Genomic DNA, 57671 nt, shown 5'->3' with positions numbered 1-57671 from the left:
AGCAAAACTCAACAACGACAAGTCTGTAATTATTGAAATCCAAGTTCTCAACAGGCCGACATTGAGCAAGCTAGCTTTGTACAATACAGCAACAACTGATGTAACTAAATTAATGATTGAAGAATTGCACAAGGGATTCCCACCTGTAATTTATTTTATTGAAATCCGGACTCCCCAGTTGTCGCTCGACCAATTAAAAAATTTAGATAACCCATGTTAGATTTTTCAAACGCGGAAGATTTGACATCTTGGTTGGAAGCTAATTCTCCAAAAGACTAGGAAATATTAGGTGAATTTCATGCTTGGAATAACACTCGGCAATCGCTACAGTATTATCCGTCACTTGGGAGGCGGCGGATTTGCTCAAACTTATTTAGCTGAAGATAAGCAGCTACCAGGCAATCACCTCTGCGTCGTCAAGCAGCTTAAACCTCAAGCAACAGATCCCGAAACTCTACAGGTAGCTAGACGTTTATTCGATACCGAAGCACAAGTTTTGTACAAATTGGGAAATCACGATCGCATTCCCCGAATTTTTGCTTTTTTTGAAGAGAATCAAGAGTTTTATCTAGTTCAAGAATTTATAGAAGGCCACGATTTAAGTCACGAAATTACGTCAGTTGTTCCGGGCACAGCAGGAGTCATGCAGGAAGATGCAGTCATTTGTATATTGCAGGAACTTCTCGAAATTTTAGACTTTGTACACCAGCAAAATGTGATTCACCGCGATGTCAATCCCCGCAATATCCTCCGCAGAGATAGAGACGGAAAATTAGTTTTAATTGACTTCGGCGCAGTCAAAGAAATTACTACTCAAATCACCAATCCTCAGCCCAAAAATAGCTTGAGTGTGAGCATCGGTACTCCCGGTTATATGCCTAGCGAACAAGCTCACGGCAACCCGAAACTCAGCAGCGATATCTATGCCGTCGGTGCGATCGCAATTCAGTTCCTCACTGGCATAAACCCTCACCAAATGCCAAAAAACCCCGATACAGAGGAAATTATTTGGCAGGACAAAACATCAGTCAGTCCTGAATTTGCGAAGATTTTAGATAAGATGGTAAAGTACGATTTTCGCCAGCGTTATTCTAGTGCCGGCGAAACGCTGCAAGCTATTAAAGAATTGAAAAATTCTTTCAGCGGTACAGTTCCTGTATTGCCTCCGGTTGCTGCTGCGAAGGGGCCGCTCAAATCCCGAAAAAAACTGTATTTTAAAATATTGTCTATCGTTAGTTTAATTGGCATCAGTATTATAGCATCAATTTATGGTGTAAACACTTTTAATTCTGCAAATGCAACTGACTTGTATAACCGAGGCAATACTCTTTACAATTTAAGCCGATTTGAAGAAGCTCTGGCAGCTTATGAGCGAGCAATAAATCTCAGGCCTGACTACGCGGAAGTTTGGCAGGAAAAAGCCAAAACTTTATATGAATTGAAAAAATATCGAGAATCGCAGTCAGCTTATGATAAAGCCATAGAATTAAAGCCGGAATACTTGGAAGCTTGGACGGGACGCGGTTATGCTTTGGAGAAGTTGCAACAGTCTCAAGAGGCGATCGCCTCTTTTGATAACGCTTTGAAAATCCAGCCAGACTATGCCGCAGCGTGGGAAGGCAGAGGCGATACTCTGTTAGATTCGCAGCGGTACGAAGAGGCGATCGCATCCTACGAAAAAGCTGTACAATTTCAGTCCAATTTGTACCATTCTTGGTACAATCTGGGACAAGCTTACCAAAAATTAAAACAGTACGATCGATCCGTAGAATCCTATCAAAAAGCACTTGAAATCAAATTCGACAATTATGAAGCTTGGTACAATTTAGGCAATATATTCCTAGAATTAAACAAAAACCAAGAAGCTTTTGAAGCCTACGAAAAAGCCGTGCGGTTTCAGCCAAATTTTTATCAAGCGTGGTACAGTCAAGGCATTGCTTTGCTGAAAATGCGGAGGCATGAAGAAGCGGTAGAAGCTTACGAAAAAGCTGTCAAATTAAAACCTGATTATTATCAAGCATGGTACAATTTAGGTTGGTCATACCACGAATTACGCAAGTACGAACAAGCAATTGAGTGTTATAACAGAGCCTTAGATTTAAACCCGAAAGAATATCAAGCGTGGTACAATAGAGGCAATGCTCAGTACAATTTAAAGCGGTACGAAGATGCGCTAGTCTCTTACAATGAAGCCGTCTATGTCAAGCCTGACTATTCGGAAGCCTGGTACAGTCGCGGCAATGCACTTGTGGCGGTAAAAAGATACGAAGATGCGATCGCCTCCTATGACAAAGCAATTCGCTACAAACCGGATTACGGAGCGGCAATGGAAGCAAAAAAGCGGGCAGAAAGTCAGCTAGGAAGTAGCCCGCTAGAATCCCAAAAACAACAATAATTGTTATTAGTCCCCCTCTGCTAGGACTTTGGGTGTAGTAGTGATTTTACGACCCCAATAATCGTGGGGGTAGATTATCTTTTAGCGAACAGCGGGAGCAATTACGGTAACTCGGCGGCTGTCTACTAACATCGGCCAAAAACCTCGATCGCTCAATGTTTTTACAGCAGCAGTAGCGGCGTTTTGATCCGTTGTATAAGCGACGAACAAAAAGGGACGCTGGCCGTAGGAAGCTAAGCCTACTTGCGTGCCTAATGCTTCCCTGACTTGGGCGGCTAATTCCGGTTGGTTGAAGTAATCTACTAATACTGCATAACCAGGGCCCAGGGATTGGGGATTGAAGGCAAGATTGCCGCTTGCAAGATTGGTGATTGGTTCAGAATCGGGCGCTGGCTGAGGGTTGTAGATTGGCAAATTTTGGGGTAGTGCCGCTGCGGGCGATCGTACTACGTAAGCTTGCAATCCGACAACATCTTCGATGTATTTAACCCAATCGCTGGCGATTTGCGAGTCGCGAAAGCCACCAACTCGCGTCACCGTGTCATTGATATACCGACAAACTGTGTTGTTAGTATTTCCAGGGAAAGAGCGTTTTGCTCTTTCTTGCTGTTCGGGTGTTGGGGTGACAATTAACAGTAGATATTCATCGGACTGGGGCGGTTGGCAGCTCGACTCAGCTTTAACAGAACTCGATAAAATTGTCAAGGCAAAAAGGGCGATCGAAGTAGCAGAAAATAGGGGGAGAGACAAAATATATTTGTACAATTTACCCCTAATTGTTGTTATTTTTTTTGTCGGATATTTGGCTATTTTATTCATGCTGTCTGTAGGGAGGCGAGGGCATCGGGAATAGTTGGTGATGGTGCTGGAAATTCACCTGTCAGTACATATTCTAATCGCAGTTTCAACCAAGTGATGAAGACAGGATCGGTAGAAATAATAGCGGCGGCTGGCTGAGGGCATTTTGCTTTAACTTCTGCCATTGTCGGTGCTTCTAGGAAAGCCGGCTGTTTGACCAACCAGAAGTCTATTTGTTTTTCTTGTTCGTTGTAGTTGCGAGTTCTTTCTTTAAACACTTCATCTAGGGCTTCTTCTTCTAGCAAAAAGCGTTGGCTGGCTAAAACGTAGTAGTAGGTTTGCATTTTTCTCGGTTGTTAGAGGTTGACGGTTAGCGGTTAATGTCGCCTGTACCGGCCAGTTTTGCTGGTCAGGCGCGGGTTTGCCGAGTTGCGGCAGTTGGAGAGTTCTAGACTCTTGTGCCGTTTACTTTACCTTATTTGCTGTCATCTTGGATAGATGCAGAGCAAGTCGCCTCAGAAAAATCTTTGGTGGTGAGAGTTGGGGGAGTTGCGGGTTGTTTGGGGATTTGGGCGATTATTTTTCTGGCGGGTGATTTTGTGGAAAATTTAGGTGACAATAGGAAATTAGATGGAATTGCACGTTGAATAATTACCAATTATTGAGACAATCAGGGGGTTCTTCAACCTAATTGGGAGTAGTTTGCATATGAAAACACTTCGGACAGTTTTTGATTGCCAACCCTAAAATAAGGCTTTCATGGCGATTGGGCGATCGAGCTGCCTGGGTGAAAATCAAGGGTTTGTGACTACTACCTAAAAACAGTCCTGACTATTGTATTAAAAATGTAAAATGTGTGGATGGATTTGCTCGCGCCGGAATAGCGATCGCCCCGCTGGCACTTCCGCCATCCCGCCAAAAGCGATCGCCCTCCACCCATGCTCAAGTAAGCTCAACAAATCAGCTAAATTTGTTGCCCGCGGAATGCAGCTAAAGGCTAAACTAATCTAAGTTTTACCATAAAATTTTCTCCCCATTAATGAACATCGCTTATTTAGTTAACCAATATCCCAAAGTCAGCCACAGCTTTGTCCGCAGAGAAGTGCTAGCCGTTGAAAATTGCGGCATGAAAGTCGCACGTTTTTCGATCCGATCCTGCGAGTCAGAACTCGTTGATGGGGCCGACAAACTAGAGCAAGAATTGACTAAAGTAATCTTAGGAGTTGGTGTACAGGGGTTAGCGTGGGGTTTGCTCCGCGTTGCCACAACTAGACCCATTCGATTCATCGAAGCTTTGCGGTTAATGTTCAAAGTTGGCTGGCACTCGGAACGGGGGATTTTGCTGCATCTAGCTTATTTAGCAGAAGCTTGCATTCTTTTAAATTGGTTTGCAGAATCGGGTACAGCACACGTTCACGCTCACTTCGGCACAAATTCCACAACAGTTGCAATGTTGTGCCGCGTGCTTGGCGGCCCGACTTACAGTTTCACCGTTCACGGCCCTGAAGAATTCGATAAAGCCACACTTCTTTCCTTAGACGAAAAAATTAAGCGATCGACCTTTGTAGCAGCGGTTAGTTCCTTCGGTAAAAGTCAGCTTTTTCGGTGGTGCGATCGAACTTTTTGGTCAAAAATTCACGTCATACACTGCGGTGTAGATGCTGCATTTTTAGCTGCACCCTACGTCCCCATACCCGCAGCACCCCGCTTAGCTTGCATTGGGAGGCTCAGCGAACAAAAAGGTCATTTGTTATTGCTAGAAGCTGCTAGCTTGCTAGCAGTTCAAGGCTTGCAGTTTAAGTTGGTACTCGTAGGAGACGGGCCGCTGCGATCGGATATTGAACAGCAGATTCTGCAACTCGGCCTGCAAAACCATATAGAAATTACCGGCTGGGCTAGCGGCGATCGAGTTCAGCAAGAGATTTTAGCTTCGCGGGCAATGGTATTGCCGAGTTTTGCTGAAGGTTTGCCCGTCGTAATTATGGAAGCCCTCGCTCTCAATCGACCCGTAATTAGCACTTATGTTGCTGGCATCCCGGAGCTCGTAGAACCCGGAGTTTGCGGTTGGTTAGTTCCTCCCGGTTCCGCAGAAGCATTAGCGGTAGCGATGCGCGCGGTATTGGAAGCACCTGTAGAAAAACTAGAACAAATGGGGAAAACAGGAGCCGAGAGAGTTGCTCAACAACACAATGTTGATTTAGAGGCAAAAAAATTAGTGGCGCTGTTTGAGAGTGCTTGAGAATGGTGCAAAACCTATTTATTAACTGACATCTTGCACCATTATTAATAAGTCTTTCAAGGGCGGGATATCCTGCCCACCCCACAGGAAAATTAATTGTTTGTGGAACAGGCAAGATGCCTGTTCCTTTAATTAAAGCAACTTACTTACAAACTTTTTAAGGAATAGGAACTGACCGCAACAATCGATCGACAATCGTCTTAGCCCTCCTTCCCCCCGCCGGAATCAACCGGTGAGAAAGTACGTGCGGCGCCAAATCCTTCACATCATCCGGGGTAGCAAAATCCCGCCCCGAAATAAACGCCAAAGCCTGGGAAGCCCGGTGCAAAGCCACCGCACCCCGGGGACTCACCCCCAGAGTAATCTCCTCATCTTCCCGCGTCGATCGCACCAAATCTACAATATACTGTTTCAAAGACCCTTCCACCTTCACAGCAGCGCACAAACGGCGCAATTCCTGCACCTCTTCCAAAGAAATACAAGGCTGCAAATCTTCAACTGTAAAAGTATCAGAAAGCCGTTCCAACATTTGCAACTCTTCTAATGCAGCGGGATAGCCCAAAGTCAAAGACAAAGTAAACCGATCCATCTGCGCTTCCGGTAGCGGAAAAGTGCCTTGATATTCGATCGGGTTCTGAGTCGCAATCACAAAAAACGGCGCGGGAACATTCCGAGAAACTCCATCTACTGTCACCTGCTTTTCTTCCATAACCTCCAGCAAAGCTGACTGAGTTCGCGGCGTCGCCCGATTGATTTCATCGGCAAGCAAAACATTAGCAAAAACTGGCCCGGGCAAAAACTCAAACTCTCCGCTGCGCGGATTCCAAATATTAGTACCGGTGATATCCGTCGGCAACAAATCGGGAGTGCACTGAATCCGCTGAAATTTCCCATCGATCGATCGCGCCAAAGACTTCGCCAGCAGAGTTTTTCCCACACCCGGCACATCTTCCAGCAGCGCGTGCCCGCCCGAAAGCACGGCTACCAGCACCAAGCGAATAGCATCAGCTTTGCCAACAATAGTCTTGCCTAGATTTTGTTTGAGCCGCTCAATATGTTGTCTCATATCCCTGATTGCTAATTGCTAATTGCTAATTGTTGATCGAACATCAAATTGCTCAAATCTTAAGTCTTTGCCTTGCGGACTTCCGATTTGTCCAACTAGAATTTAGTCTGACTCATCTTGCACCATTTTTAAAACCGATCGCCCGTTCTAGATCACATAATTATTAGACTTTAGCAGTTAAGAGGCTTCTAGCAATATCGCAATCTGCCTGAATTTGAGTTTTGAGAGCATCCAGAGAAGCGAATTTTTGTTCGGGTCGCAAAAACTCTACCAAACTCGCGCTCAAGGTTTTACCGTACAAATCCCCAGACCAATCTAACAGGTGAACTTCCACAGTGGGTTGCAGGCCGTCTACCGTCGGGCGGCAACCAACATTCATCACCCCATTGACAAAAGATAAATTTGATGCTGTGTCGGGGATTACAGATTTGGGGTTTTCCCGCTGATAGGAAGAACTTTCATCTTTCATCTTTTCCCATCCATGTTTCACCGAGACTCGCACCGCGTACACGCCAAAACGTGGCAAAAATTTTTCCGGTGGCAGTTCGATATTAGCCGTAGGAAATCCGATCGTCCTGCCCAGCCGCTGTCCGCCAACCACAGTCCCGACTAAACTGTAAGGTCGCCCCAGCAACTGATTCGCTCTTGTGAGGTCGCCGGATGCCAGACCTTCGCGGATTGCAGAACTGCTGATCCGATCGCCCTCACCGCAATTGTGCAGGGGTACAAGACCAACATCAATACCGTAACCCGAGGCGATCGACTGCAAACCCACAGCCGTCCCAGCGCGTCCCCGTCCAAACCGAAAATCAACCCCCACACTAATTCGACTCGCTTTTAGTTGTTGCACCAAAATTTTCTCGACAAACTCAGAAGCAGTCAAAGCCGCCAATTCTCGATCGAACGGCAGCAGCACAAGTTGCTCGACGCCCATTGCTGCGAGCAATTCTACCTTTTCTGCCAGAGGCGTCAGCAGTTTTTTCGGTTGACCCGTAAAAAATTCTTGCGGGTGGGGATCGAAGGTCACCACAGTGCTGTAAAGTCGATCGACCCAATCATCATCGCGACCAGAGAGGCTGTTGCCCTCTGCCCAGGGGCCTATCAAACCCTCGAAATTATGGTGCTTGTCGGCTCGATCGGGCAGTGCTGCTGAGTCGTTGTAGCAGGTCGCCGGAGGTTTGCTTTCCAAATTTTCATCTGTGCCAGCGTTTGAACGCAAGTTTTCTCCCGACGCAAAAACCGTCGCAGAATTTGGCCCAGGCGATCGATTTAAAATTGGCTGCACGACTTGTCGATGCCCTAGGTGCAAACCGTCAAAGTTTCCCAAGGCAACAGAAGTTGGAGTCAGAGCAGCCGTACAAGAAGAAGTTACCCACACGCTTAAGATTTTGACATACTTAGCCAGATTGCGATCGCCAGTCGATGTTAGATTTTAGATTTTAGATTTTAGATTGACTCCACAGATGCAATCTGGGAAATTGAACTTTGGTCTAAACTTTTTGGTTTTCCACGGCAGCAGTCGGGGGCTTGTATCCGTCTTTGAGGTCAGCCATAACTTAAATTTGAGATTTCCGACCTCAACATTTCAGAACCATCTGGCAATCTCAAATCCATCAGACAGGCACTTTAGGCGCTTGCACCGACTCTTGAGACAAATCGCGATCGGGAGGCAGCAACTGTAACGACAAACCTTCCCGCGCCATCAAACTGTTGGGGAACCTTTGAGCCACTTGTTCTCCCACCCTGTCTAAAAACTCGTCATTGTGCAGCGGGTCGTGGTGAAAAATCACCAACTTTTTGACATTAGCAGCCTTTGCCACCTTCACCGCTTCCTGCCAAGTCGAATGTCCCCAGCCGACCTTGCTGCTCTTCTCCGAATAATACTCCTCATCGGTATAAGTAGCGTCGTAGATCAGCACCTCAGCATCGCGGGCCAAATACAGCACATTTTCGTCCAAACGGTCGGGCAAATGTTCGGTATCAGTCACGTAAGCAGCCGAATACCCCCGCCAGTTCACGCGGTAGCCTACAGCTTCCCCGGGATGGTTCAACAAAGCAGTTTCCACCTTAATATCTCCGATTTCCAGCGGTTGGCCCACTTCTATATCGTTAAATTTCAGGTCTGCCCCCATAATTTGCAGGGGCACCGGAAAATTCGGGTGGAGCATTTGGTCGTGGAGGCGCTGCTGGATAGTAGCATTATTAGGAGAAGGAGCAACTGCCCCATAGATATGAAAACAATTGCCCTTAATAAAAGCTGGGACAAAAAATGGGAATCCTTGAATGTGATCCCAGTGAGAGTGAGTAAAAAACATATGAGCTTCTACGGGCATCTGGGACAGGAGAGTTTGTCCCAAAACCCGCAATCCTGTACCGCCATCGAAAATTAGGCGGCTGTCACCCACTCGCATTTCTATACAGGGCGTGTTACCCCCGTAACGTACTGTTTCAGCCCCAGGAGAGGCTATGCTACCTCTAACGCCCCAGAAGTGAACCGTGAATTGATTTTGCATACTAGATATGGGTTTTCCTGCAAGATTGTTCCGGCGAGCCATCGGTAAGGTGTTTACATACTGGTAGGGGCTTTACCATCAAACCCAAGCTCTTTGACGGTCGAGAAACGCACTTGTTGGAAGTGCCAAGAGTCTCGCTTGCCAGAGAATGCAAAACTGTTGGGCTTGACAACTGAGCAAGAAATTACAAAGTAGACTAATCAAGTCTCGATCGTAAGTTTTCTTTTCTTCTCTTCACTAGCCTAACCTCCGCAGACACGGTTTGGGGCAGCAGTTGTGCCTGAGTTTGGTCAAAAGCTGCTGTTTTTCCAGCCTCCGCACTTGCCGAACAGGATCGCGCGGTTGTTGGCGCTGCTGCTTCACGGGTTTGAACCCGGATGATGCCCTTCCTGCTATCTAATCGGGTCGATCGACCATAATATCCAGGCGCCGGGGCGGGTTGACGCCGATATCTGGCTGATCTTGCCGATCGGGCGTGACGGGACGGCCCCTAAAATAATTACGGTTAATTTACCGGACTTGATATGCTCCAGCCAGCGAACCCCTACCCATGAGGATCGGGGACTCCTTTTAACGAGAAGCCGGTTTAATTAACTCAATTCCCATTAATTCCAAAATCTTAGCAGTTTAGGAATGCTCCTGCGATTAATTATCAAACAATACTGTCTGAATTCTCGGGCGGCCCGGAGACTGCTGTCCGTCCAGCTAACCCTCAGTCGATTTTAAATTTTAGACTTCGGCAAGCGCTCAGTCGAGTCGAGCCGTCGAGTCGCGCTCAGTCGAACGATTTTAGATTTGAGATTTATACTCCACAGATGAATCTGCGAGGTTGAACAAGAGTCTAAAATTTTTGCCTTTCCACCACGAGTGTCGGAAACTTGTATCCGTTTTTGGGCGGGGTCAAGCTGTGAACCGAGCATCATTTGATAGCCGGGGACAGCGATCGTTCGGGGCTGCGGGCAAAAACCTAAATTTTCCTCGCGCATTTCTCGGCGGACGAATTCAATCACCCAAAATAGCCCTATTTCCTGAAATTAAAAATTTTTCGGTTTTTTGCCCTCAGGCCAACTCCGATCGCCCTTGGGCCTCAAGAGTGATTCAGAAATATTATTCGTTGTTGAACTGTTGTGCTTTTCTCAACAATCTTTAATTACTCTATCTTTGGTAGTGATTTATCGGAATTCTACCAAGTTGCCGTACTCACCACGAGTTTAAATTTCTGGTATTATAGAGTCTAAGACTCTTGGTTTCCGAGAATCTAAATCAGTGGTAAAAAAGCCTGGAGCATACCATTTGAGATTTTAGATTGGGAAAGACTGATTATGTAATGGTTTGAAACAGGCCGACAGTTGCAGAGTTTATTGAAACGGGTATAAGTTAAAGTTATTTGTCAAAAAAGTCAGTATGGATCAAGTTAAAAAAACTACAACCAAGCTGAATCGATCGCCAGTGAAAGTGTCCGATCGCACTTTGGAACTCGATCGGCTCCCGTCGAGCGAGCTGTCCTTAGAAATGACTGAGACCCGAGCTTTGAGGGAATTTAGTTCGGACGATCGCCCGCCGGGAACCCCAGCAGCGACAGGTCAGACTGCCGCAACAAAGCGCCGGAGGGTAGATGGCAAGACTTCCCGGGCTCGATCGCCTGTGGTTTCTACTGCCTTTCTCAAGTGGCTGCTAGAGGGTTTGACTCGATCGAAAGGTTGGCTGGCAGTTGTCACCCTGGCAGCAGTTTGGGGGTGGTGGAACAGTCAGTTACTGTTTTCCACGGGCCTGGGGATAGCAGCGATGATGGTGGTTTACCGAGGGCAGTCGTGGGACTGGCAATTGCTGCGATCGAAAAGCGAGCAATTTTGGGAGGGCCCGAACCGCCGATTTGTTTTAGCCGTGGGCACCGGCGGGATTGCAACCTTGGGCGCTTACATGAGTTTGGCGATTTGGGCGGACTCCGAGAGCCACTGGGTGGCTTTGAGCCTGATTTTGCAGAACTTTGGCACGATCGCGATTGCAGGGCTGTTGCTGCGGCAAGCGCTGAGTCTGGGCGCCTCAAAAGATGAAGTGGCGCTCGATCGCATCCTGGCAGATTTGACCGATCCTGACCCCGTGAAGCGTTTGATTGCAGTGCGGCAAATGACAGATTTGGTGAATAAGGGTGGGTTTGGCCCTGTGAGCTCTGTCAAAAGTTCGATCGCCCGCTCCCGCGCTGCCGAGTGCTTTCGCCTGATGCTGAGTCGGGAACCAGAAGCTTTAGTCCGCAATGCCCTTCTCGAAGGTTTGCAGACTTGGGACGCTACTTATGGCTTTGCTCTAAAATCCAAAAATCAAGTCATCGACTACTAGCTGACCGTCAAAAGCGTAAAAAGTAATTCGATGAATATTCGGAGCTTTTACGCGCAGGGGAGCGCTAGGAGCGATCGGAGAATTAGACCCGGCCAGATTGGGCGCCGGCATTTCATCCTGAACAATTGGGTTGCCGTCAATGTCGCAAGCAGATAAAACAGTTCGCCGCGAACTGGTAACAAGTCCTGACACCCAGCGAACTGGATGCTTAAAAGTTACTTCTATCAGTCCGCTTTTTGGGGCTCCCATTAACACTGTTGTCCCAGAACCCGTGAAAAATGCTGGGTTTGAAGGTTGGATGGCGACGGCATTGGTAAAAGTAACCCCCCAATGTGCAAACTGGTGCTCTACTACTTCAAAGCATTTCAAATCTTCTAAAGCTAGGCGGACGATCGCCGGTACGGTGGTGGCGCGCGATCGCACCTCTGACCCTGCGCCTGAGCGTTCTGGAGTGGCGACTACAGACTTTTTGCCGTTTAAATCCATGCTTCGATAGGCTGTATCAAATTCTGCAAACCCGTCAGATTGAAGACTTTTCGCATCAACCATAAAACCCTCGCGATCCCGTTTCCTGAGCAGTTGCATTTTTTGTAGACCTCCCTGAGATTACTTGTTTCTTCTGTTTTGGAAGTGATAACGGCGAGGCCCGTGATTGCCAAACCTGCAATTAGGAATCGAAACCCGATCGCCCCCCTCCAACAAAGACTTTCGACCTCAAAAGCCACTGCTCCGCAAAATATAGTGATTAATTATTCGTGATTGGCTCGCGGCTGCAAATCTGCCGTCTGTTTGAAAGCCAGATCTAAATACTCCTGCTTTCCGAGCGCCTACAAACCGGGTCGGCGAACAGACTTTTTTCTGTTGAGGGGTCTTACCCATCATTTTGCTATTATCTCCGATCGGCGGTAGTTTGCAAGGGTGAGGATAACTACACAGCCGAATTGCCCAAATCGCAAAACTTACTTGCTGTCTGTAGTTTCACGCTTCACCTGTACTAAAATAGATTTAAATCATTACTCAATCTTTACAAAAACGCCACCAGCTTTGCCATTTTTTTAAACAAAGACGGGGCGGCGGACAAAAATCTAAAATATAACAGTGATAGAGGTTTATTTATGCTTGTGCCCCTCGGCTTCGGTCAGCGATCGATAGTTACTTCTCTCGGCAGAATGGTTTACTACACTGCTGAAAAAATGCCTTGGATCGGGTTGCCGACCTCTACTTCGGAAAATAAACCGAATTTAGTATTTTTTCACGGTTTTGGGGGCGGATCGAGTGCCTACGAATGGTCGAAAGTTTATCCGGCTTTTGCTGCCGAATATCGAATTTTAGCACCTGATTTAATCGGTTGGGGACGATCGGAACATCCGCCGAGAAATTATCAAGTAGAAGATTATATCACAACTTTGATCGAATTTATAGAAAAAAGTTGTGACAGTCCGACAGATGCGATTGCTTCTTCCCTGACGGGGGCGATCGCGATTCGAGCTGCGATCGCGCGGCCGGATCTCTTCAAATCCCTAATTTTGACCATACCCAGCGGTTTGTCGGACTTCGGACAAGATTACGGCAGCAGTTTCTTCGCTAAGCTAGTCAACACGCCAATTTTAGACAAATTGCTCTACAGTACCGGAATCGCCACAGACGGCGGCATCCGTAGCTTCCTAGAACAGCGCCAATTTTCCGATTCCCGTCGCGTTTACCAAGAAATTGTAGACGCTTACCTCGAATCTGCTTTGGAACCAAATGCAGAATATGCCGCCCTGTCTTTTGTGCGGGGAGATTTGTGCTTTGATTTGTCGCTGTACATCACTCAGCTAACAACGCCGACAGCGATTATTTGGGGAGAAAAATCGCAGTTTACCGGACCCGATATCGGCCAGCGGTTAGCCAACCTCAACCCCGAAGCAATCAAAGTTTTTCAATCTCTGGAAAACGTAGGTTTGACTCCGCAGTTAGAAATTCCCGCTGTGACTATTGGCTTAATTCGGCAATATTTAAAATTGCTTTCGGAAGGGTGAAGAAGTTCGGCAACGGATTATGTAACGGATTTAAAGGATGCAGGTTCGGCAACGAGCAATGTACGGGATTTAACGGATGTAACGGATGGAGGTTCGAGGTTCGAGGCAAGAAGGAAGAAGTCAGAGGGAAGAAGGAAGATTAATTCCCAATTCCCAATCGCCAATCCCTAATTCCCAATTCTCCCGCCCAAAAACAGGCACAAGCCCCCGACGCTATTGAGGGTTTATCCCAAAATTTTAGACCAAAGTTTGAGATCCCAGATTCATCTGTGAAGTAAATCTAAAATCTAAAATCTAAAATCTAAAATCGACTGACTATTCTTTGACTCGCACATCGATGACGCTGGCGTTGAAAATGTACTTTTTGCCTTCAAGCTCTAGCGTAGTGCCAATTTTGACTTTCGTATTACCTAAAACCGGGCCATTTTCAGTAAGTTGACCTTTTCCCTCTAAGGTAAACATCATATTTTTGCTGAAGGATTCTTCTTCTCTGGGATCGGGGAGAGCTTTCAGAGTGCCGTTGGGCTGAGGAACTGCTAGGGTTCTAGTGAGAGTTTTGACAGATTTGATGGTAATCTGACCCGAGGGTTGATTGCGGATCACCACATTGATTTTATCGCCTGGTTTGAACAAATCTTCAACGTTTGTCCCTTTGAGACCGATCGCAATTGCATCAATTTCTACAGGTTTGACACTGGTGCCGACTTGGGCGACGGAACCGCCTGAAGTGCCGGGAAAGAAGAAGATGCCGACTGCAACTAGCAGTACGATCAGAGCCGCACCTACGTCTAGGATGCTGAGTTTGCCGAACAGTCGGCCTTGAGAATCCAAAATTTTCATAAATCGCTTAATTAACTGATAGCGACAGGAGTATGTTTACAAGCTCAGGACTTACACAGACACCGATGAAAAACAGATGCTGCCAAAGATCCGCTACCGCTGGCAATGACATACGTGATTGATGCGTAAGTCCTGAAGCTAAAAGATATTACCACAACGATCGCCCAAAATCCGCATGACTTGGGCGCTTAAAGCAGAAGGCAGAAGGCAGTTGAGGGCGGTTGGTCGGGCAGTGGTCGATCGCCCGGAGGCTGGCGGCGCAGTTAAAAATTGGCAAAAAGCTAGAATAGCAACTAAGCAGCCTCAAATTGCGTCTGCCTATTTAGTGACTTTTCGAGTTTTTCCTAAAATTTTACGTAACTTCTGCCACGTATCAATCATGTTAAAAAGTTTTTGGTTGACTTGCCGGCGTACCTGCGGCCGGGGGATTTATCTGTTTCTGTCGCTGATTGTGGCTGCGGGTATCTGGGTGATTTCCCCGGAACAGACTCAAGCATTTTCTTTGCCTGAACTGATTTTTCGGGGCATTCAAGTTATCCAATTGTCGAATATGTCCGATAGCCAAGAGGTGACTATTGGCCGACAAATTAATCAGCAGTTGGCGAACAGCGAGTTTAAAATTGACCGCGATCGCGCCACTACACTATATATCAACCGCATCGGTCAGCGACTGGCCCAGGAAAGCACTCGCCCGAATATTCCTTATACTTTTCAAGTGATTGATGACGACAATATTAATGCTTTTGCGACAATGGGCGGTTTTGTTTATGTGAATAAAGGTTTGATGGCGGCGGCGGACAATGAGGCCGAATTGGCAAGTGTGATCGCCCACGAAATCGCTCACATTAGTGCTCGCCACGCAATTCAACAAATGCGTCAAATGGCGATCGCTTCTGGTGTAGCTTCGGCGACTGGGCTCGATCGATCTCAGGCGGTTCAGATTGGGGTGGAGTTGGCTTTGCGGCGCCCCCACAGCCGCCAAGCTGAGTATGAAGCGGATCAGTTGGGATTGCAAACTATGGGGCGAGCGGGCTACGCTCAATCTGGGATGGTTGATTTTATGAAAAAGTTGCTCAACAAGCCTTCTCCTCCGAGCATTTTGAGCACTCACCCGGCTACTGCCGATCGCATTGCTGCTATCTCGCAGGCGATAGACCCGGAGCTCGCTAGCGGTGAAGGTTTGAATAATGAGGATTACAGGTTAGAAATCCGCAGGCTTTTGGGTTCGTAGCAAAAAGGTCATACAATTTGAGATTTGAGATTTTAGATTGGGATGACCGATCTTACTTCGCGATCTTCGCGTCTTCGCGGTTCGTTAAAAAATCAATCTAGTTCGTAGGGCGCGTCAGCTATCGGGTCAATTTGGATTTAATCGATCGAACTTAAACTGACGCACCCTACAACTACAAATTGATTTAATACTGCTGTTGAACAACAGAATCGATCGCAGGTTCCGGGGGTGCAATCTGCTGCGGCTTCAATTGCCGAACAACTTCGTCAAACGGCAAAATTCGGACTTGATTGTTAAATACATTTACTTGATAAACTCTGCGGTAGCTGAGGTCAAATCCTGTCAGCCAGCCGCTTTTGGGATGATAAGCACCCGTGTCAATATCCAACCACCCTTCACCCCTGACTAATTCGCCCGGTCGGACGCCATGAAAGGTAAAGGTGATCGTGTGACCGGTGATAATTAATTTATTGGGAAAATAGGGTTTCGACATGGTGTGAAATTCCCTGCGAATCCAACACAGTTGTTCGATCGACTGTTCATCGATCGACAGATGGGGGTCAACGCCGGCGTGAACGAGCCAGATGTCCCCTAAGTCCAGGTGCGTGGGGAGCGATCGCAGCCACTCTAAGTGTTTGTACGGCATCATCCCTGTATCTCTGTAGCTCGCTACTGTCGCATCGCCGCCGCTGTACAGCCAAGATTGCCACGCTCGCATATCCATCGGCACCCCCGACAAAGCCTCCAGCATGAGTTGTTCGTGGTTGCCCAGCAGAGTTTGGTAGGGGCTTTGCTGGACAAAATCTAATACCTGAGCGCTTTTGGGGCCGCGATCGATTAAGTCTCCCAAAAAATAGACGCGATCGTTCGAGCTGGGGGCAAGTGCCTCTAGCAGGGTCATTAACCCGTCGTAATGCCCGTGTACGTCCCCGATAACAATGCGCCGGTGCTCCATTGTGTTTATCCGCTTCCCTGACTCAAAATCCCCATCTCTAGCTTATAGCATCTGATTTTGCTGCTATTTGCCTCCACTCTTTTACGGTGGAGGGGTCTCACCCATTATACTGCTTTGTATAAAGATTCTGTAAAGCTCACCAGTAGCTGTTTGCGTAGCTACTGATATAAACACAGGCAAGTTGTTAATTATGCTTCTGCAACTGCTGTTACTCAGGCAAAGCTTTGAGTTATTTGACGCTTGAGGGTGCATCAGCGATGAGACGACGGATTAAGTCGAAAATAATCCTAGCTGACACACCCTAAAAGACGATCGAACCTGAAGGATTGTCACTGAGTCAAAGCTTTGAGGAATGTCTGGAGTTCTGCCAAAAAACCTTTCTTTTTTAGAGGTTTTGCAGGTGTGGTGGAGTCAGGATCGGCGCTTGGGAGAGAAGCCGCTAAAATCCGATCTAAATCGTCTCCGACAGGTTTTTGGGCGGTTTCCGAAATTAGTTCGTATTCGTCGTTTGTTTCCAGCCAAACTTGCCAGGATTGGGGGTAGCAGCGGAATAAAGCAGCAGTGTCTAGGGGTCTGATATAGTAGCAGGATTCGATTTTGTTGAGGAATCGATCGCGCAGTTGGCGGCCCGCATAGCCTATACCTATGGTGGCAACATCTTCGAGGCGCGGATTGAGTAAAATTACTGGGCGACCGGCCGCAGCTATGTAGAGTTTTTCGACTTGGGCCACTTCTACAGCAGCCGGGTTCACCAGCAGGAACAGTTCGTCTTCCGGTGCTATTTTCTCTTCAACAGCCGTGCGGCTGCTGCCCAAATCAGTGACTTTAAAGGGTGTTTCTCCCCAGTCGCGGCGCGCGAGGGCGGCAGCACCGGTGTCGGGAAAAAAGACTTTGACTCCGGGGTAGATTTCCTCAAATTCTGGGAGGAATTGTAGGGTGATAGACTGTGCTTGCAGGGCGATTTCTGGAAATACTAATTCGACTTGCAGTAGAGTTTTGCCGTCCGAGAGGGCGGCGGCGGTTGCAATGCGGGATTGGGCGATCGCCTCGTTGAGATCCTTGGGCAGTTCTGTCATTAATCTTATTATTTTTGCTAGACTTTTCTCACTCCTATTTTACCGCATTAAGCCACAAAAGCTAACACCGACGCAGGCGAGCCCGAACCTCCCAAAAGGCGCAATATTCCGATAACTAAAGTGATGTCAGCGGTAGGTAAAAAGTCGAGATTAGTCAGATTTTCCAGGACTATTAGCTGCTTTTCCAATACCAGTTTATTAACGGCAAAACTTTCATCTCGCCCGGTATCTACTCCGTGAGTGTCGGTTCCCACTCCAGCGATCGAGCGTTCTTCTAGCAAAAATTGAGTGGCTGCTTTGCCAAATCCGGGAAAGTGGCAAATGCCGCTCTCGTCTCGGTTGAAAAATGCTCGCTCGTCCTCCCATTTTTCTTGCCAGCCAGTATACAATAAAACTACATTTCCCGGTTCTATAAGTTTGTGCTGCCGTTCCCAAGTCAATATATCATCAATTGTTAAAGTGTAGTCGGGATTGGCAAGACTTTGCTCTCGGATGTCGATCGCAATTGCAGGGGAAACTAGCGACTGCGGCGAATAACTATCAATGCTCGCGCCTCCTGCATAAAAGCTGTTGGGTGCGTTGATGTGAGTGCCGCTGTGTTCTCCCATTGAGAATTTTCGCAGGAAATAGCCGTGTTTTTCTATTTGAGATACTGTTTCAAATTCTGTCGCTGGATCGCCCGGCCAGATGGGAATATTGGGGTGGATTGAATGGCTTAAGTCTATAATTTGGCTGTAGGCGATCGTTTTTAGATTGTTTGACTTTAATTTGTCTCTCATTATGTAAAATATATCTATTATTTATTAAACACAGTTGATTGGGTGACCTTCTGCGCTCTCAATCTAAAATCTAAAATCTAAAATCTAAAATTCGATTAGTCGATCGAGCGTTGCTTCCATCACATCCTTTGTTTGCCCGGAAACAGTATACACCAAAGCTTCTCGATAAACTCTCCCTGCCGGGTGCACAATACCGTTAGCAGCACCGCTAGAAACTGCAACCGCAGCGTGCCCGCAACGCACCGCTAAATCAATGGCTTGAGCTCGCAGCGCTAATTGTTCTGCTTTCGAGCTATGTTGAGATTGTGGGAAATTCTGTTTTAGCCGATCGAGCTTTTGCTCTAGTTTTTGGCAAGCTGCCGCTATAAAAGGTGAATTCTTAGCAGCCGCCGCTGCTGCAATTACATCCAATCCCGCTCGAATACAGCCAAAAGTACCGGGGACAAAATTCAGTATATTTTTGCTGTCGTTTTCCGAAATCCAGCCGACAGGTTTAACTGAAATTATTTCCGATTCGTGCAGCCACCAATTATCGAGAGTTGCTGTCACAGTATTAGTCGAGTTCATGGCGATTAACTGCATGATTTCGCTGAATGTTATTTTACTATTTTTGCGTTCAATATTAACAAAAGGTAGCAAACCGAAAACAGCGCGCTCGTCAGGAAGTACCGCCGCTACAATAAACTTTTGAAACAATCCAAAACCTGTTACCCAAGGAACTTTTCCTGACAATAAGTAGCCATCTTTTGCGGGAGTGGCGGTGACGGCTGGATTGCCCGATCGCCTCAAATGCGAAAACCCAATACCCAAGCGTAACTCTTTTTGGGCTATCGCGGGCAAGTATCTGCTTTTTAGCATTTCATTGTCGCTGTTGGCAAGCATGGCAGTTGCGCTGTGGTGCTGAGTTTGCAGGAAAGACAAAGCGCCGGAATATCGAGCCGTCAATTCCTGATATTCGTAAAAAATCTCCGGTGCAATTTCAGCGCCGCCCCATTTTTGGGGAACTCGCAATGCTAAGAGCGATCGATCTTCCAATCCAGTAAGTGCGGTTTTCAGCGCTTCCGAGTCGCTGTCGATAATTTCCGCGTGGGGTGCAACGTACTTTTGTAGGTAATTTTCTGTGCTGTTGAGAATATCTTGGGAATCCATTTTATATAATTATTTTATAGTAATTTTTATTCAAATTATTGTGGGCAAGCCTAAAAATTTGCCCCAAAACTAACTTATTTCCTCACATTTTTCACCCGGCTCTAGAACAGGCAAGATGCCTGTTCCACAAAGAGTAAATTTCTTGTGGGGTGGGCATCCTGCGTCCCTACTTATTTCCTCACATTGTGCACCCTTATCAAGAACAGGCAAGATGCCTGTTCCACAACAAATAAATTCTATCTATTGTGGAACGGGCATCTTGCCCGTTCATAAAAGGCTTGTTGAGAATGCAACAATTAACTTATTCCCACACTTTCCAAGGAGCCTTCCCTTCCTCCCAAAGTTCGTTTAAATACTTGTATTCTCGATAAGTATCCATCGCAAAGAAGAAGCCCTCATGACGGTAAGCCATCAACTCTCCCTCTGCGGCCAAACGCTGCATCGGCTCCTGTTCTAAAATACAATCATCTCCCCCCAAATACTCAAATACCCGGCGGTTAAATATCATATATCCAACACTAATCCAGCCGTCTATTTGAGGTTTCTCAGAAAATTCTACTACGCGGCTGTCGCTGTCTACATCCAAAATTCCAAAGCGAGAAATCGGGCGAAATGTAGTGACAGTTGCCAGCTTACCGTGAGACTTGTGAAAATCCACAAGTGCCTCAATATCGACATCAGCAACTCCATCGCCGTATGTCACCATGAAATTATCGCGATCGATATATTTTTCGATCCGTTTTACCCGCCCTCCCGTCAGGCTTGCCGCGCCAGTTTCAGCCAGTGTCACCTTAAAATCTTGTTCGCGATGTTCTTCATGATAAGTGATGGTATTGTTGCGGCCTAAGCAGATAGTAAAGTCATTGTTCATGGCTTCATAATTGAGGAAATATTCTTTAATCATGTTGCCGCGATAGCCCAAGCACACAATAAAGTTTTGGAAACCGTAATGGGCATAGGTCTTCATGATGTGCCAAAGAATCGGATGCCCCCCCACATCAACTAAGGGTTTGGGACGAAATTCTGTTTCTTCTCTGAGACGAGTACCGAGACCGCCGGCTAGGATAACTACTTGCATTTTTTCACATTTTTAATGATAATCAATTAATTTATCATCAATCATTAGTGATTTTTTCAAAGAATTATTAATATTTTCTCATAATCAGTAAAGCTTTGTAAACCACAAAAATCACGAAGTATTATAAATAATCGTAGGGTGTTCGGTGCGCACCGTATATTTGAATGCTGCGCGCAATTTATAACTTACGAATGGTAGATTCTAAAATAGACAAAAAAACAGCAATCATTTATACTAAATCTAAGAAAGAGATTCAACAGCAATGAAAAATCAACTCGATCGCCTAAAAAAGTTTTTAGGTATCCTCTGTGCGATCGCCTCAATAATTATATTATTCCAATCGGCAATACCTGGTGTTTACGCCACGGTTGTTGCACCGGAAATCTCAACCATACCACAAAACACCGTAGCTTTTGTTCCCAATATACCGGGCGGCGGATTAGACTTTCACGAAGCAGCAGGAGGGCACACTTTAGAGAGACACATTGGGAAAACAGAAGCACAACTAGCACAGCGACTCGCAAGCGAAACGAGAATTTCTGCAGCATCTTCCTTTAGTGACCGTTCTGTCGCCGAAGCGGCTATTGGAGAAGCAATGAACAGAAATCAAAAGGCGATCGACTCCTGGGTGAAAAGTCGAGACAATCGTTATACGATCGACTACAACGCCAACAGAATAATTGGCATTACTCTGCGTCGCCGCGCATCCAAAGCAACTTCAGCATCTCGCATGAAAATCGTCCTCCAGCGCAGCGCCAAATTACCTCCCGGATACTTTATTCTCACAGCCTATCCCGAATGATAAATCAATTTCCTCATTTAACCCAATTTTTCAGTTCCTACTTTCACCAAGACTGGCCGTTAGAAGCTAACAGTCCCAGTGATGTAGTTGAAGATTACCGCAATAGCGAATCGCCCGCAAGTGTTGAAGCTGCATCGCAAGAACTTGACAAACTGCTAAAAATGCCGATCGCCCCAGCCGATTTAGAAGCATTCATCCTCGATGAATTAGGGTGTTACTACGACCCAAAATCAGAACATCAAACAGTCAGAGAATGGTTGGAAGCCGTGCAAAAATCTTTGAAAAATCCCAGCTAAATTCTATATATTTGTAAGAACACGGCTATATATTTGTAAGGACACAGCAGTGCCGTATCCCTACAATTAATCGCGGTAGGGACACGGCAGTGCCGTGTCCTCTATATAATTCCGGTGCAACCAGAAACTATATCACTTGCTAACCGTCAACAAGTAGCCTTCATGGACGTTGAAATTAGGGATAACATAAGCCAAGCTGCCGCTACCCACCGACAAGTTTTCTTCTTTAACCGTGACAAGCTTCTGCACCGATCCTTCTTGATTGTTGGGAATTTTTTCTAACTTTAGAGTGATTTTCTGACCCTTTTGAATACCTAGCTGCTCCAAATTTCCGAGGCTTAATGTTACCGTTGTTGCTAAGGAATAATTGCGGTCGAAATAACCTAAAAGTATCTGTGCTTTACCTTCTGGATTTGACTTGCTGGCTAAAGCGACAAGGCGATCGTTATCTGACCGACTCAGCACCCGCGAATTAACTCCGTCGGCATAAGCTTTGTAAGTCCACCAAGCTGCTCTCGGCTCAAAAGTATTAGGCGTGACCATCCCAGTCAGCGTATTGTTGAAGCAATTGCTAACTTTTCTAGCTCCTGCTGTATTCCAACAAGCTCTGCAAGCACCGTCGGCTTTTGCGTACTCCAACTGATAGAAATAACCTAAAATTTCCCCCGGCTGATACTGCGCTAATTCCCCGACAATCTCGTTGACGTAAATTTTTTGCAATTTCAGTTCTTTGTAAGAAGGACTTTGCTGAAAATTGCGTTTAGCATCGATAACATGATCGTCCACAAATAAAATTTTGCTATCGTTGAGTTCGTGCCAAGCTATGAAATTTACTTCCAGTTTGTTCGCTTTACAGTAATCCAAAAAGTCAGCGAGATATTCTTTGTTGTAAGTGCTGATACTCGGCCCGCCAATCATGACTGACGGCCCCAATTCTTCCCGCAAAATTTTGTAAGCCCTTTTGTAAGTTTCAAAGAATTGTTCTTGGCTTCCCTTCCAAAACGGATTTTTCAAATCGGGTTCGTTCCAGATATCCCAAATAATTTTCTTGCCTTTATTTTGCTGGGCTAACTGTCGGATGAAGGCTTCCCACGCGGGGTAATTTTGATAGGGCCAGCCTTTGGGATTGCTACCGTAGCCCCACAAGTCGCTGACTACCAGTTGAAACTCAGCTCCGTTGGCGATGACGCGATCGTAAATATCGAGTCTCCCGACCCGCCAAAGTTTCGGCTGCAAGGGTTTTATTGAGTTATCCGGCGGCTGGCTGGGGTCTATTCCGTGCAGCATACCACTCATGGAAATTGTTCCGGTGGCTGGTACTCCAAAATCTACTGTTACGTTCGATCGCAGTTGGGCAACAGTTGGTTGCTGCCCCAAATATGTTATTAACAGGACAGTTACCGCCGCTAAGCAAATTGGCAGCAGTTTATTAATAGGTTTGAACTTGAAGGTGAATTGCATATTGTATGGGGTGAGTTTTTAACTAAAACTGTTAGGGTATTTAGAAATCCAGAAGGGCGGACACGGGGGCTTCGACGTGAAAGTTGGGCGAACCGCACCGCCCTTACATAAATCGGATATATCGGTGTTATTCTTTTGATGTTAAGAATGCCATTTCGCATCGGAATGGCATTCTGTCATCCAAAGTCCTAACCAACAGACAAGGCAACTTCAAAACCCTGTATTGATTCTATCAATTGTTGCCACGCTTCGGAATGAATTAGCGAGTAAGTATCGAGTTTAACGCCTTTTTGTGAAGAGAACACAGCAAAACTTGCGATCCAGCTCAAGATGGTTTCGGTTGTCAACAGTGGCGTACATTTCCAAGATGACTGCAAATTCTCAACCATCCCGGACACATCCCCGCGTTCGCCAGCTTCCCATGCCTTCCATACTAAATAGTAGTAATTAAGCATACGGTCAACTTGCTGGATCTGCTTTTTGACTTTGGGGGCGATAGATAATTTTTCTTGTTGATTGCTGCTAGCGGATAAGGCTTGTTCGATAACCTCTGCGTATTCCACAAGCATCCGTTCTTCTTTGAATAATTCTTCAGCCCGCAGTTTGCAAGCTTGTCCTGCCAGCCTCCGCAATTCGGGATTTTCCGCCCATAGTTCTACCGTTGTAGCTAAGTCTTGTGCTGTTTTTTGCGGGTCAATTTTAGGATCGGCTATCAACTTTCCAGTATCTCCCAACTCTTCGGGAATGCCGCTGACTGCTGTGGCAATTACGGGTAATCCTTTCGCCATTGCTTCCATCACTGCTAGCGGCATTCCCTCTGCTTCGGAAGATAAAATAAAGATGTCGCTGGCGTCTAACCAATCGGCAATATCCCATCGCTGACCTAGGAATTTAACCTGTTCGGTGACTTCTAATTGGCTGACAGTTGCTCTCAATTCAGACTCCATATCGTCGTGAGTGGTAGAACCGGGGCCGGCCCACACAAAGTATAGCTGCGGCCAAACTGGACGATTTTTCAGTTGGGCGATCGCCTGCAATTGATACTGATATCCTTTAATTGGAGTCAGTCTCGCCGCCGTGAAACAAACGACAGCATCTTCGGGGATTCCTTGTTCTTGACGCAGGCGTTGGCGGGTTGAAAGATTTGGGGGTTCAAAATAACTGTTCGGCCTGCCATAATAAATAACTTTGCCCCGTTTTAGAGGCACTTTAAAAATTCGTTTGAACAAGTTGAAATTTTCCTGTGAAACTGCTACTACTGCTTTGGCTAAATCGTACTGATAGGAGACTGCATCAAAATAGGGAATTTGATCGCCCCGATCGAAAGTTTCATAATTGCGACCAATATAACCGAGAGTAACTATGTACGGTATGTTCTGCTTAATAGCAACTTGTTTAGCCGCAAAATTTGCCATCGGTGAGCCGTCACTAAATACAATTAAATTCGGTTGAGCCTGCGCGTAAATTTTTTCAGCATCCCCTAAATTGTAAGTAACTCGCAAAAACTCTTTGATCGTGTCAAACTCCAGCCAAATATGTTCTATACCTAACTTTTTTTGTTCGACAATTAAAGGGTTAGAAGCTTTAGTTTGAACGCTAATAACTTGGTAGCCGTCGGCTACTAATTTACACATCAGCGAGTGATTGAACTGAGCTAAACCTCCCACTCCGTGGTCTTCTGCGTACAGGAGAACGCGGGGTTTTTGCGGTTGGCTAATCGAAGTATGTGCAGGTTGAAATTGATAATAATTATTAACGGCTAATACTACGATCTCTTGCCATTCTTTTAAATTAGTTAAGGCATAAACATCAAAGATGTCTCCATTTTTTTGCGAATAATAGCTAAAATTTTCCAACCATTTAAAAACTGTTTCCGTACCTCTAAAAGGAGTATAATGAAGAGATTTCTCCAAACACTCGACCATCTCTGCCAAGTATCCATCGCGGTACATCCGCCACGCTATCCATACTAAACACTTGTAACGTTCCTCGCGTTTTAAGTCGCGGATGTGCTGAGGTAAGTCCAGCCGCGCGAAAAATTGCTCCATAACAATTTCCATATTTTTCATTACTTTCGAGCCGCCGGACATGAGATTGCTGTCGTGCTGGCGGTAGCAGGTTAATATCTCTTCTAACCAAACTGACTTGCCGCCTTTTAAAGCTAAACGCAAGACAAAATCTAAATCTTCAATAGGCGCAAAACGAGGTTCAAAACCCCCCAAGCGTTCCCACCACTCTCGCCGCAGCATCATGGCGCTGGGACGCACTGATTTGTTCAATACTAAGGTTTCTAAATCTAATTTGGGTGCTTCTTCCCAAGGCATTACTCCATAGATGCTTTCGTCCTTTTTATCAACAATAAGCCAACCTGTCTGCACCAAATCTAATCTGGGGTCAGCGTCAAAGCAAGCTACTTGTTTTTCTAGTTTTTCGGGTAGGAAGAAGTCGGCGCTGTCGAGAAAAGCTAAAAATTCGCCTTTGGCTAGTTCGCAGCCGCGATTCCGAGCTATTGCTGAGCCTTGATTTTCTTGATAAACGTACTGAATTACATCGCAGTAAGGCTCTAAAATTTGGCGAGTGTTGTCGGTAGATCCGTCATCTACGACAATAATTTCCCAGTCTGGGTAAGTTTGGTCGATCGCACTTTCTACGGCTCTAACAATGTAGCGTTCGCAGTTGTATGTCGGGATAATTACGCTGACTCGTACTGCTTTTTTGGGAAGTATGTTAGACATTAACTGTTGCCATTCTGGTAAGTTTCTTAAAGATTGCATAGTTAGGGGAAATCCGTAAGCTTTAGCAATAGCACCCAGACGATTTATCCAATCTATTACGGTTTTTATAGCAGAGTAAGGAGTATAAGGGAAAGATTTTTGGTAATACTCAACCGCTGCCACCGGATAGCCAGTATAGTACAAGTGCCATGCCATCCATGTCAGTGCTTCGTAGAAAGCAGGATTTTCTAACTCGCGGATGTGCTGTGGTAAATCGGGTTTGCTGAATAAATTCTGTTTTAATTTAATAAACAGATTTGCTTGTTTGAGAGATTTTTGGATTGACACATTTTTGTCATGCTGGCGATAACAGACTGTGATTTGTGGTAGCCAAGCAGCTTCGCAGCCTAATAGAGCTAAACGTAATAGTAAATCCGCATCATCTACGGAATCAAACTCAGAGTTAAATCCCCCTACAAGTTCTAACCACTTTCGTGAAAACATCATCGCGCTGGGAAGTACGGGCATCTGTACTATCCATGCTTCTAAGTCTAATTTTGGTAAATATTTCCAACATTTGATATCAGAAATTGTCTCTCCTTGCTCGTTAACTAAACGCCAGCCGCTATTGACAATTCCTAATGAATGTGAGGAGCGGAACAGCGCTACTTGTGCTGCCAACTTATCTGGCAAAAAGAAGTCATCTTGATCTAAAAAAGCAATTAATTCACCTTGGGATTCCTGAATTCCTCGGTTGCGAGCGGCTGCTACTCCTTGATTTTCTTGATAAAAGTAGCGAATTCTGTCCGTATAAGGCTGCAATACTTGATGGGTGCGATCGCTAGAACCGTCGTCTACAACGATAATTTCCCAGTTTGTATAGGTTTGACTCAAGACGCTTTCTACAGCTTGTGCGATGTAGCGATCGCCATTATATGCAGGTATAATTACGCTGACTTGCGGTATCGAAGTTGCCATTGACATGAGTTTGCTAGATGATAACGAAGGGTTGGGGAACCTAACACGGATTTAAACGCGGATACACAGATTTTTAATCGCTGTTGGGCTAGTACAATACAATTGTACTGATATTTACAGCTCTAATGCTGACATCAACCTAAATTGAAAATTTCACTTTGGTATTTTTAGGAGAGACAAAATACAGGTTCAAAACCCTGTATGCCCTCGACTAATTGTTTCCATTCTGCTGAGCTAGTCAGAGAATATGTATCCAACGGATGCCCTTTTAATGACGAAAAATTTCCAAAACATTCTACCCAGTTCAGCAGCGTTTCTGTACTCAAAAAAGGCGTACACTTTAAAGATTCTTGAAGCCACTGCTGCATCCCGATGAGATCTTCTTGGCAGTAAGCGTGCCACGCCTTCCACACTAAAAAGTTGTAGCGCACCCGGCTTTCTACCTTCGCCATCCACCCCTGCACCTGTTGTTGAGTAACAAATTGATCTGTTTCGAGATCGTCGCAAAGTAAAGCTTTTTCGATCGCCTCAACAGACTGTGCGAGCATCCGCTCCTCTTTGAACATTTTCTCGGCTCGCTGCTTGCAAGCTTGGCCGATTTGGCTGCGCAATTCTGGATTCATCGCCCAAGCTTCTACAGTTTCCGCCAATTCCCTCGCTGTTCCCTCCGGATCGGTATTCGGATCGGGCAACAACTTCCCAGTATCGCCGAGCCCTTCTGGAATGCCGCCCGCTGCCGAAGCAACTACGGGCAATCCTTTAGCCATCGCTTCCATGACTGAAAAAGAAGGTGCTGCATCGCCGAGAGATGTCAAAATGAATATGTCGCTAGCATCCAGTAAATCTAAGATATCCCAGCGCTGTCCGATCAATTTCACGCGATCGCTCACTCCTAACTCTCTAATAGCTTCCCTCAATTCTCTTTCTACATCGCAATAGCTTCCCTCACCATTCCCTGCCCATACAAAATACAGTTTAGACCACACCGGAGATTGTTTCAACTGCTTGATTGCTTCGATCTGATATCGATGCCCTTTAACCGGTGCCAATCGAGCAGATGTGAAACAGACAATGGCATCTTCAGGAATTTCTAACTCTTGCCGCAGGCGTTGGCGAGCCGAAGCATTAGGAGGTGCAAAATATTCAGGAGAGCGCCCCAAGTAAATCACTTGCCCCTTATGTTTCGGTAAATCAAAGTCATCGCACAATAAATTCAAATGTTCTTGTGCGCCAACAATCACCGCTCTAGCTTGCAGGCACTGATACAGCACTCCCTCTCGATAAGGCACTACATCCCCGTAGGCAAAATTTGCGTGAGCTGGCATGACTAACCCAATTACCATCATGTATGGTATTCCCATCTGAATAACTACCTGTTTAGCTGCAAAATTGGAATAGGGCCAGCCATCGCTAAAAATAATCAGATCGGGTTTATTAGTAGAAAAAATCTCTTGTGCATCCTCAGTATTTCTTAACACCCGCGCTAAATCTCTATGGCTGCTAAAATCCAGCCACAAGTGCTCTATACCTAACTCTCGTTCTCGTTCAACCAAGGGGCTAGAATGTTTAGTTTGCACGCAAGTGACTTGATAGCCCAACAAGGCTAACTGACAGAGAATGGCATGGTTGTACTGCGCTAATCCTCCCACGCCCGGATCGTCGGCGTTGTAGAGTAAAATGTGCGATTTCCTACGGGATAGCTTCGCTTCACGTGCTTTGGGAGGTGTGAAAATAGCACTCTCTTGGGATTGGGGCTGATGGGTCATAACCATCAAAATTATATCTTGCCATTCCCCTAACTGACTCAGTAAATAAGCATCAAAATTGTCACCGTATTCTTCAGAAACGCTCTGAAAAGTTTGCAGCCAATTTAACACTGTTTCCGTGGGCGAAAAAGGGGTATATTGCAATGATTTTTCCAAACATTCCGCCATCTCTGCTAGATGACCGCCGCGATACATCCGCCATGCCATCCACACCAAGCATTGATAGCGTTCCTGGTTTTTTAACTGGCGGATTGACTGAGGCACATCAGGTCTAGCAAAGAATTTTTCCATCAGAATTTCTGTATTCTTCATGAGCGGAAAACCGCTTGACATGAGATTGGTATCGTGCTGGCGATAACAGGTAAGTATCTCTTCTAACCAAACTGCTTTGCACCCTTTTAAAGCTAAACGCAAGGCAAAGTCTAAATCTTCCGTAGGCGGAAGCCCCGAATCGAAACCGCCCAATTTTTCCCACCAGTTTCGGCGCAGCATCATCGCACTCGGTCGCACGCATTTATATATAATAAAGCTTTTTAAATCTAATTTTTGTGATTGCTGCCAAGGCTTGACAGCAGAAATCTCTCGCCCGGTTTCATCGACCATGAACCAACCTGTTTGCACCATATCTAATGCCGGATCGGCCTCAAAGCAAGCTATCTGTTTCTCTAGTTTTTCTGGTAGGAAATAGTCATCAGCATCTAAAAAAGCTAAAAACTCGCCTTTGGCTAGCTGGCAAGCTCGATTGCGAGCTATTGCTGCTCCTTGATTTTCCTGATAAATGTAGCGAATTCTGTCAATATAAGGCTGCAATACTTGATGCGTCTCATCTTGAGAACCGTCGTTTACAACAATAATTTCCAAATTAGTAAAAGTTTGACCCAGCGCGCTTTCCACCGCTTGCACGATGTAGCGATCGCTATTATATGCAGGTATAATTACGCTGATTAGCGGTGTTCGATTGAATGTTGACATTATTGAGCTCGCTGTTAACCTTACTGTCTAGTTTATATTAATGTCGCTGACATTTAGCACTATTTGCCGTTCGGCAGATGTATTTACTTGAATTTGAACTTTGACAAGTTGTACCATACAATCATACATGGAATTATTACTCAACAGGAACGCAAGAAGTGAATTCAGAAACAGCAGCGGTTGATTATCAACAACAGGCAGAAATATATTTAGCTTTAGGGAAGTTGGATGAGGCGATCGCACTTTGCCAGCAAGTTTTGGCATCTCACCCCAATTCCGCCGAGACTTGCAAGACCTTGGGGAAGGCGCTGCAAGCTCAGGGTAAACTAGAAGACGCCAGGTATTGGTATAAAGTTGCGATCGCCCTGCAACCTGATTTTGCCGAAGTTTTTGCTAACCTCGGCACTCTCTGCGCTACATTGGAACAGTGGCAAGAGGCGATCGTCTGTTACCAAAAAGCCATCTCCCTCCAACCGGACTTTGCAGGATTTTACCGAAATTTGAGCCGGATATTTACTAAAGTCGGTCAAGCTGAAGAAGCAGCAGACTGTTGGTATCAAGCACTCATGGTCGAACCGATAGAAATAGCCGAAGAATACCTCGATTTAGGCAATACCTTATTGGCGCAAAACAAGCCAGAAAAAGCGCTTATTTGTTACCATCGCACGATTTATTTAAACCCTAGTTTTTGCGAAGCTTACTGTCAATTAGCCGAAGCTGCTAGCGAGCTAAAAGAGTGGGACGAAGCTATTATTCATTACCGCAAAGCTATTCAACTCCAGCCGGACATTTCGGAGTTTCATTACAAATTAGGCAATGTTTTGCAAGCCAAGGAACTCTGGCGCGAAGCGGAGGCTGCCTACCGGGAAAGTATTGAGTTAAATCCCAATTCTTTTTGGTCTTACTACAATTTAGGTAGTGTGCTGCTCAAGTTAACCCAATGGCAAGAAGCCATCGTGGCGTACCGCACGGCTGTTGAAATTAACCAGGATTTTTCTTGGTCTTACTACAGCATCGGGGAAGCTTGCGGCCAATTAAAAAAATGGTCTGAATCCGCCGCTGCTTACCAGCAAGCTATTGACTTAGACCCTAATTATTCGGGAGCTTTCCATAACTTGGGAGATGCTTTTTTTCAATTACAAAAATGGTCGCAAGCTGCGGCGGCATACCAAAGGGCGATCGCACTCGATTCAGATTTCTTTTGGTCTCATTATAATTTAGCTTTAACTTTAGTTAAACTTCAGGATTGGTGGCCAGCAATCAGCGCCTACCAGCGGGCGATCGAACTCAATCCAAACTTTTCTTGGACTTACCACAATTTAGGAGAAGCGCTGTTAAAAACCCAGCAGTGGAAAGCAGCGTCTGTCGCCTACAAGCGCGCGATCGAACTAAACCCCAATCTTTCTTGGTCTTATTACAATTTAGGCGAGGCTTTGACTGAGCTGCACGAGTGGAACGAGGCTGTCTCCGCTTACCTTTGTGCGCTACAAATCGAGCCTGAGTTCCCCAAAATTTACACCAAGTTAGGCGATGCTCTCATCAAAAGAACTCCGGCAGATTTAGACCCAGCAAGCAGCTACTATCACCACGAATTGCAACCGCTGCACGCTCCTGAATTTTACTGCGAAATAGCCCAAAAGTTTGCCGAGAGCGATCGGCTTGACTCAGCGACAGTTTTGTACTTGATGGCATTAGAAATCTGGCCAAAAGATCCAGCAATATCCGGAAAATTGGCGGAAGTTTTGGATAAAAATCACTCGTCGGGCGATCGCAGTATATTATTAGAGTTGGAGATTCACGATATTCGCGATCGCTACATTGCCCGAGTCGCCAAAGGCAAGACTTTTGCAGAAGTCGGCGGCTTGTGGGGAACTGTCAACGAAAAAGTATCTGTAGCTAGCAAATACGGTGCAGTTTCTCTGACAATGATTGATGCCATGCCGGCATCCATCCACTGGTGGCAAGATTTTCACGATCGGATGACAAGTTTAAATATTGTTAATTATAATTGTATCAATCAAGATATAACTCAGATTCAACTTGCAGAAATTGGCGAGCCTTACGATGTAGTTCACTGTGCAGGAGTTTTGTACCATCACCCTCACCCTTTGCAACTTTTAACGAGTTTGCATCAAATAACAGGGGAGTATTTAATCTTAACTTCAGCTATTACTCAAGAAATTATAGAAAACGAGCGGGGACGCTACGAAATTCCAGCTTCTGGGGTAATCTTCATTCCCGCTTTAGGCGAAGCAGAACGAGCTATCTTAACAGCTTACTGGCAGCAGCACACCGACGTTGCACCCATTTTAGGATTAATTCAGAAAGCAGTTTTTGACATCAACGACTTTGGCCCGTGGTGGTGGCTGCCTACAGCTTCTGCTTTAGAATCTATGTGCAAAGTCGCGGGATTTAAGGTTTTAGATAAAGGATGGACTTGGAACAATAATGCTCTGACTCTGCTGCTGGGGATTTGAGGATTGGTAAACAAACAATAACAAGACTTGCTTGTGCACAAACGGCTAAACACCCGATTTCTGAGCCGATTACTCGTTTTTTTCCCCCTATATTCCTACTATCAACCGGGTGTTTTCCGTAAGTCCTCAATAAAATAGCTGCAAACATATTTTCTGAAGAAAACAGGAACAGGGAAATAATCAATGAACAATCAGCAACCAGGGACGCCGTTAGGAAACATTTTAGTAGTAGACGATACAGCCGAAAACCTGCGTCTGTTGTCTACGATGTTGACTCAGAGAGGGTACACCCCCCGCTGCGTGATTAACGGAAAAATGGCTCTGAGAGCCTGCAATTCTAATCCACCAGATTTGATTTTGCTCGACATAATGATGCCGGAAATGAACGGCTACGAAGTCTGTCAGCACTTGAAATTAGAACCGAAAACTCGCGAAATCCCGGTAATTTTTATCAGCGCTAAAGATGAAGTATTTGACAAAGTAAACGCATTTGCTGTGGGAGCAGTTGACTATATCAGCAAGCCATTTCAGTTTGAAGAAGTGCTCGCCCGCATCGAAAGTCACCTCAGCCTGCGGAATTTACAAAAGCAGCTAAAAGAACAAAATGTGCTGCTTCAAGAAGAAATCATGAGCCGCTTAGCCGTTGAAAAAACTATTCACGAAAAAAACCAAATCCTGCAACAAGAAATCAGCACCCGTCGCGCCGTTGAACAAACCCTGCAAGAGCAAAATTTGCTCCTCCAACAAGAGATATCGAACCGCCAGCGCGCCGAATCGGCTCTCTTAAAATCTAACCAAGAATTGGCGCGTTCAAATGCGGAACTAGAACAATTTGCTTATGTGGCTTCTCACGACTTGCAAGCGCCTTTAGCAACCATTGCCAGTTACGCTCAACTTTTAGAAAAACGCTACAAAGACCAACTCGACAGCCAAGCTAGTAAGTTTATCGGCAATATCGTTCAGGGCTGCACGAGAATGCAAACTTTAATTGACGATTTGCTCGAATATTCGCGAGTTGGCCGGAGTCAGAAACCTTTTCAAATGACAGATTGCAATCACGCAGTCGAGCAAGCACTCGCGAACCTGCAAGGGGCGATCCGCGAGACTCAAGCAGTTGTAACCTACAGCGAATTACCAGCGGTAATGGGGGATATTTCTCAGCTCGTACAGCTTTTTCAAAATTTAGTCAGCAATGCGATTAAATATCGCCACGATGCACCGCCTGTGGTTCATATTACCGCTTGCAAACAGGAGAAAGACTGGTTATTTTCTGTCTCGGATAATGGAATTGGGATTGCGACGCAGCATCAAGAACGCATCTTTCAAATTTTCCAGCGCTTGCACACTCAAAGAGAATATTCTGGGACAGGTATTGGTTTAGCAATTTGTCAAAAGATTGTGGAACGTCACGGCGGATGTATTTGGGTGGACTCGGAACCGGATCGAGGTTCAACTTTTCACTTTACTCTCGCTTAATCGAGACATCCTTTCTGCCGGAGGTAGAAGCTAGAAGGCAGCGGAAGCTGAATTAAATCCTATATTTTAAGGCAGAAGCTAGAAGGTAAAAGGTAAAAGTTAATACTATTTTATATTTTAGATTAAAGAATTAAATAATTGGGAATGATTGTGACTATCTGTGTTGGGAGGTTACCTACAGGTGCATTCTTTTTTTTTAAAGTGGTATAAATTGCAAGTTAGAATAAAAAATGTTTCGCGTTGACAGTCGAGTTAGTGCGTGATATAATTATAAGTCTTAAACACAATTTTTGTAGCGCTCGCTCACACCGCTATATGACCGCGGATGTATATGTAGGTGCAATTGAATAACTGCCCCGGAAATAAAAGGTAAAACCCAAGTTAGTTTAACATTTTTATTGATTAATAACTATTATGAAAGCAGTTTTTAACTTAGCTGTGCCTCCTGTCTGCTTGAAAGTTCTGTTAGTAGAAGACAACCCTCAGGAAGCTGAGCTTATTGAAGATTTGCTGTCGGAAATTGGCGGCGTGCAGCGTATACTACTGACGAAAGTAGAGCGCCTCAGCGAAGCGCAGCAGCGATTGAATCAAGAAACTTTTGACATAATTTTATTAGACCTTTCACTGCCAGACAGTATCGGAATCGAGACGGTGGCTCGGGTACAAGAGTACGGGGTAAATGTGCCGATCGTAGTTCTGACCGCCCAAAACGACGAAGAGCTTGCCCTGCGGTTGATTTCGGTCGGCGTACAGGATTATTTAGTCAAAAGAAAAATTGACAGCGAACTGTTAATTCGATCGCTCCGTTACGCCATAGAACGCCAGAACAGTCAAGATGCTTTGCGAAAGAGCGAAGAAAAATATCGATCGGTGGTGGAAAATTCCCTGATCGGAATTGCCATCATCGCTCCAATTATTGACCGCAAAATTCCTCAAAATTTCAATTGGATAGAAGTTAACGATGCCCTGTGCAATTTGCTGGGCTACGAGCGCTACGAACTCGTGCAAAAGAATTGGCTGGAGTTGACTCATCCAGAGGATTTAGATGCCAATTTTGAAAAAAATTCTCAGATGTTAGCAGGTACGATCGACGGTTACATCTTAGACAAAAGGTGGCTCAAAAAAGACGGCGAAATAGTTCACACGCGAGTTTCCCTGCGCTGCATCCGCCGCCAGGACGGGTCGATCGACCGGATGATCGAAGTAGTGTTGGACGTGAGCGATCGCTACCGCTACGAAGCCAAACTGAAAGCGTCAGAAGAATTTTTAAACCACACCATAAATGCTACGCCAGACCCAATTTTTGTCAAAGACGAGCAACACCGCTGGATGGTATTAAATGATGCTTTTTGTCAGTTTGTCGGCAAATCGCGGCAAGAACTGCTCGGCAAATCAGATTATGACTTTTTCCCCCAATCAGAAGCTGCTGTTTTTTGGACAAAAGATGAAGAAGTATTGAGAACGGGTATCTGCTTGGAAACTGAAGAAAAATTTACAGACACGGCAGGGAAAGAACACATCATCTCTACCAAAAAAAGCGTCTTTAAAAAATCAGATGGCAGTCAAGTAATAGTAGGCACTATTAGAGAGTTTACTGAATACAGACGGCAGCAAAAAGCCCTGGAACAAAGCGAAGCTCGCTTTCAAAAACTGGTAGCTAACCTGCCGGGAGCAATTTATCAATTACGAATGTCAGCAACGGGAAAGATGTCTTTCCCCTACGTCTCTTCAGGCAGCCGCCAACTGTACGAATTAGAAGCAGAAGCAATCGAGCAAAATGCGGAACTGATTTTCAGCGGAATTCACGCAGACGATCTCTTAGATTTAGAAGCCTCGATCGAAATTTCTGCCGCTACCTTGGAACCTTGGCAGCAGCAGTGGCGACAGACTTTGCCATCTGGAAAAGTTAAGTGGCTGCAAGGAGCGGCGAGGCCGGAAAGGCTCAATAATGAGACCAAATCTGGCAGGGAAGGCGATATTCTCTGGGACGGTTTAGTGATGGATATCACTGAATTAAAGCAGGCACAAGCAGAGCGCGATCGCTTTTTTACCATCTCCTTAGACTTGCTTTGCATTGTAGGTTTCGATGGCTATTTTAAACGTTTAAACCCTGCTTGGTCAACGGTTCTAGGCTACAGTAGTGCTGAGCTTTTTGCCAAGCCGACGATCGAATTTGTTCATCCAGACGATCGAAAAGCTACCGCAGCCGAAGGGGCAAAACTAATAGCCGGTACTTCCAGTCTCTCCTTTGAAAACCGCTATCTCTGCAAAGATGGTTCTTACAAATGCCTGCTGTGGACGTCATCGCCATTTAGTGAAGAAGGTTTAATCTACTCAGTCGGTCACGACATTACCTCTCGCAAACAAGCCGAGTCTAAACTCCAGCGACAAGCAGTAGCAATGGCCGCTGCTTATGACGGTATCGCCATTTTTAATTATAATAAAGAATGTATTTATTCAAACGACGCTTATCTAAAAATGTACGGCTTGGCTAGCACTAGCCAACTGTATGGGAAGAAATGGAAAATGCTCTACAGCAAACCAGAAAATATATTTTTTGAACTACAAATAATGCCGATGCTCCTGCAAAAAGGTTACTGCAATATAGAAGCGAGCGGTCAGCGCCGCGACGGTACTAAGTTCCCTCAAGAATTGTCGCTGACAATGCTTGCAGGCGGCGAGATAATTTCGATCGTCCGCGATATCACTAATAGAAAACAGGTAGAATCAGCACTGCGAGCTAGCCAGCGCCGCTACCAAACTTTAGCAGAAGCATCGCCAGTTTGTATATTCCACACCGACTCCTCGGGAAATTGCCTTTATGTGAATCAGCGGTGGAGTGAAATCACGGGATTAAACGCAGAATTAGCAGCAGAAAATGGCTGGATGAATGCCATACATCCCGATGATACGGAGCGGGTAAAAAATGAATGGTATCGAGCAATTATTGAGAAATTTCCTTTTAAATCAGAATACCGCTTTCAGCATCCAGACGGTCGTGTAATCTGGGTGATCGGTCAGGCAATTGCCGAAATCGGAGACAAGCAGGAAATTAAAGGCTATATCGGCACTATTACTGATATTAGCGATCGCAAACAAGCAGAATTAGATTTGCTGCGAGTTACTCAAGCCGTAGAAAGCACCAGCGACGCGATCGGCATTGCTGACTTGACAGGGCGATCGATCTACCACAATCAAGCCTTTGTTGAGCGGTACGGCTACACAGCAGAAGAACTGAACACAGCAGGCGGAGCAACGGCACTTTACCCCCAAAGTCAAGTGCTGGTAGAAATGTTTAAAACAGTCCGTAAAGGCAAATCTTGGCAAGGCGAACTCCAAATCAAAACTAAAAGCAACGAAGTGGTAACGACTTTATTTCGTGCCGACTGCATTAAAGATGAAACTGGCAATTTAATCGGGCTAGTGGGAGTAATTACCGACATCACCGAACGCAAACAAGCTGAGGTGGCGCTGCTGCACCAATTAAGGCGAGAACGGCTCGTAGTTGCCATGCTCGATCGGATTCGCTCCTCCCTCAATTTAGAAGAAGTCCTGACAACTGCTGTCGAACAAGTGCGGCAATTTTTGCAAACAGACCGCACAGTTATTTACCGTTTTAATCCCGACTGGAGCGGCTTTGTAGTTGTGGAATCCCTGGCAAAAGATAGAATTTCGCTGCGAAATTTTAACAATATTGATGGCTGTTTTAGAGAAAAATTTGTTGATATTTATCAGCAAGGCTGTATTAGAGCTATGGAAGATATTTACCGGGAAAATTTGACGGAATGCCACAGGAAATTTCTCGAAGAATTTGAAGTAAAAGCTAACTTAATAGTGCCGATTTTAAAAGCACGAGAAAGCATTTCCCAGACCCAACAGACCGCAGAAAATCAGCTCTGGGGACTGCTGATCGCCCAGGATTGCAGCGGCCCACGTCCCTGGGATTCCTCAGAAATAGAATCCCTCCGGCAATTGTGCGTCCAATTGGCGATCGCGATCCAGCAATCGACGCTATTTGAACAAGCACAAACCGAAATTGCCGATCGCAAACTTGCAGAATCTGCCCTCCAACAAGCCAAAGAAGTCGCAGAAAGCGCCAACCGCGCCAAAAGCGAATTTCTCGCCAACATGAGCCACGAACTGCGCACGCCTTTAAACGGCGTTTTAGGTTACGCTCAAATCCTCAAAACCGACAAAGACTTAAGCTCAGATCAGCAAGAAAGTCTCAGCAATATTCAACAGTGCGGTCAACACCTGCTGATGTTAATCGATGATGTTTTAGACCTTTCCAAAATCGAAGCTAGAAAAATGGAACTCTACCCGGAAGAGTTAAATTTTCTAAATTTCACGAAAAACATTGCCGACCTCTTTCAGATGCGGGCATCGCAAAAACAAATTTCCTTCAATTACGAACAAGTATCTCCCCTGCCTACTTGCGTTCGTGTCGATCAAAAAAGATTGCGCCAAATTCTCATAAATTTACTCAGCAATGCCGTTAAGTTTACTAACAGCGGCCGTGTGACTTTTAAAGTCGGCTATGTCGGCACAGGGGCCTGGAGTCGAGGGCAAGGCGAAAATTATGAACTATCGATTTTGAGTTCGGAACTAAAACAAAATTATATACGCTTCGCCCACAATGAGATCGCAGCTAAACAGGCTTTAAAAATCCGCTTTCAAGTCGAGGATACCGGCACTGGAATAGACCGAAGCAAGTTAGAAGAAATATTTTTGCCATTCCACCAAGTAGGAGGCAATACCTTTGTTGAAGGTACAGGTCTCGGACTCTCGATCAGCCAGAAATTAGCGAAAATGATGGGTACCGAAATTCGCGTCAACAGCACTTTGGGAAAAGGCAGCACTTTCTGGCTGGATTTAGAATTGCCCGCAGTCCAACGGTACTTGGAGGTGTCTCCTTTGCGGGAAAAACGCTGGCTTGTCGGTTTTGTTGGCAACAAGCGGAAAGTGCTAATCCTGGATGAAAATCAACTAAATCGCGATTTGTTGTGCAGGCTGCTGGGGCGTTTGGGATTTGAAGTGGCAGAAGCACAAAACCGTCAAGAATGCCTCTACAAAGCAGTTGAATTTCAACCGGATGTGATTTTGATCGACTTGGGGATGCCTGTAATGGATGGCTTAGAAACTGCCAGGAGATTGCGGGAGTTACCGGAATTAAAAAATGTCGTGTTAATCGCTATGTCAGCTAGCGTTTTCGAGGCGGCGCAGCAAGAAAGAATCCTTGCAGGGTGCGATGATTTTCTTCCCAAGCCGATCGAAGCAAATCACTTTTTGGCACAGTTGCGCGTGCATTTGGGCCTAGAATGGATTTACGGGGAAGCTTCGGAAAACAAAAAGCGCAAAACTCCCAGTTTGTCACCCGCATCGGATTTTCCTGCTTATTCTTCTCTGTTACCTGCGGCTTCTGAGTCGGTAGCAAAACTTTTGAAACTCGCAGCTATGGGCGACATTGAAGAAATTTTTGAGGAGAGTTCTAAGCTGGAGAGTTTAGACCCAAAATTAGTGCCGTTTGTCTCGAAGCTGCGCCAACTTGCTAAGGGATTTCAGCTCAAACAAATTCGGAATACTTTAAAGCAATATATCGAGGGGAAGTAGTCAGTAGTCAGTAGTCAGTAGTCAGTGGTCAGTGGTCAGTGGTCAGTGGTCAGTAGTGATATCATGTCCGGTCGCTCGATCAGACATGATATCACTCTAATAGCCAACCAAATAATTCTCCTACTGTCAGTTGCAATTCCCTGGCAAAAGATGGCATGGGCAATAACTGTTCCGGTTGGTCAAACACCTCCGTTGATTGAGTCGGCCGATATACAAAAACCGATCGATCCTCTGGATCGATTAACCAACCCATTTGAGTTCCGTGTTTGAGACAATGTAAAATATTTTTAGTAACTTTAGTTTGGTTTTGGTCGGGGGAGAGGATTTCAATTGTCCAATCCGGGGCGATCGCAAACACATTTGCCACACCACCATTTTCTTTACGGGGAATGCGCTCCCAAGTGAATACAGTCACGTCGGGAACGATCGCTCGACCGCCAAAAATGCACCGTAGTTCTGGAAATGCTCGCGCCACCTTTTGAGGTTTGAGAGCAGTATTAGCAGCGCTTGTCAACTCGCCTTGAATGACACTATGTTCTCCTTGAGGCATCGGTTTTTGAATGATTGCACCGTCAATGTACTCGCTGGCTGGTTGGGTTTCTGGCAACTTCAGAAACTCTTGGAGTGTCAAAGATTTTGGCAGGGTTTGTACCATCCAATTTTACCTATAAAATAGACTTTCATCTGCTATTTTACCAAAAAGTCCCGGACTCGTGCGATCGGCGCTCCACTTACTTCTTCCTTCGGCTATACCACCTTGCATCCTGCGGCTAATCTTGCTTCTATATATTCAGAGACAGTTTTTGAGAGAGTTGGGATTGAAATTACTTTGCCTCAGTAACGGCCACGGAGAAGACGCGATCGCCCTTCGCATCTTGCGGGAACTGCAACAGCACCCGCATCCCCCAGAATTAGACGTGTTTCCGCTAGTGGGCGAAGGGCAAGCTTTCGCTCAACTAGAAAACGCCCGCATCATCGGCCCGGTGCAGCGAATGCCTTCGGGCGGCTTTATTTACATGGACGGGAGGGAATTTTTGCGCGATGTTAAAGGCGGTCTGCTTCAGTTGACCCTAGCTCAGTTTAAGGCCATCCGCGCTTGGGTGCGATCGCAACAACAGTCTGGGAATCAAGACGGCGTTATTTTAGCCTGCGGGGATATTGTACCGCTGCTGTTTGCTTGGCTGGGCGGCGCGCCCTACGCCTTTGTGGGTACGGCAAAGTCCGAGTATTATTTGCGCGACGAGGAGGGGCCTCTGGCTGGCAAATCCCGAGCCTTTGGTTGGTGGGGTTGCCCGCGATCGGTTTATTTGCCTTGGGAGCGCTGGTTGATGACTCGATCGCGCTGTCGGGCCGTTTTTGCCAGGGACGCGCTGACCGCCGAGACTTTACAAAAGCTGGGAATTCCGGCTTACAATCTCGGAAACCCAATGATGGACGGACTCGAACCGGAAAATCCAGCCGGTTTTTACGGCCCTGACGCAGAGTTTCGGGAAATGGAGCGATCGCTCGTCATCACTTTACTCCCCGGTTCTAGAGCGCCGGAAGCCTATGCTAATTGGCTGCTAATAGTAGAGGCTGTAGCCGGAATTTTGTCGCTGTTTGCCGATCGCAAATTGTTATTTTTTGGAGCCATTTCCCCTGAGTTAAATCTAGAAGCTTTGCGACCTAGTTTAGAATTTTTCGGCTGGCGACAAGACGGCGAAATTAGAACGCAGCGGCGAGAAGGAAGTATTTTGCGACCTCCTGTTTCTAGTGCTCAAGAAATTCGGAAAGAATCTCCTAATTTGCTATTGCCCTTGACATTTGTGCAGAGAAACGCCACGATGATTTTGACTCAGCAAAGTTTTAACGATTGTTTGTACGAAGCCGATTTAGCAATAGCAATGGCCGGAACGGCTACAGAACAATTTGTAGGTTTAGGAAAACCCGCGATCGCCATTCCCGGAAACGGCCCGCAATTTACTCCCGCTTTTGCAGAAGCTCAAAGTCGCTTGTTAGGCCCGTCATTAATTTTAGTCAAACATCCCGCCGAAGTTGCCGCTGCCGTGCAGTCTTTGCTCCGCGACCCCGACAGGTTACAGCTAATCGCAGAAAATGGCTGGCGCCGCATGGGAGAACCCGGTGCAGCAGCCAGAATTGCCGAGTGTTTAATTCAGCGGTTCGGCGGTGAATCCAGCACTTCTCAATCGCCGACCATACACTAGGGACACAACAATGTTGTGTCCCTACCCAATATCTTTAATTCTACTTTCTTTAAAAAAAATCTCGTTCGCTAACTAATATCGTTTCCGGTAGCATCGGAATTATTAGCCAAAATTAGGACACGGCACTGCCGTGTCCCTACAATATTATTTTCGGTAGGGACACGGCACTGCCGTGTCCTCTATATCATTCCTACAAATAGAGTGTGCATCTAATCCTGGAGTCGCAACCAATACACCACTCCCAGAAAAAATTTAATTCGCCGTTTTTTCCGAAGATTGCACCCAGAAATTAGCTTGAGGAATTTTAAAATCCGACTTAACCAAAACTCCCGGTTCTCGCTGCACCGGCAGCACATCTAAAGTATCCGTTTGCGCGCAATATTTTAAATCTTCAATAACACCTAAACCGAGGAGGCGCTGGCCGTGACTGGCTCTTTCCAACAATTCGTGCAACCTATCTTGCCAGTGCAGGTAAAGAGCAATAGCAGCAAATACTTCATCGTTACCAGCAAAATCGCTCGCAGGAATACCGCTTTCTGCCAGGAGACTTTGGGCGATCGCACCAGCACAAACCGTATCTTCCAACGAATAACTCCCTTCCCAACCAGAACCCACAATCCAAATAGTTTCCGGCTGTTTATTTAACAAAAACTGCACCACAGATTTGCGGTTAATCAAAGCCGCCGTTAACACAGTTGCAGCAGCTTGCACTCGCTGCAGAGCCCGAGTACCGTTAGTTGTGCTGATAAAAATTCGCTTCCCAGTCACAGTTTCTGGCGTGCAGTCGAAGGGGGAATTCCCCATGTCAAATCCGTCAACTTTGGCGCCGCCTCGCTCTCCAGCGCGAATCCGCTTATCTGCAGGCCATTTTTCGCTCTCGGCCATTAGCTTATCTAAGTCGCTGAAAACTTGGACAGCTTCCGCCCCATTATTCAGGGCTGTTGCCATTGTCGTAGTCGCCCGCAGCACATCAACTGCGATCGCGCAAGCAGGCATTTTGTCGGCTGGCGTAAGTTCCGGGGTATGGTAAATAAAAAGCTTCACTTTTGGGCTACCTGCGATAAATCCTCATCAGCAATAATAATGGAAAGTGGATGATAGAAAATAGAGTCGAGTCCTCAAAAGCAGAAAATATGTCAAAACAGCTCAATTCAAACCCCGCCCCCACCGCCATTACCGCACCAATTGGACTCCTGGCAGGTTTTACCTATCCTTTGCGAGCTTTCACGCTGATTTTGCAAACTCCCAAGCTGTGGACTTATGTATTAGTTCCCGTGGTGCTAAATTTTATAATTGGTATCGGTCTTTATTTAAGCTTGCTATTTCCCAGTTTGGCAGGGATAGACGTTTTAGTTGCCGATTTGTCCGTCCGATTTAATACTCTAATTGCGAGTTTTCCAGCTTGGCTGAGCTTTCTCGGCGTGTTAACAGTTGCTTTCGGCTGGCTGCTGCGCGTACTCCTAGTGTCAGGACTTTTGCTGATAATTGGATTTTTGTTAGTGCAGTTTGGCGTGATTTTAGGTTCGCCCTGGTACGGCAAACTTTCCGAACAATTGGAACTGCTGCGGAACGGTCAATTGCCCGCAGAAGCACCAATGAATTTGGCGAGTAGTTTTGGGGATATTCAAAGGGCGATCGCCTTTGAACTGCGAAAACTACAAATTTTGTTGAGCGTCGGTATACCGCTGCTGCTGCTAAATTTTATCCCTGGAGTAGGCTCTATTCTTAGCAGTTTGGGTGGCGTAGCTTTGGGCGCGACTATTGTCTGTTTGGACTTTTTAGATGCACCTTTGGAGAGGCGGAGGCGACCTTTTCAGGAGAAGTTGGAGATAATTCGGGGGAGTTTGCCTGCCAGCGGGAGTTTTGGTGTGGTTTGTTTGGGGTTGGTGAGTATTCCGCTGTTGAATCTGTTGGCCATTCCGCTGTGCGTGACGGCGGGAACTTTGTTTTTTTGCGATCGTATTTGGCCGGCCCGCTTTGCCTCAGAAGAAACAAAGAGCGATCGAGAAACTAACATTACAAATTAAAAACTACGGAGATACTTCTCCCTTCGGCTGACTCTGGGAGTTAAGCCCCAAAAACGGGCTTAAAAACAGCCAACTAAGGAAGAAGAATGAAGCTGTAAATAGCTGGACAATATCAACCGCCGACAAATATCCGTCAGATAAGAGTGCAATAGTTCTATCTGTCAGCCCGAATATCCAAGAGAGAATCCCAAACAGCCAAATGCCTTTTTGGAGCATGGGCAAAAATGCTGAAACTTCGGAGTTTTGCTGCTTGTTCATTGATTTAGCCCTTGTTTGCGAAGAATCTGATTAACCGGGGCACCCCAAGGGCTTAAGGATTTTTGGTGTCTCCTCGGATTCCCTTTGTTATCTATATGTTAAAAAATGTTTAGTTCTATTGCCATTTGTCGCAAGAGGTATTTTCGCATCTATCTTTAGAGGTAGTCTGAGCGCTCAAAAACAGTTAAATTTACTACACTTTGGTTAGAGGATGTTTGAAAATACGGAGAGAGACAAAAAGGCCCAGGCAAGTCTGCGTAGCATCCGTCGAATCATGGCAATATGGATCAAGGCTTTTGAGGATGCAGGTAATCGCTCACTATCGACATTTCGGCGGCGAGAGCAATGGAACCAACCGTAGGTGCGCTCTACTGTCCAGCCTTTGGGAAGCCGCACAAAACCTTGAGTGCCCTCAGGTTTTTTGACGACACGGGCGAATCCATCAGGATGTATCCATCACCCAAGGGAGAAACTCCGCCCCAGAAAATCCTCTATCGACCCAGATGCGGACGAGTCGCAGCAGGCGATGTCCTGGTTCACTTATTTGAGCAATTGCTTTGCTCCTTCGCCCTCAGGCAAGTTGGTAGAATTGGGCGGAGACTGAGTTTTTACAGCAATCCTAACTGATTGGAAAAATCCTCTCTTCTCTCTGTGTCCTCCGCGACTCTGCGGTTTGAAAAAAAAATCACGAATAAAAAATGATTCAGCCTTTGTTAATTAACACTTACGATCCAAAAGGAGGAGGCGGAGCCACGCGCGCAGCTTATCGGCTGCATCAGGGGTTAATTCAGCTAGGAGTTGACTCCAAGATGCTAGTTCAAGAGCGGAGAATTGACGACAGGACTGTAATGGGTGCTCCTAACAAGGTAGCTCAAAGAATGTGGAAAGCCCGTCCTGTTTTGGATGCTTTGCCGCTACAATTTTACAGGAACAGACAAAGCCATCCGGTACTTTTTTCCGTGCAATGGCTCCCCGATATAATTACGTCGCGAATTGCTGCTCTCAATCCAGATGTCGTTAACTTGCACTGGATAGGTGACGGATTTGTTGCGGCAGAAGCGCTGTCTGAGTTTAATAAACCAATTGTTTGGACGCTGCACGATATGTCAGCATTTACGGGTGGATGCTGTTACAGCCAAGAGTGCGATCGCTACACCAAATCCTGCGGCAATTGTCCTCTACTCGGCCATAATAAAAGCTGGGATTTGTCCCGCTGGGTTTGGCAGCGAAAAGCGAAAGCATGGCAAAATCTCAAACTCACAGTTGTCACTCCTAGCAAATGGCTCGCTGACTCTGCAAAGTCCAGTTCGCTATTTAAAAATAGTGACATTAGAGTGATTCCATACGGATTGGATACTGGCACATATAAACCCTGCGATCGGCAAACAGCCAGAAATATACTAAATCTCCCGCAAGATCGGCAACTGATTCTTTTCGGTGCGCTGAATTCAAGCAACAAAAGGAAAGGTTTTCCTTTTCTTCTGCAGGCTTTAAAGCAGCTAAGTAATTATGAAAACTCACAAAATTGGGAGTTAATTGTATTCGGTGCATCTCAACCAAAGGAAAAACAGGATATAGACTTAAAAACACGCTATCTTGGTACTCTAAGCGACGATATTTCTTTAGCACTTATTTATGCAGCAGCAGATGTTTTTGTTGCTCCTTCAGTTCAAGATAATTTACCCAACACAGTCATGGAAGCCTTAGCTTGCGGCACTCCTTGCGTAGCTTTTAAAATTGGTGGAATGCCAGATTTAATAGAACACGAACAAAATGGCTATTTGGCTCATCCCTTTGCTACAGAAGATTTAGCGCAAGGAATTGCTTGGGTGTTAGAATCTCGGCAGCGTTGGCAAGTTTTATCAAGTCGTGCCAGAGAAAAAGTTGAACAGGAATTTTCTTTAGAAAAACAAGCACGTCGATACTTATCTGTATTTGAAGAAGTAAGTACAACAACCTTTAAACAAAGCTAGTAACTCACAGTTACCGAGCTAATTAAAGAGCAAAAACCTCAGCAAATACTAACTTCGGAAACTTCATTTACTCTCTCCCTAATTCAGCAGTCTAATTGGTTTTTGCATCAACGATCGGCAGAAGGTTTAACTGATAAACTTTCTGGGTACTGCGGATTAAATCAGCGGTCGATATCGGTGCCGTAAAAGCTGCATTTCAAACTTTGATAGACCGCCGGCTAGGAAGGGGGTAAAAAGACCTGCATGACGCAAATGCTTCACGCTCGTCGATACCCTGGGCTTACTGATTGCTGTGCGGGTTGTCGCCGCCGAAATGTCGATTATCAGCGATTACCTGCATCAAAAGAAGCCTTTATCCACATAGCCATGATTCGACTGATGCTACGCAGACTTGCCTGGGCCTTTTTGTCTCTCTCCGTATTGTCAAACATCCTCAAAGAGCCAGATCCCTTTAGCCGGAGTCAGCTCTTGCACCGCAGCTACTTGATATAGTGGGTCACAGGCGAATCCGGTCATCCCAATCTGACGATCGAATGAAAAACTTGTATTTTTTGTGAAACATGATATACTACTAAATGTAATTTAGGATCGATAACATTAAACAATGCCACGCTTAAATCAGATTATTGCGATCGAAAAAGGCATCAAAAGCCGCTCCGCCCAAGAACTAGCAGAAGCTCAAAAAGCGCTCCAGAAGCCCGCTGTGCTTTCTGGAATCTCCCGCACTTACCGTCCCAAAGACGAAGAAGGCGAACAACTGCCGCCCGAGTCCAAAAAAGTTGAAGTCAAAGCCGAAGAGATTATCCGCAAAACAACTGAAGTTTTGACCAAACTATTCGACGTAACCGCAACCAAAGATTGGACAAATTGTAGCGCTCGCGCTGACGTAACTGTAGACGGAAACGTGCTTTTGAGCCAAGTTCCCGTCAGCTATTTGCTATTCATTGAAAAGCAGTTAGCAGATTTGCAAGCATTCATCAAAAAACTTCCAGTCTTAGATGCTTCCGAGACTTGGAACTTCGATGCTTCGGCCGACTGTTGGGCTACAGAACCGGTGCAAACTCTCAAGACTTTTAAAACTCCGCGCAATCACGTTAAAGCTGAAGCTACCGAGCACCATCCGGCTCAAGTCGATGTTTATTACGAAGATATTACGATCGGCTACTGGCGGACTGTCAAGTTTTCTGGATCTTTGCCAGCGCGGCGAATCAATGAGTTGCTGCAAAGGGTGGAAATCTTGCAGCAAGCTGTTATGTTCGCCCGCGAAGAAGCTAACAATTCAGAAGTTGAGGAACAGAGAGTGGGAGAGCGAATTTTTCAGTTTATTTTCCGCTAATTGCTTGCTTTTTTGATAGTTATGGTTTAAGATATAAACAGAGTACAAGTTCAATCTAAAACTTCAACTTAAACCGTACAAATGTGACAGTACAGGTTCGACTCCTGTCCCTTCTACCCAAAATAGGGGGGTAGCCCAATTGGCAGAGGCAGCATTGCGTACAAATTCAACAGCAAGCTATTACTCTAAACTCAGCATTCACCGCCGATCGCTAAAACGAATGTCAGGAAAATCACATCATCGAGGTTGCTGGCTCATATCCAGCCCCCTCTACCAAACGCAGGGGGGTAGCTCAATCGGTAGAGCGCGATGCTATTAATCTTAAATCCTTGACTTAAATGTGATAGCGTGCGCAAATGGGCGGTAAATATAAACCCAGTAGTAAGGTCAGAACTGCTGGGTTTTATGCTAATAATTGAATCAATTCGTTAAATCCGTCAGTCCTGGACGTGTCAAGACCGATGATTTACTGCATCAATCCTCAATGCGAACAACGCGAAAATCCTGCTGCTGCTCAAAATTGTCAGGCTTGCGGCACGGATTTGTTAATTGGCGATCGCTACCGTATCCTTAAACCAGTGCGATCGCCCAATCCCGCACGCCCCACTGACATCTTTGAAGTTGAAGATTTGGGAACAGGGGAAAACGAATGGGGGACTGTCAAAGTTTTAAAAGTCTTGAAACACACCCACAATCCCGATTTAGTTCACTTGTTCAAGCAAGAAGCGCGAGTTTTGATTTGGCTGGCCGGAAAGGGCCCAGTTCCCCAAGTCGAACCTGACGGTTATTTCCAAATAAAACTCCCCAATAACTTCCAGAAATTGTCTTGTTTGGTAATGGAAAAGATTAGCGGAGAAAACTTGGCAGAATTCTTAACTAAAAACCAGTACGTTTCTCAAAAACTCGCTCTTGATTGGCTGCAACAAATGCTTGATATTTTGCAGGAAATCCACAAATATCATGTAGTGCATCGGGATATTAAGCCATCCAACCTGATGCTTGCAGCGGATGGGAAATTGAGATTAATTGACTTCGGCGCCGCCTCAGAAGCAGAGAGAGATACCGCACCCATAGGTTCTGCTGGATACTGCGCACCCGAACAAATTGCAGGTAAAGCAGGCGTGCGATCGGACTTTTTTGCCGTGGGGCGTACTTTTGTACATTTATTAACAGGCATACAGCCGATCGACTTTCCCGTTAATGAAAAAACTGGTAAAATTAATTGGAGGAACCAGGCTGTAGATATTGACCCGTTACTCCTAGACTCGATCGACGAATTGATGGAACCGCTACCGGAAAACCGACCTGAAAATACCCAAGTTATTTTAGAAAAATTAAAAATTCATGACGGAGACCCCCTGCAAAAGGGGGACGCAACATCGCTTCAATAAATCTCTTCCAACCTGCGAAAATCCCGCTCAACTTCCGCCCACAAAGCCCGATTGTGAGGGTCAGTTTTCACAGCCTTTTTCAAATAAATTCTCGCCTTATCAACCTGCCTTTCTCCGATCAAATGCCGTCCCCAGCGCTGATAGGCGATCGCCTGCCACTGACGCACCTCCAAATCTTCGGGAACCCGCTGTGCCAAACCCTCAATCAACGCGATCGCCCGCGGGAACCTCTGATATTTCAGCAACTGCTGCAACTCAAAATAAGCATCTTGCTTTAACTTTTGTTCTACCGCCGACAGATCCGCAGGAGATTGAACCGCAGTCTCTTTTCGAGTCACTTTAACTGCCTGCGGTTGAGCTTTCACCTCCCGATCCGGCGGTGTCGCAGTAGGCGGTACAGTTGAATTGGCAACTTTCGACTCCGCAACATGGGGGGGGGCAATATTCACCAAGAACTTATAAGCCTCAGTAATAGCAATAAACTTATTCTTAGCCTGTTCGTTTCCCGGATTCACATCGGGGTGATACTGTCTGGCTAACTGCCGATAAGAGGCCTTAACTTGCGATAAACTCGCGCCAGACCTCAGTCCTAACTGTCGGTAATAATCTGCAATATCCATTTAGCATGAATGAGCGTTGATAATACCATTAAATATGGCAGAATCCTTAAATGTAAAGATTCTGCCAAAATTTACTGCGAACTAGGTTGTAGTGCGAGGGTTGCCCGCACTACGGTCGCGAAAAAATAACTTAGGGACGATCTTCGATCACTCTGTCAATCAAGCCATATTCCTTGGCTTCCTCAGCGGACATGAAATAGTCGCGATCCATGTCCTTCTCGATTTTCTCGATCGGCTTGCCAGTATTCTTAGCATAGATATTATTGAGTTCGTGGCGCAGCCGCAGAATCTCTTTCGCCTCAATCTGAATATCCGTTGCTTGTCCCCGCGTGCCCCCAGAAGGCTGGTGAATCATGATTCGCGAGTGAGGCAAAGCTAACCGTTTTCCTTTCGCACCGGCAGCTAACAGGAAAGAACCCATCGAAGCAGCCAAGCCCACACAAATCGTCACCACGTCCGATTTAATGTGCTGCATGGTATCAAAAATAGCCATGCCTGCCGACACCATTCCGCCTGGGGAATTGATGTACAAAATAATATCCTTACCTGAATCTTCCGAATCGAGATAGAGCATCACAGCGATGATTTGATTGGCAATTTCATCGTCAATGTCCCTGCCCAAGAAAATAATCCGTTCCCGGTAGAGGCGATCGTAGATATTAATCCACTGAGTATCATAACCACCCGGCATTTTGTAGGGAACTTTTGGCACACCTATAGGCATAATTCGGAACTCCGTTTAGTTGGTAATTGGTAATTGGGAATCGGGCATCGGGCATCGGGCATTGGTAATTGGGAATCGGTAATTGGGAATCGGTAATTGGGAATTGTTAGTCATAAAAAGACTATTGAATAACTAATCAGGGTAGAAACTACTAGCCATTAACCCTTAATTATTACTCATGCCCATTCCCCATTTCCCATTACCTATTCCCCATTCCCCATTCCCCATTTCCCATTTCACATTCCCAGTTAGATGACTCCAGCCGGCAGCGGTTTCGGCAATTCTTCCGAACTTTCAAGAACGCGATCGATCAAACCGTATTCTTTAGCTTCATGGGGCGTCATGTACAGCAACCGATCCATATCTTTAGTAATTTTTTCGATCGGTTGGCCAGTACAGCTTGCAAAAATCTCAAGCATCGTCGCTTTATTTGCCAGCACTTCCTTAGCCCGAATTTGAATGTCGCTTGCTTGACCCCGCGTGTAAGCCTTGGGTTGGTGCAACACAATCGAAGCGTGCGGCAAACTCGCCCGAAAGCCTTTTGTACCAGCCGCTAAAAGCATCGCAGACATCCCCATTGCCGAACCGAGGCAAATAGTGTGCACGGGCGGCTTAATGTACCTGATCGTATCGCAGATAGCGAAGGCTTCTGTTTCAAAGCCGACGGGTTCGCCACTGTAACCAGAAGTGCCGGTCGAGTTGATGTAGATTTTGATCGGCTTCTCGGGGTCTTCGTACTGCAAGAACAACAGTTCAGCGATAATCAGTTCTGTTACCGCAGGCACTAGAGGCATACCCAGATAAACGATCCGCTCCTTCAGCAACAGGGATGGCAAATCGGGAGGTGGCGTCCGAGAGTTCCCTTCCCCGTAGTATGGCGATTGCACAGCTTTAATTGGTGTGTTCATATAACCGAAATGTTGCCTGAACTGATGGAGCTATTCTTAAAGAAATAGTAACGCAATCTTTAGGTATCCCGCATGAAAGTTAGTTTGCTCCCGGTTTTAAACGACCCTAACCTTGACGCTGCCGCGCCCTCAACGCAGCGCCAGCTAGCAATTTCAGTGTCTGCGACGGCAAGCTCGATCGACTCCAGCGTACCCTTAAACCTGTGCCTGATTCTCGACCACAGCGGTTCGATGGGCGGACGCCCCTTGGAAACCGTCAAACAAGCTGCCGGACGGTTGCTCGACAGGTTGAAGCCCGGGGATCGCTTTTGCGCGGTGGCTTTCGACCATAAAGCCAAAGTCCTCGTCCCCAATCAAATTGTGGGAGATCCCAGCAGTATTAAACGGCAAATTGAGCAATTGCGATCGGCCGGCGGCACAGCAATTGATGAGGGCATTAAGTTAGGTATTGAAGAGTTGGGCAAAGGCAAAAAAGAAGCTATATCTCAGGCATTTCTGCTGACTGACGGCGAAAACGAACACGGCGACGACAGCCGCTGTTTGAAGTTGGCTAAATTGGCTGCCGACTACAACATGACTTTAAATTCTCTGGGATTTGGCGATAACTGGAACCAGGATATTTTGGAAAAGATTGCTGACGCTGGCGGCGGTGCTCTGGCTCACATTCAGCGTCCCGAAGATGCGGTAGACGAGTTTGGCAAACTATTTACTCGCATCCAAGGTGTAGGTTTGACTAATGCTTATTTGCTATTTTCACTGATGCCAAAAGTACGGTTAGCCGAACTCAAACCGATCGCCCAAGTTGCCCCGGATACGATCGAATTACCGATACAGCAAGAGGGCGATCGTTTTATGGTGCGCCTGGGAGATTTAATGAAAGATATAGAGCGAGTAGTTTTGGCTAATATTTATATTGGACAGTTGCCCGAAGGTACACAGGCGATCGGGCAATTGCAAATTCGCTACGACGATCCGACTGTCGGTCAAAGTTTGCTTTCCGATCCCGTTGCAGTTTCTGCTAATGTCTTGAAAGTTTATCAGCCGGCACTTAACCCGACTGTGCAGCAGCACATTTTAGCTTTGGCTAAATACCGCCAAACTCAACTGGCAGAAACTAGATTGCAACAGGGCGATCGGGCTGGCGCGGCTACGATGCTGCAAACTGCTGCTAAAACTGCTCTGCAAATGGGCGATAAAAGTGCCGCAACTGTGCTCCAAACCTCTGCTACTCGTTTGCAGTCTGGCGAACAATTGAGTGAAGCCGATCGCAAGAAAACTCGGCTTGCTTCTAAAACTATTTTGAAGTAATCCGGTGATTTAAAATTTTAAATAATTTTAAATTGGGCGATCGGACAATTTGCCGATGCTAAATCGCGTCTACAAAAACGAAACCCGCGCCCCGGCGGGTTTCAATATTATGAGTCTCGCCTGCAAAAAGCGAGAGTCAGTGTAGCCCCATTGTTTCAAGCCGTGGAGCGCGTAGAAGCTCGATCGTTTAGAATGTTTGTATCACCTATCAAGAGTGCTTGTATGAACCAGACAATATCTGATAAAGTACGCTGGACTACCGCCGATTTAGAACTATTGCCCGATAACGGCGATCGTTACGAAATTATTGATGGAGAGTTATTTGTGACTAGAGCACCGCATTGGGGTCATCAACAAGCTATAGGCAACCTCTACCAAGAACTTAATACTTGGTCGCGAGAGACTAATTTAGGACGAGCAGGAATCAATCCAGGTATCATTTTCACGGATGCTGATAACGTCATTCCGGATCTAGTTTGGGCCAGCAATGAACGCTTGGCTATCTTGCTAGACGAAGCCGGCCATTTAACCGCCGCACCTGAGTTAGTTGTTGAAGTATTGTCCCTCGGTGCAGACAATGAAAGACGGGATAGAGATTTGAAACTCAGACTCTATTCGGTACGAGGAGTACAGGAATACTGGATTGTGAATTGGCGGTTGCAGCAAATAGAAGTTTATCGCAGGGAACAAGCAAGTTTAAGGCTCATTGCTACGCTGTTGAGCGCTGATGAATTGACCTCGCCTTTGTTACCTGGTTTTAGTTGCTCTGTCGCTCGAATTTTTGCTTAGATTTATGAAACACTTTTACCGGGCGATCGGCATTTTAGGATTTGTTACCGTTTTGGGTGGCATATCCCCTGCCATTCCAGCAGAGTCAGCGCCAATACTCATCGTTCAAAATCCTGCTGAAGACTTATTTAACAGCGCTTTAGCCAAATCAGAAGCTGGAGACTTTCAAGGGGCGATCGCCGATTACACCGAAGCCATCCGCCTCAACCCCAACTACGCTAAAGCCTACAACAAACGCGGCATCATCCGCGGCCGCAATCTCAAAGATTATCCAGCAGCTAAAGCAGATTTCGATCGCGCCATTGAAATCAACCCCAACTACGGCGACGCCTACTACAACCGCGCCAGAGTCCGCGAGTTCTTAGAAGACAAACCGGGGGCGATCGCCGATTATCATAAAGCAGCCGAACTCTATCAAAAAGATGGCAATACCAACGATTATCAAGATGCTATCAAGCATCTTGAAATGCTGCAAGAATAAATGGCTTTTGAAAACATGGTATAATATGATTAGTGTTTAACAAATACAAACTATGGTTGCCAGCAAAAGTCACAACTACGTATCCCCGGAAGACTATTTAGACGGCGAAAAAATCAGCCCCGTCAAACACGAATACAGACAAGGCGAAATTTATGCCATGGCAGGAGCAAGCGATGCCCACGAGACAATTGCAGGCAACTTATTTGCGCTGCTGAGAAACCACGTTCGGGGTAGAGGATGCCGAATTTACATAGGAAACATGAAAGCCAGAATTGAGCAAGCAGACGTGTTTTACTATCCCGACATTATGGTGACTTGCGACGAAAGAGATAGAAGCCTGGAATATTTCAAACGCCACCCGCGCTTAATCGTAGAAGTTCTATCTCCAACAACAGCAGCATTCGATCGCGGAAATAAATTTGCCGACTACCGCACCTTAGAAACTTTACAAGAATACGTACTGATTAACCAAGAAAGAATCAGTGTAGAATCTTACCAGCGCAATGCAGAAGGGCGCTGGGAACTTTACCCTTACGCGGAGGGCGAAGAAGTTCGCTTGGCTAGCGTAGACTTTCAATGCCCGATCGCACAAATTTACGAAGATGTTCTAGGAATCAGTTAAAATAGTCGATCGAACCGATATCAAAAATTTATCTGCGTTCATCCGCGTTCATCTGCGGTTAAACACTCCAAATTAACTATTCAAAAAATGTCCGTAATCTCTACCGTCACCGTTACCGTACCCGCCACAACCGCCAACCTAGGCCCAGGATTCGACTGCATCGGTGCCGCTTTAAGCCTCTACAACCGCTTCCAATTCTCCCGACTCGAACCCTCAGCAACCGAGAAACTAAAAATTACCGTTACGGGCAAAGAAGCCGCCAAAGTCAAGACAGACGACAGCAATCTCGCTTATCAAGCTTTTCTCAAGTTATACGATCGCCTCCAACAATCGCCGCCGCCCGTAGCCATACATATAGATATGCAAGTGCCGCTGGCTAGAGGCTTGGGAAGTTCCGCTACAGCTATTGTCGGCGGGTTAGTCGGTGCAAATCAATTAGCCGGTGCGCCTTTGAGTCAGGTGGAAGTGATGCAGTTGGCGATCGAACTTGAAGGACATCCCGACAACGTTGTCCCTGCATTACTCGGAGGCTGTCGCCTCGCTGCTAGCAATCCACCCCCCCAACCCCCCCTTAGTAAGGGGGGGCTAAGAGAAGAATTCCCCCTCCGTGAGGGGGAAATCACAGCATCACCCCCCCTTAGCAAGGGGGGGCAGGGGGGGGGTTCTTGGGAAATGAATACACCCCCCCAACCCCCCCTTAGCAAGGGGGGGCTAAGAGAAGAATCCCCTCTTACACCCCCCCTTAGCAAGGGGGGGCAGGGGGGGGGTTCTTGGGAAATTTGCGATATTCCCTGGCATCCTAATATTGTCTCGGTGGTAGCCATCCCCGATTTTGAGCTTTCTACAGCCGAAGCGCGCCGAGTTTTGCCCGCAGATTACAGCAGGGCTGATGCGATTTTTAATGCCGCACACCTCGGTTTGCTGTTGCGGGCTTTGGAAACGGGCAAAGAAAACTGGCTGCGCTGCGCCCTCCAAGACAAAATTCACCAACCTTACCGGCAATCTCTGATTAAAGGATATGAAGCGGTGCAACAAGCCGCCCTGAATGCAGGGGCTTATGGAATGGTCATTAGCGGTGCGGGGCCGACGCTTTTGGCTTTAACGGATGCTACTAATGCTGGTGCGGTTGTCAGGGAAATGGCGGCTGCTTGGATGGAATTTGGGGTGAAGGCTGATGTAAGGGCGATCGACCTCGACACCCAAGGAGCACAAATCTCCCGTTAGTTATTCCACTCTGGACGCAGAACATCTACATAACCGCCTTTTGTAGGGGCAAAAGTAACAGCACGATACGGCATCAGAACCATCAATCATCAATTAACCGCAGGAATGATTGAAATCGGTTTCCCTGCTGTATCTTTATCGCCAGGATTAAGACAAATTCGCAAAGTTCGCGTTCTTCTGCCGGAACCACAGCCGCATTTTTTGCCTAAATCCTATTGGATTGACTCTTGGCTGAGGTAATCAGCACACATCTTTTTATCCTCTTCTGTTGCTTTCGGATTGGTTCTGAGATAATCGCTAATCCAATTGCAACCTAATGCCATTAGTTTATCGCAATCCCAAACCCACAGTTTGATGGTTTTGTCACTGCTAGCAGAAGCCAATGTCAAGCCATCGGGACTAAAGGCAATGCTATAGACCGGATTCCTATGCCCGGTGAGGGTAGCGATGGGTTTTTGGCTTGGCAGGTGCCACAGTTTGATGGTGTTGTCAAAGCTTGCAGAAGCCAATGTCAAGCCATCGGGACTAAAGGCGACGCTATAGAGCGGATTTCTATGCCCGGTGAGGGTAGCGATGGGTTTTTGACTTTGCAGGTGCCAGAGTTTGATGGTGTTGTCAAAGCTTGCAGAAGCCAATGTCAAGCCATCGGGACTAAAGGCAACGCTATAGACCTCATTGCTATGCCCGGTGAGGGTAGCCATGACTTTTTGGGTTTGCAGGTGCCACAGTTTGATGGTGTTGTCACTGCTAGCAGAAGCCAATGTCAAGCCATCGGGACTAAAGGCAACGCTTCTGACATAACTGCTATGCCCGGTGAGGGTAGCGATGACTTTTTGGGTTTGCAGATGCCAGAGTTTGATGGTGTGGTCACGGCTAGCAGAAGCCAATGTCAAGCCATCGGGACTAAAAGCGACGCTCCAAACCCAATTGCTGTGCCCGGTGAGGGTAGCGATGGGTGTTTGGCTTTGCAGGTGCCACACTTTGATGGTGTTGTCGTCACTTGTAGAAGCCAATGTCTTGCCATCGGAACTAAAGGCGACGCTATTGACCTCATTGCTATGCCCGGTGAGGGTAGCGATGGGTTTTGGGCTTTGCAGGTGCCACAGTTTGATGGTGTTGTCACTGCTTGCAGAAGCCAAAATCAAGCCATCAGGACTAAAGGCGACGCTATAGACCGGATTGCTATGCCCGGTGAGGGTAGCGATGGGTTTTTGGCTTTGCAGGTGCCACAGTTTGATGGTGTTGTCGCTGCTAGCAGAAGCCAAAATCAAGCCATCAGGACTAAAGGCGACGCTAGAAAGCGGATTTTTATGCCCGATGAGGGTAGCGATGGGTTTTTGGCTTTGCAGGTGCCAGAGTTTGATGGTGTTGTCAAAGCTTGCAGAAGCCAAAGTTAAGCCATCGGGACTAAAGGCGACGCTTCTGACAGAATTGCTATGCCCGGTGAGGGTAGCGATGGGTTTTTGGCTTTGCAGGTGCCACAGTTTGATGGTGTGGTCACTGCTTGCAGAAGCCAAAATCAAGCCATCGGGACTAAAGGCAACGCTTCTGACAGAATTACTGTGTCCTATAAGGGTAGCGATGGGTGTTTGGCTTTCCAGATGCCAGAGTTTGATGGTTTTGTCACTGCTTGCAGAAGCCAAAGTCAAGCCATCGGGACTAAAGGCAACGCTTCTGACAGAATTGCTGTGTCCGGTAAGGGTAGCGATGGGAGTTTGGCTTTCCATGTGCCACAGTTTGATGGTGTTGTCGTCACTTGCAGAAGCCAAAGTCAAGCCATCTGGACTAAAGGCGATGCTTCTGACAGAATTGCTATGCCCTTCCAAATGATTGCGCTCTTTTACTACGGACGCTGCTTGTTGCAGCGCAGCTATCACTCGTCCTCTCATATGTTTTGTCGTCTCGGCTGAAGCATCTAATTGTTTGAATGCTTGCCCTGCCTTTAATGCTTCCAACAGTGCTTGGAATGTCTGTCCTGAACGAAATGATTCATTAGAAAAAGCAGTTTCCTGGATGACATTTGCTAAATTCTGGGCTTGAGTGACTTTATAGGTGGCTAATTGCTCTGCTTTAATTAGCGTCTGATTCGCTTGAGTCAAAATTTTATTCGCTTGTTTTTGTGCTTCTAACTCTCGTTCAACTTCCCGTTGTTGTACTTCCCGACTGGCATTTAAAAACTGATAATCCAAATCGCTCAAACTTTTATCGGCTGCCCAATTTTGAGCATCGTGCAAGGCTTGACCCCGCAACAGTCGCGATTCATCTTGGCAATCAGAATCTATCCAAGCTTTAAAACTTTCGCTGTAAGGGCGGAGATCCGCTAATTGTTTTTCCACCCAATCAAGGTTAAAAACCGCTTGATAAATTGGGTTATAAACTTTAAGTTTGCCAGACTGCTTAACCACCAATCCAGTTAATCGCAGTTCCATTTGTTCGGGACTATCATCAGTCGCTATCTCATTGTGCTGCAAAATTTGCTGATATAGTCCCAATAACCGACTTGCCCGTTGTTCGCTGCGTAAAATGCGGTCTCGAATCGTCTTTAAATGCTCTGGCTCATCCTGTCCTTCCCAATACTCAATCACCTTTTCTCGGACTAAATTCCCTACCCACTCAGCGGGAGTTTGCATGAAAGCAGAGTTGGCATAATTGAGCAATAATTTACACACTTTTTGTGTTAAAAATGGCTGTCCCCCAGTCCAATATAACACCGCTTCTAACAATGCTTGCGAATTTTCTGCTTGAGTTTCTAACCCAACTGCCAAAGGTTGGGCTTC

At 46.1% G+C, this 57671-nt stretch carries 48 protein-coding genes (2 of these 48 cut by a window edge); 24 read left to right on the top strand and 24 right to left on the bottom strand.

Features of this window, described 5'->3' with window-relative positions; all coding sequences use genetic code 11:
• Positions 1-220, top strand: the 3' portion of a protein-coding gene (locus QUA78_RS07610) for a hypothetical protein (RefSeq protein WP_333301231.1). Its footprint begins 44 nt before the window's first position; 220 of the gene's 264 nt are visible here — the last part of the coding sequence; the start codon falls outside the window, past its left edge; it ends in the stop codon at positions 218-220.
• 78 nt (positions 221-298) lie between these two features.
• Positions 299-2395, top strand: a complete 2097-nt coding sequence (locus QUA78_RS07605) for a tetratricopeptide repeat protein (protein WP_333301233.1) — start codon at positions 299-301, stop codon at positions 2393-2395.
• A gap of 81 nt (positions 2396-2476) precedes the next feature.
• On the opposite strand, the gene QUA78_RS07600 is transcribed toward QUA78_RS07605, so the two are convergent.
• Both QUA78_RS07600 and QUA78_RS07595 read right to left on the bottom strand, forming a co-directional pair.
• Positions 2477-3214 (bottom strand): hypothetical protein, encoded by a 738-nt coding sequence (locus QUA78_RS07600; protein ID WP_333301235.1) that lies wholly within the window; start codon positions 3212-3214, stop codon positions 2477-2479.
• Complete coding sequence (locus QUA78_RS07595) at positions 3211-3537, bottom strand: MgPME-cyclase complex family protein (RefSeq protein WP_333197782.1); 327 nt, start codon at positions 3535-3537, stop codon at positions 3211-3213. The genes QUA78_RS07600 and QUA78_RS07595 overlap by 4 nt, the downstream gene beginning before the upstream one ends.
• Positions 3538-3651: 114 nt before the next feature.
• Between QUA78_RS07595 and QUA78_RS07590 the strand changes: the two genes are divergently transcribed.
• The 3 genes from QUA78_RS07590 (at position 3652) to QUA78_RS07580 (ending at position 5432) form a co-directional block, all read left to right on the top strand.
• Positions 3652-3840 (top strand): hypothetical protein, encoded by a 189-nt coding sequence (locus tag QUA78_RS07590; RefSeq protein ID WP_333301237.1) that lies wholly within the window; start codon positions 3652-3654, stop codon positions 3838-3840.
• Between the two features lie 209 nt (positions 3841-4049).
• A complete protein-coding gene (locus tag QUA78_RS07585) occupies positions 4050-4187 on the top strand; it encodes a hypothetical protein (protein WP_333301239.1) in 138 nt (45 codons plus the stop codon).
• A gap of 45 nt (positions 4188-4232) precedes the next feature.
• Entirely contained in the window at positions 4233-5432 is a 1200-nt protein-coding gene (locus tag QUA78_RS07580; protein ID WP_333301241.1) for a glycosyltransferase, read from the top strand.
• A 157-nt stretch (positions 5433-5589) separates the two neighbouring features.
• On the opposite strand, the gene QUA78_RS07575 is transcribed toward QUA78_RS07580, so the two are convergent.
• The 4 genes from QUA78_RS07575 to QUA78_RS07560 form a co-directional block, all read right to left on the bottom strand.
• Positions 5590-6498 carry a MoxR family ATPase gene (locus tag QUA78_RS07575; RefSeq protein ID WP_333301243.1) on the bottom strand — a complete coding sequence of 303 codons (909 nt, stop codon included), beginning with the start codon at positions 6496-6498 and terminating at the stop codon, positions 5590-5592.
• A 163-nt stretch (positions 6499-6661) separates the two neighbouring features.
• Positions 6662-7876, bottom strand: coding sequence for a bifunctional riboflavin kinase/FAD synthetase (locus tag QUA78_RS07570; RefSeq protein ID WP_333301245.1), 1215 nt, complete (start codon positions 7874-7876; stop codon positions 6662-6664).
• 235 nt (positions 7877-8111) lie between these two features.
• A complete protein-coding gene (locus tag QUA78_RS07565; protein ID WP_333301281.1) occupies positions 8112-9020 on the bottom strand; it encodes an MBL fold metallo-hydrolase in 909 nt (302 codons plus the stop codon).
• 713 nt (positions 9021-9733) lie between these two features.
• Complete coding sequence (locus tag QUA78_RS07560; protein ID WP_333301246.1) at positions 9734-10021, bottom strand: hypothetical protein; 288 nt, start codon at positions 10019-10021, stop codon at positions 9734-9736.
• Between the two features lie 394 nt (positions 10022-10415).
• Here QUA78_RS07560 and QUA78_RS07555 point away from each other — a divergent pair, with 394 nt between their 5' ends.
• Complete coding sequence (locus QUA78_RS07555; protein WP_333301248.1) at positions 10416-11348, top strand: hypothetical protein; 933 nt, start codon at positions 10416-10418, stop codon at positions 11346-11348.
• Here the strand turns inward: QUA78_RS07555 and QUA78_RS07550 are convergent.
• A complete protein-coding gene (locus tag QUA78_RS07550; protein ID WP_333301250.1) occupies positions 11316-11933 on the bottom strand; it encodes a hypothetical protein in 618 nt (205 codons plus the stop codon). The genes QUA78_RS07555 and QUA78_RS07550 overlap by 33 nt on opposite strands.
• A gap of 530 nt (positions 11934-12463) precedes the next feature.
• Between QUA78_RS07550 and QUA78_RS07545 the strand changes: the two genes are divergently transcribed.
• On the top strand, positions 12464-13369 hold the full coding sequence (locus QUA78_RS07545) for an alpha/beta hydrolase (RefSeq protein WP_333301252.1): 906 nt from the start codon (positions 12464-12466) through the stop codon (positions 13367-13369).
• 315 nt (positions 13370-13684) lie between these two features.
• Here the strand turns inward: QUA78_RS07545 and QUA78_RS07540 are convergent, their stop codons facing one another.
• Positions 13685-14209 carry a DUF4330 domain-containing protein gene (locus tag QUA78_RS07540; protein WP_333301253.1) on the bottom strand — a complete coding sequence of 175 codons (525 nt, stop codon included), beginning with the start codon at positions 14207-14209 and terminating at the stop codon, positions 13685-13687.
• A gap of 379 nt (positions 14210-14588) precedes the next feature.
• Here QUA78_RS07540 and QUA78_RS07535 point away from each other — a divergent pair, with 379 nt between their 5' ends.
• Entirely contained in the window at positions 14589-15440 is an 852-nt protein-coding gene (locus QUA78_RS07535; RefSeq protein WP_333301283.1) for a M48 family metallopeptidase, read from the top strand.
• A 184-nt stretch (positions 15441-15624) separates the two neighbouring features.
• On the opposite strand, the gene QUA78_RS07530 is transcribed toward QUA78_RS07535, so the two are convergent.
• The 5 genes from QUA78_RS07530 to rfbF all read right to left on the bottom strand — a co-directional run bounded on the left by QUA78_RS07530 (position 15625) and on the right by rfbF (position 20477).
• Positions 15625-16395, bottom strand: coding sequence for a metallophosphoesterase family protein (locus QUA78_RS07530; RefSeq protein ID WP_333301256.1), 771 nt, complete (start codon positions 16393-16395; stop codon positions 15625-15627).
• A gap of 329 nt (positions 16396-16724) precedes the next feature.
• On the bottom strand, positions 16725-17471 hold the full coding sequence (locus QUA78_RS07525) for a DUF1995 family protein (RefSeq protein WP_333301258.1): 747 nt from the start codon (positions 17469-17471) through the stop codon (positions 16725-16727).
• A 47-nt stretch (positions 17472-17518) separates the two neighbouring features.
• A complete protein-coding gene (locus QUA78_RS07520) occupies positions 17519-18250 on the bottom strand; it encodes a cyclase family protein (protein ID WP_333301259.1) in 732 nt (243 codons plus the stop codon).
• An 84-nt stretch (positions 18251-18334) separates the two neighbouring features.
• Positions 18335-19399 carry an acyl-CoA dehydrogenase family protein gene (locus QUA78_RS07515; RefSeq protein WP_333301261.1) on the bottom strand — a complete coding sequence of 355 codons (1065 nt, stop codon included), beginning with the start codon at positions 19397-19399 and terminating at the stop codon, positions 18335-18337.
• Positions 19400-19700: 301 nt separating this feature from the next.
• Complete coding sequence (rfbF, locus tag QUA78_RS07510) at positions 19701-20477, bottom strand: glucose-1-phosphate cytidylyltransferase (protein WP_333301264.1); 777 nt, start codon at positions 20475-20477, stop codon at positions 19701-19703.
• A 262-nt stretch (positions 20478-20739) separates the two neighbouring features.
• Between rfbF and QUA78_RS07505 the strand changes: the two genes are divergently transcribed.
• Positions 20740-21279: an RNase A-like domain-containing protein gene (locus tag QUA78_RS07505; RefSeq protein WP_333301266.1), complete on the top strand. Its 540-nt coding sequence runs from the start codon at positions 20740-20742 to the stop codon at positions 21277-21279.
• On the top strand, positions 21276-21575 hold the full coding sequence (locus QUA78_RS07500) for a contact-dependent growth inhibition system immunity protein (RefSeq protein WP_333301268.1): 300 nt from the start codon (positions 21276-21278) through the stop codon (positions 21573-21575). The genes QUA78_RS07505 and QUA78_RS07500 overlap by 4 nt, the downstream gene beginning before the upstream one ends.
• Before the next feature lie 132 nt (positions 21576-21707).
• Here the strand turns inward: QUA78_RS07500 and QUA78_RS07495 are convergent, their stop codons facing one another.
• The 3 genes from QUA78_RS07495 to QUA78_RS07485 all read right to left on the bottom strand — a co-directional run bounded on the left by QUA78_RS07495 (position 21708) and on the right by QUA78_RS07485 (position 29466).
• Complete coding sequence (locus QUA78_RS07495) at positions 21708-23036, bottom strand: GH39 family glycosyl hydrolase (protein WP_333301269.1); 1329 nt, start codon at positions 23034-23036, stop codon at positions 21708-21710.
• Between the two features lie 188 nt (positions 23037-23224).
• Positions 23225-26734: a glycosyltransferase gene (locus tag QUA78_RS07490; RefSeq protein ID WP_333301271.1), complete on the bottom strand. Its 3510-nt coding sequence runs from the start codon at positions 26732-26734 to the stop codon at positions 23225-23227.
• Positions 26735-26895: 161 nt separating this feature from the next.
• Positions 26896-29466 carry a glycosyltransferase gene (locus QUA78_RS07485; RefSeq protein WP_333301272.1) on the bottom strand — a complete coding sequence of 857 codons (2571 nt, stop codon included), beginning with the start codon at positions 29464-29466 and terminating at the stop codon, positions 26896-26898.
• A 158-nt stretch (positions 29467-29624) separates the two neighbouring features.
• Here QUA78_RS07485 and QUA78_RS07480 point away from each other — a divergent pair, with 158 nt between their 5' ends.
• The 3 genes from QUA78_RS07480 (at position 29625) to QUA78_RS07470 (ending at position 39029) form a co-directional block, all read left to right on the top strand.
• Positions 29625-31943 (top strand): tetratricopeptide repeat protein, encoded by a 2319-nt coding sequence (locus tag QUA78_RS07480; protein WP_333301274.1) that lies wholly within the window; start codon positions 29625-29627, stop codon positions 31941-31943.
• 183 nt (positions 31944-32126) lie between these two features.
• On the top strand, positions 32127-33419 hold the full coding sequence (locus QUA78_RS07475; protein WP_333301276.1) for an ATP-binding protein: 1293 nt from the start codon (positions 32127-32129) through the stop codon (positions 33417-33419).
• 414 nt (positions 33420-33833) lie between these two features.
• Positions 33834-39029, top strand: a complete 5196-nt coding sequence (locus tag QUA78_RS07470; protein ID WP_333301277.1) for a PAS domain S-box protein — start codon at positions 33834-33836, stop codon at positions 39027-39029.
• A gap of 91 nt (positions 39030-39120) precedes the next feature.
• Here QUA78_RS07470 and QUA78_RS07465 read toward each other — a convergent pair whose 3' ends face one another.
• Complete coding sequence (locus QUA78_RS07465) at positions 39121-39684, bottom strand: Uma2 family endonuclease (protein ID WP_333398704.1); 564 nt, start codon at positions 39682-39684, stop codon at positions 39121-39123.
• A 163-nt stretch (positions 39685-39847) separates the two neighbouring features.
• On the opposite strand from QUA78_RS07465, the gene QUA78_RS07460 reads away from it, so the two are divergent.
• A complete protein-coding gene (locus QUA78_RS07460) occupies positions 39848-41233 on the top strand; it encodes a lipid-A-disaccharide synthase-related protein (protein WP_333398703.1) in 1386 nt (461 codons plus the stop codon).
• A 252-nt stretch (positions 41234-41485) separates the two neighbouring features.
• Here QUA78_RS07460 and QUA78_RS07455 read toward each other — a convergent pair whose 3' ends face one another.
• Complete coding sequence (locus QUA78_RS07455; RefSeq protein WP_333307245.1) at positions 41486-42277, bottom strand: 2-phosphosulfolactate phosphatase family protein; 792 nt, start codon at positions 42275-42277, stop codon at positions 41486-41488.
• An 89-nt stretch (positions 42278-42366) separates the two neighbouring features.
• Between QUA78_RS07455 and QUA78_RS07450 the strand changes: the two genes are divergently transcribed.
• Entirely contained in the window at positions 42367-43260 is an 894-nt protein-coding gene (locus QUA78_RS07450; RefSeq protein ID WP_333398702.1) for an EI24 domain-containing protein, read from the top strand.
• 3 nt (positions 43261-43263) lie between these two features.
• Here QUA78_RS07450 and QUA78_RS07445 read toward each other — a convergent pair whose 3' ends face one another.
• Both QUA78_RS07445 and QUA78_RS32805 read right to left on the bottom strand, forming a co-directional pair.
• On the bottom strand, positions 43264-43518 hold the full coding sequence (locus QUA78_RS07445) for a hypothetical protein (protein WP_333306357.1): 255 nt from the start codon (positions 43516-43518) through the stop codon (positions 43264-43266).
• A 204-nt stretch (positions 43519-43722) separates the two neighbouring features.
• The gene (locus QUA78_RS32805; protein ID WP_445302411.1) at positions 43723-43914 is read right to left on the bottom strand and encodes a transposase; all 192 of its coding nucleotides are present in this window, start codon (positions 43912-43914) and stop codon (positions 43723-43725) included.
• Here QUA78_RS32805 and QUA78_RS07440 point away from each other — a divergent pair.
• The 4 genes from QUA78_RS07440 to QUA78_RS07420 all read left to right on the top strand — a co-directional run bounded on the left by QUA78_RS07440 (position 43864) and on the right by QUA78_RS07420 (position 48218).
• Entirely contained in the window at positions 43864-44145 is a 282-nt protein-coding gene (locus QUA78_RS07440; RefSeq protein WP_333306358.1) for a hypothetical protein, read from the top strand. The two genes, QUA78_RS32805 and QUA78_RS07440, sit on opposite strands and share 51 nt — an antisense overlap.
• A gap of 71 nt (positions 44146-44216) precedes the next feature.
• Positions 44217-45491, top strand: a complete 1275-nt coding sequence (locus QUA78_RS07435) for a glycosyltransferase family 4 protein (RefSeq protein ID WP_333306360.1) — start codon at positions 44217-44219, stop codon at positions 45489-45491.
• 604 nt (positions 45492-46095) lie between these two features.
• Positions 46096-46827, top strand: a complete 732-nt coding sequence (locus QUA78_RS07425; protein WP_333197812.1) for a DUF7873 family protein — start codon at positions 46096-46098, stop codon at positions 46825-46827.
• Positions 46828-47288: 461 nt separating this feature from the next.
• Positions 47289-48218, top strand: coding sequence for a serine/threonine-protein kinase (locus QUA78_RS07420; RefSeq protein WP_333306362.1), 930 nt, complete (start codon positions 47289-47291; stop codon positions 48216-48218).
• Here the strand turns inward: QUA78_RS07420 and QUA78_RS07415 are convergent.
• The 3 genes from QUA78_RS07415 to QUA78_RS07405 form a co-directional block, all read right to left on the bottom strand.
• The gene (locus QUA78_RS07415) at positions 48212-48838 is read right to left on the bottom strand and encodes a J domain-containing protein (RefSeq protein WP_333306364.1); all 627 of its coding nucleotides are present in this window, start codon (positions 48836-48838) and stop codon (positions 48212-48214) included. The genes QUA78_RS07420 and QUA78_RS07415 overlap by 7 nt on opposite strands.
• Positions 48839-48968: 130 nt before the next feature.
• On the bottom strand, positions 48969-49562 hold the full coding sequence (locus QUA78_RS07410; protein ID WP_172188328.1) for an ATP-dependent Clp protease proteolytic subunit: 594 nt from the start codon (positions 49560-49562) through the stop codon (positions 48969-48971).
• 248 nt (positions 49563-49810) lie between these two features.
• Complete coding sequence (locus tag QUA78_RS07405) at positions 49811-50470, bottom strand: ATP-dependent Clp protease proteolytic subunit (RefSeq protein ID WP_333306366.1); 660 nt, start codon at positions 50468-50470, stop codon at positions 49811-49813.
• Between the two features lie 72 nt (positions 50471-50542).
• Here QUA78_RS07405 and QUA78_RS07400 point away from each other — a divergent pair, with 72 nt between their 5' ends.
• From QUA78_RS07400 to thrB, 5 genes are all read left to right on the top strand, one after another.
• A complete protein-coding gene (locus QUA78_RS07400; protein WP_333398700.1) occupies positions 50543-51778 on the top strand; it encodes a VWA domain-containing protein in 1236 nt (411 codons plus the stop codon).
• A 222-nt stretch (positions 51779-52000) separates the two neighbouring features.
• Positions 52001-52567 carry a Uma2 family endonuclease gene (locus QUA78_RS07395; RefSeq protein WP_333305720.1) on the top strand — a complete coding sequence of 189 codons (567 nt, stop codon included), beginning with the start codon at positions 52001-52003 and terminating at the stop codon, positions 52565-52567.
• A gap of 4 nt (positions 52568-52571) precedes the next feature.
• Positions 52572-53048 carry a tetratricopeptide repeat protein gene (locus tag QUA78_RS07390; RefSeq protein WP_333305722.1) on the top strand — a complete coding sequence of 159 codons (477 nt, stop codon included), beginning with the start codon at positions 52572-52574 and terminating at the stop codon, positions 53046-53048.
• A gap of 52 nt (positions 53049-53100) precedes the next feature.
• Positions 53101-53670, top strand: a complete 570-nt coding sequence (locus tag QUA78_RS07385; RefSeq protein ID WP_333305724.1) for a Uma2 family endonuclease — start codon at positions 53101-53103, stop codon at positions 53668-53670.
• Positions 53671-53757: 87 nt separating this feature from the next.
• Complete coding sequence (gene thrB, locus QUA78_RS07380) at positions 53758-54894, top strand: homoserine kinase (protein ID WP_333305726.1); 1137 nt, start codon at positions 53758-53760, stop codon at positions 54892-54894.
• Between the two features lie 212 nt (positions 54895-55106).
• Here the strand turns inward: thrB and QUA78_RS07375 are convergent, their stop codons facing one another.
• Positions 55107-57671, bottom strand: partial view of a WD40 domain-containing protein gene (locus tag QUA78_RS07375; protein ID WP_333305728.1) — the 3' portion only. 636 nt of this gene lie beyond the right edge of the window; the window shows 2565 of its 3201 coding nt (coding positions 637-3201); its start codon lies beyond the right edge, outside the window; the stop codon is at positions 55107-55109.

It is taken from the genome of Microcoleus sp. K4-B3 (assembly GCF_036704615.1).
Taxonomy (GTDB): Bacteria; Cyanobacteriota; Cyanobacteriia; order Cyanobacteriales; family Microcoleaceae; genus Microcoleus.
Note: the sequence above shows the minus strand (reverse complement) of the source record. Positions and strands in the feature narration are given on the sequence as shown.

Bases quoted from the DNA above. Each gene is read 5' to 3' on its own strand.
- QUA78_RS07605 (WP_333301233.1), top strand. From the start codon at position 299: ATGCTTGGAATAACACTCGGCAATCGCTACAGTATTATCCGTCACTTG.
- QUA78_RS07600 (WP_333301235.1), bottom strand. From the start codon at position 3,214: ATGAATAAAATAGCCAAATATCCGACAAAAAAAATAACAACAATTAGG.
- QUA78_RS07595 (WP_333197782.1), bottom strand. From the start codon at position 3,537: ATGCAAACCTACTACTACGTTTTAGCCAGCCAACGCTTTTTGCTAGAA.
- QUA78_RS07580 (WP_333301241.1), top strand. From the start codon at position 4,233: ATGAACATCGCTTATTTAGTTAACCAATATCCCAAAGTCAGCCACAGC.
- QUA78_RS07575 (WP_333301243.1), bottom strand. From the start codon at position 6,498: ATGAGACAACATATTGAGCGGCTCAAACAAAATCTAGGCAAGACTATT.
- QUA78_RS07555 (WP_333301248.1), top strand. From the start codon at position 10,416: ATGGATCAAGTTAAAAAAACTACAACCAAGCTGAATCGATCGCCAGTG.
- QUA78_RS07550 (WP_333301250.1), bottom strand. From the start codon at position 11,933: ATGCAACTGCTCAGGAAACGGGATCGCGAGGGTTTTATGGTTGATGCG.
- QUA78_RS07545 (WP_333301252.1), top strand. From the start codon at position 12,464: ATGCTTGTGCCCCTCGGCTTCGGTCAGCGATCGATAGTTACTTCTCTC.
- QUA78_RS07540 (WP_333301253.1), bottom strand. From the start codon at position 14,209: ATGAAAATTTTGGATTCTCAAGGCCGACTGTTCGGCAAACTCAGCATC.
- QUA78_RS07535 (WP_333301283.1), top strand. From the start codon at position 14,589: ATGTTAAAAAGTTTTTGGTTGACTTGCCGGCGTACCTGCGGCCGGGGG.
- QUA78_RS07530 (WP_333301256.1), bottom strand. From the start codon at position 16,395: ATGGAGCACCGGCGCATTGTTATCGGGGACGTACACGGGCATTACGAC.
- QUA78_RS07525 (WP_333301258.1), bottom strand. From the start codon at position 17,471: ATGACAGAACTGCCCAAGGATCTCAACGAGGCGATCGCCCAATCCCGC.
- QUA78_RS07520 (WP_333301259.1), bottom strand. From the start codon at position 18,250: ATGAGAGACAAATTAAAGTCAAACAATCTAAAAACGATCGCCTACAGC.
- QUA78_RS07515 (WP_333301261.1), bottom strand. From the start codon at position 19,399: ATGGATTCCCAAGATATTCTCAACAGCACAGAAAATTACCTACAAAAG.
- rfbF (WP_333301264.1), bottom strand. From the start codon at position 20,477: ATGCAAGTAGTTATCCTAGCCGGCGGTCTCGGTACTCGTCTCAGAGAA.
- QUA78_RS07505 (WP_333301266.1), top strand. From the start codon at position 20,740: ATGAAAAATCAACTCGATCGCCTAAAAAAGTTTTTAGGTATCCTCTGT.
- QUA78_RS07500 (WP_333301268.1), top strand. From the start codon at position 21,276: ATGATAAATCAATTTCCTCATTTAACCCAATTTTTCAGTTCCTACTTT.
- QUA78_RS07495 (WP_333301269.1), bottom strand. From the start codon at position 23,036: ATGCAATTCACCTTCAAGTTCAAACCTATTAATAAACTGCTGCCAATT.
- QUA78_RS07490 (WP_333301271.1), bottom strand. From the start codon at position 26,734: ATGTCAATGGCAACTTCGATACCGCAAGTCAGCGTAATTATACCTGCA.
- QUA78_RS07485 (WP_333301272.1), bottom strand. From the start codon at position 29,466: ATGTCAACATTCAATCGAACACCGCTAATCAGCGTAATTATACCTGCA.
- QUA78_RS07475 (WP_333301276.1), top strand. From the start codon at position 32,127: ATGAACAATCAGCAACCAGGGACGCCGTTAGGAAACATTTTAGTAGTA.
- QUA78_RS07470 (WP_333301277.1), top strand. From the start codon at position 33,834: ATGAAAGCAGTTTTTAACTTAGCTGTGCCTCCTGTCTGCTTGAAAGTT.
- QUA78_RS07465 (WP_333398704.1), bottom strand. From the start codon at position 39,684: ATGGTACAAACCCTGCCAAAATCTTTGACACTCCAAGAGTTTCTGAAG.
- QUA78_RS07450 (WP_333398702.1), top strand. From the start codon at position 42,367: ATGTCAAAACAGCTCAATTCAAACCCCGCCCCCACCGCCATTACCGCA.
- QUA78_RS07445 (WP_333306357.1), bottom strand. From the start codon at position 43,518: ATGAACAAGCAGCAAAACTCCGAAGTTTCAGCATTTTTGCCCATGCTC.
- QUA78_RS07440 (WP_333306358.1), top strand. From the start codon at position 43,864: ATGGAACCAACCGTAGGTGCGCTCTACTGTCCAGCCTTTGGGAAGCCG.
- QUA78_RS07435 (WP_333306360.1), top strand. From the start codon at position 44,217: ATGATTCAGCCTTTGTTAATTAACACTTACGATCCAAAAGGAGGAGGC.
- QUA78_RS07425 (WP_333197812.1), top strand. From the start codon at position 46,096: ATGCCACGCTTAAATCAGATTATTGCGATCGAAAAAGGCATCAAAAGC.
- QUA78_RS07420 (WP_333306362.1), top strand. From the start codon at position 47,289: ATGATTTACTGCATCAATCCTCAATGCGAACAACGCGAAAATCCTGCT.
- QUA78_RS07415 (WP_333306364.1), bottom strand. From the start codon at position 48,838: ATGGATATTGCAGATTATTACCGACAGTTAGGACTGAGGTCTGGCGCG.
- QUA78_RS07410 (WP_172188328.1), bottom strand. From the start codon at position 49,562: ATGCCTATAGGTGTGCCAAAAGTTCCCTACAAAATGCCGGGTGGTTAT.
- QUA78_RS07405 (WP_333306366.1), bottom strand. From the start codon at position 50,470: ATGAACACACCAATTAAAGCTGTGCAATCGCCATACTACGGGGAAGGG.
- QUA78_RS07400 (WP_333398700.1), top strand. From the start codon at position 50,543: ATGAAAGTTAGTTTGCTCCCGGTTTTAAACGACCCTAACCTTGACGCT.
- QUA78_RS07395 (WP_333305720.1), top strand. From the start codon at position 52,001: ATGAACCAGACAATATCTGATAAAGTACGCTGGACTACCGCCGATTTA.
- QUA78_RS07390 (WP_333305722.1), top strand. From the start codon at position 52,572: ATGAAACACTTTTACCGGGCGATCGGCATTTTAGGATTTGTTACCGTT.
- QUA78_RS07385 (WP_333305724.1), top strand. From the start codon at position 53,101: ATGGTTGCCAGCAAAAGTCACAACTACGTATCCCCGGAAGACTATTTA.
- thrB (WP_333305726.1), top strand. From the start codon at position 53,758: ATGTCCGTAATCTCTACCGTCACCGTTACCGTACCCGCCACAACCGCC.